The 57671-nt window shown below is 56.8% G+C and carries 41 protein-coding genes (2 of these 41 cut by a window edge); 32 read left to right on the forward strand and 9 right to left on the reverse strand.

Features of this window, described 5'->3' with window-relative positions; genetic code table 11:
• Both RB2501_RS12775 and RB2501_RS12780 read right to left on the reverse strand, forming a co-directional pair.
• Positions 1-231, reverse strand: the beginning of a protein-coding gene (locus RB2501_RS12775; RefSeq protein WP_015755262.1) for a GlmU family protein. It extends 942 nt beyond the left edge of the window; the window shows 231 of its 1173 coding nt (coding positions 1-231); its start codon is at positions 229-231; the stop codon falls past the left edge of the window.
• A 191-nt stretch (positions 232-422) separates the two neighbouring features.
• Entirely contained in the window at positions 423-710 is a 288-nt protein-coding gene (locus RB2501_RS12780; protein WP_015755264.1) for a type B 50S ribosomal protein L31, read from the reverse strand.
• 170 nt (positions 711-880) lie between these two features.
• Here RB2501_RS12780 and RB2501_RS12785 point away from each other — a divergent pair, with 170 nt between their 5' ends.
• Both RB2501_RS12785 and RB2501_RS12790 read left to right on the forward strand, forming a co-directional pair.
• Positions 881-1396: a DUF4199 domain-containing protein gene (locus tag RB2501_RS12785; protein ID WP_015755265.1), complete on the forward strand. Its 516-nt coding sequence runs from the start codon at positions 881-883 to the stop codon at positions 1394-1396.
• 45 nt (positions 1397-1441) lie between these two features.
• Positions 1442-2413: a glycosyltransferase family 2 protein gene (locus RB2501_RS12790; protein ID WP_015755266.1), complete on the forward strand. Its 972-nt coding sequence runs from the start codon at positions 1442-1444 to the stop codon at positions 2411-2413.
• Here the strand turns inward: RB2501_RS12790 and RB2501_RS12795 are convergent.
• Complete coding sequence (locus RB2501_RS12795; RefSeq protein ID WP_187289171.1) at positions 2385-5048, reverse strand: T9SS type B sorting domain-containing protein; 2664 nt, start codon at positions 5046-5048, stop codon at positions 2385-2387. The two genes, RB2501_RS12790 and RB2501_RS12795, sit on opposite strands and share 29 nt — an antisense overlap.
• A 133-nt stretch (positions 5049-5181) precedes the next feature.
• On the opposite strand from RB2501_RS12795, the gene RB2501_RS12800 reads away from it, so the two are divergent.
• Genes RB2501_RS12800 through RB2501_RS12820 form a run of 5 tightly spaced genes read left to right on the forward strand, consistent with a single transcriptional unit; the run spans position 5182 to position 10325 of the window.
• On the forward strand, positions 5182-6900 hold the full coding sequence (locus RB2501_RS12800) for a phospho-sugar mutase (RefSeq protein WP_015755268.1): 1719 nt from the start codon (positions 5182-5184) through the stop codon (positions 6898-6900).
• Complete coding sequence (locus tag RB2501_RS12805; protein WP_015755269.1) at positions 6897-8720, forward strand: ABC transporter ATP-binding protein; 1824 nt, start codon at positions 6897-6899, stop codon at positions 8718-8720. The genes RB2501_RS12800 and RB2501_RS12805 overlap by 4 nt, the downstream gene beginning before the upstream one ends.
• Before the next feature lie 59 nt (positions 8721-8779).
• The gene (locus RB2501_RS12810; protein ID WP_015755270.1) at positions 8780-9328 is read left to right on the forward strand and encodes an RNA polymerase sigma factor; all 549 of its coding nucleotides are present in this window, start codon (positions 8780-8782) and stop codon (positions 9326-9328) included.
• Between the two features lie 39 nt (positions 9329-9367).
• A complete protein-coding gene (locus tag RB2501_RS12815) occupies positions 9368-9880 on the forward strand; it encodes a hypothetical protein (RefSeq protein ID WP_015755271.1) in 513 nt (170 codons plus the stop codon).
• Positions 9873-10325, forward strand: a complete 453-nt coding sequence (locus tag RB2501_RS12820) for a hypothetical protein (RefSeq protein WP_015755272.1) — start codon at positions 9873-9875, stop codon at positions 10323-10325. Before RB2501_RS12815 ends, RB2501_RS12820 begins: the two co-directional genes overlap by 8 nt.
• Before the next feature lie 6 nt (positions 10326-10331).
• Here the strand turns inward: RB2501_RS12820 and RB2501_RS12825 are convergent, their stop codons facing one another.
• Entirely contained in the window at positions 10332-11384 is a 1053-nt protein-coding gene (locus RB2501_RS12825; protein WP_187289172.1) for a WD40/YVTN/BNR-like repeat-containing protein, read from the reverse strand.
• A 60-nt stretch (positions 11385-11444) separates the two neighbouring features.
• Here RB2501_RS12825 and RB2501_RS12830 point away from each other — a divergent pair, with 60 nt between their 5' ends.
• The 3 genes from RB2501_RS12830 to RB2501_RS12840 all read left to right on the forward strand — a co-directional run bounded on the left by RB2501_RS12830 (position 11445) and on the right by RB2501_RS12840 (position 17016).
• A complete protein-coding gene (locus tag RB2501_RS12830) occupies positions 11445-12659 on the forward strand; it encodes an RsmB/NOP family class I SAM-dependent RNA methyltransferase (protein ID WP_041327842.1) in 1215 nt (404 codons plus the stop codon).
• A gap of 180 nt (positions 12660-12839) precedes the next feature.
• Complete coding sequence (gene purL, locus RB2501_RS12835; RefSeq protein WP_015755275.1) at positions 12840-16505, forward strand: phosphoribosylformylglycinamidine synthase; 3666 nt, start codon at positions 12840-12842, stop codon at positions 16503-16505.
• A gap of 109 nt (positions 16506-16614) precedes the next feature.
• Positions 16615-17016, forward strand: coding sequence for a DinB family protein (locus tag RB2501_RS12840; RefSeq protein WP_015755276.1), 402 nt, complete (start codon positions 16615-16617; stop codon positions 17014-17016).
• Between the two features lie 28 nt (positions 17017-17044).
• Here RB2501_RS12840 and RB2501_RS12845 read toward each other — a convergent pair whose 3' ends face one another.
• Entirely contained in the window at positions 17045-17464 is a 420-nt protein-coding gene (locus RB2501_RS12845; RefSeq protein WP_015755277.1) for a hypothetical protein, read from the reverse strand.
• Positions 17465-17631: 167 nt separating this feature from the next.
• On the opposite strand from RB2501_RS12845, the gene RB2501_RS12850 reads away from it, so the two are divergent.
• From RB2501_RS12850 to RB2501_RS12875, 6 genes are all read left to right on the forward strand, one after another.
• Positions 17632-19401 carry an AMP-dependent synthetase/ligase gene (locus tag RB2501_RS12850; protein WP_015755278.1) on the forward strand — a complete coding sequence of 590 codons (1770 nt, stop codon included), beginning with the start codon at positions 17632-17634 and terminating at the stop codon, positions 19399-19401.
• Positions 19402-19537: 136 nt separating this feature from the next.
• Positions 19538-20005: a MarR family winged helix-turn-helix transcriptional regulator gene (locus tag RB2501_RS12855; protein WP_015755279.1), complete on the forward strand. Its 468-nt coding sequence runs from the start codon at positions 19538-19540 to the stop codon at positions 20003-20005.
• 18 nt (positions 20006-20023) lie between these two features.
• Complete coding sequence (locus RB2501_RS12860) at positions 20024-22429, forward strand: 3-hydroxyacyl-CoA dehydrogenase/enoyl-CoA hydratase family protein (RefSeq protein ID WP_041327251.1); 2406 nt, start codon at positions 20024-20026, stop codon at positions 22427-22429.
• Positions 22430-22668: 239 nt separating this feature from the next.
• Positions 22669-23859: an acetyl-CoA C-acyltransferase gene (locus tag RB2501_RS12865; RefSeq protein ID WP_041327253.1), complete on the forward strand. Its 1191-nt coding sequence runs from the start codon at positions 22669-22671 to the stop codon at positions 23857-23859.
• Between the two features lie 17 nt (positions 23860-23876).
• A complete protein-coding gene (locus tag RB2501_RS12870) occupies positions 23877-25688 on the forward strand; it encodes an acyl-CoA dehydrogenase family protein (RefSeq protein WP_015755283.1) in 1812 nt (603 codons plus the stop codon).
• A 120-nt stretch (positions 25689-25808) separates the two neighbouring features.
• Complete coding sequence (locus tag RB2501_RS12875) at positions 25809-27233, forward strand: pyridoxal phosphate-dependent decarboxylase family protein (protein ID WP_015755284.1); 1425 nt, start codon at positions 25809-25811, stop codon at positions 27231-27233.
• Here the strand turns inward: RB2501_RS12875 and RB2501_RS12880 are convergent.
• Positions 27230-29032, reverse strand: a complete 1803-nt coding sequence (locus RB2501_RS12880; RefSeq protein ID WP_015755285.1) for a glycoside hydrolase family 15 protein — start codon at positions 29030-29032, stop codon at positions 27230-27232. The two genes, RB2501_RS12875 and RB2501_RS12880, sit on opposite strands and share 4 nt — an antisense overlap.
• A gap of 101 nt (positions 29033-29133) precedes the next feature.
• Here RB2501_RS12880 and RB2501_RS12885 point away from each other — a divergent pair, with 101 nt between their 5' ends.
• The 7 genes from RB2501_RS12885 (at position 29134) to RB2501_RS12915 (ending at position 38837) form a co-directional block, all read left to right on the forward strand.
• Positions 29134-31344, forward strand: coding sequence for a bifunctional alpha,alpha-trehalose-phosphate synthase (UDP-forming)/trehalose-phosphatase (locus RB2501_RS12885; RefSeq protein ID WP_015755286.1), 2211 nt, complete (start codon positions 29134-29136; stop codon positions 31342-31344).
• A 45-nt stretch (positions 31345-31389) separates the two neighbouring features.
• Positions 31390-32325 carry a TolB-like translocation protein gene (locus RB2501_RS15885; protein WP_015755287.1) on the forward strand — a complete coding sequence of 312 codons (936 nt, stop codon included), beginning with the start codon at positions 31390-31392 and terminating at the stop codon, positions 32323-32325.
• Positions 32326-32360: 35 nt separating this feature from the next.
• Positions 32361-32990, forward strand: a complete 630-nt coding sequence (locus RB2501_RS12895) for a TMEM175 family protein (protein ID WP_015755288.1) — start codon at positions 32361-32363, stop codon at positions 32988-32990.
• Positions 32987-34318 (forward strand): M28 family metallopeptidase, encoded by a 1332-nt coding sequence (locus tag RB2501_RS12900; protein WP_015755289.1) that lies wholly within the window; start codon positions 32987-32989, stop codon positions 34316-34318. Before RB2501_RS12895 ends, RB2501_RS12900 begins: the two co-directional genes overlap by 4 nt.
• 24 nt (positions 34319-34342) lie before the next feature.
• The gene (locus tag RB2501_RS12905; RefSeq protein ID WP_015755290.1) at positions 34343-35701 is read left to right on the forward strand and encodes a hypothetical protein; all 1359 of its coding nucleotides are present in this window, start codon (positions 34343-34345) and stop codon (positions 35699-35701) included.
• Positions 35702-35755: 54 nt separating this feature from the next.
• Positions 35756-37405, forward strand: a complete 1650-nt coding sequence (locus RB2501_RS12910; protein WP_015755291.1) for a M1 family metallopeptidase — start codon at positions 35756-35758, stop codon at positions 37403-37405.
• Between the two features lie 70 nt (positions 37406-37475).
• Positions 37476-38837, forward strand: a complete 1362-nt coding sequence (locus RB2501_RS12915) for a serine hydrolase domain-containing protein (protein ID WP_015755292.1) — start codon at positions 37476-37478, stop codon at positions 38835-38837.
• A 142-nt stretch (positions 38838-38979) separates the two neighbouring features.
• Here RB2501_RS12915 and RB2501_RS12920 read toward each other — a convergent pair whose 3' ends face one another.
• Positions 38980-42381, reverse strand: coding sequence for a ThuA domain-containing protein (locus tag RB2501_RS12920; RefSeq protein WP_015755293.1), 3402 nt, complete (start codon positions 42379-42381; stop codon positions 38980-38982).
• 115 nt (positions 42382-42496) lie between these two features.
• Here RB2501_RS12920 and RB2501_RS12925 point away from each other — a divergent pair, with 115 nt between their 5' ends.
• The 5 genes from RB2501_RS12925 (at position 42497) to RB2501_RS12945 (ending at position 49910) form a co-directional block, all read left to right on the forward strand.
• The gene (locus tag RB2501_RS12925) at positions 42497-43066 is read left to right on the forward strand and encodes a YdeI/OmpD-associated family protein (protein ID WP_015755294.1); all 570 of its coding nucleotides are present in this window, start codon (positions 42497-42499) and stop codon (positions 43064-43066) included.
• Positions 43063-44451, forward strand: coding sequence for an amidohydrolase family protein (locus tag RB2501_RS12930; RefSeq protein ID WP_015755295.1), 1389 nt, complete (start codon positions 43063-43065; stop codon positions 44449-44451). Before RB2501_RS12925 ends, RB2501_RS12930 begins: the two co-directional genes overlap by 4 nt.
• Before the next feature lie 264 nt (positions 44452-44715).
• Positions 44716-45279, forward strand: a complete 564-nt coding sequence (locus RB2501_RS12935) for a YceI family protein (RefSeq protein ID WP_015755296.1) — start codon at positions 44716-44718, stop codon at positions 45277-45279.
• Positions 45280-45342: 63 nt separating this feature from the next.
• On the forward strand, positions 45343-47679 hold the full coding sequence (locus tag RB2501_RS12940) for a glycoside hydrolase family 3 protein (RefSeq protein ID WP_015755297.1): 2337 nt from the start codon (positions 45343-45345) through the stop codon (positions 47677-47679).
• Between the two features lie 5 nt (positions 47680-47684).
• The gene (locus tag RB2501_RS12945) at positions 47685-49910 is read left to right on the forward strand and encodes a DUF5916 domain-containing protein (RefSeq protein WP_015755298.1); all 2226 of its coding nucleotides are present in this window, start codon (positions 47685-47687) and stop codon (positions 49908-49910) included.
• A 62-nt stretch (positions 49911-49972) separates the two neighbouring features.
• Here RB2501_RS12945 and RB2501_RS12950 read toward each other — a convergent pair whose 3' ends face one another.
• Positions 49973-51316 (reverse strand): sensor histidine kinase, encoded by a 1344-nt coding sequence (locus tag RB2501_RS12950; protein WP_015755299.1) that lies wholly within the window; start codon positions 51314-51316, stop codon positions 49973-49975.
• Positions 51306-52649 carry a sigma-54-dependent transcriptional regulator gene (locus RB2501_RS12955; protein WP_015755300.1) on the reverse strand — a complete coding sequence of 448 codons (1344 nt, stop codon included), beginning with the start codon at positions 52647-52649 and terminating at the stop codon, positions 51306-51308. Before RB2501_RS12955 ends, RB2501_RS12950 begins: the two co-directional genes overlap by 11 nt.
• Positions 52650-52856: 207 nt before the next feature.
• Here RB2501_RS12955 and RB2501_RS12960 point away from each other — a divergent pair, with 207 nt between their 5' ends.
• The 4 genes from RB2501_RS12960 to RB2501_RS12975 form a co-directional block, all read left to right on the forward strand.
• A complete protein-coding gene (locus RB2501_RS12960; RefSeq protein ID WP_015755301.1) occupies positions 52857-54110 on the forward strand; it encodes an efflux RND transporter periplasmic adaptor subunit in 1254 nt (417 codons plus the stop codon).
• Positions 54111-54157: 47 nt separating this feature from the next.
• On the forward strand, positions 54158-54841 hold the full coding sequence (locus tag RB2501_RS12965) for an ABC transporter ATP-binding protein (protein ID WP_015755302.1): 684 nt from the start codon (positions 54158-54160) through the stop codon (positions 54839-54841).
• A 118-nt stretch (positions 54842-54959) separates the two neighbouring features.
• Positions 54960-57362, forward strand: a complete 2403-nt coding sequence (locus tag RB2501_RS12970) for an ABC transporter permease (RefSeq protein WP_015755303.1) — start codon at positions 54960-54962, stop codon at positions 57360-57362.
• A gap of 25 nt (positions 57363-57387) precedes the next feature.
• Positions 57388-57671, forward strand: partial view of an ABC transporter permease gene (locus RB2501_RS12975; RefSeq protein WP_015755304.1) — the 5' end (the start) only. The gene runs 2149 nt beyond the window's last position; the window shows 284 of its 2433 coding nt (coding positions 1-284); the start codon lies at positions 57388-57390; the stop codon falls past the right edge of the window.

A 57671-nucleotide genomic window follows, 5' to 3' on the forward strand; every position in this document is an offset into this window, starting at 1 on the left:
GCCGGGGTCCGGGAAAAACGAGGCTTGAATCAGCAGGTTGTCCGCCCCGCTTTTCATTGGGAATTTTCCGGAGAGGTACGCCTCGGTACGGCAACTCACCTCCTCCTTCAGGTAGTGCTGCCACTTCTCGCGGAGTGTGAGGATCCCGATCCGGATATCCCCGACCGGCCGTGTATAGGTAAAGGGCAACAAGGCGGTCCTGCGGTCGCCGTCGAACAGGATGTGGTTCATGGTTCCGTTTTAGCGCAAAGCTACAAAAAGCGTTCGGTGTGGTTTACCCGGTTGGTCGGCAGGATGGAACCCGTGGTCGAAACGGGTCCGCGCCTGAGGGCGAAGGCCCGTGTGCGGCGGATGCGATCTGCCATAAAAAAAGCGACCCCCGTATGGAGGTCGCCAATTTGATCCGGAAAGCTTTCGGGAAATTATTTCTCTTCCTTACTGGCCTCCTTTTTACCTTCTTTCTTGTCGAACTTCTTGTACTTGTTCTTGAATTTATCGATCCGGCCGGCCGTGTCGATCAGTTTGGACTTGCCGGTGTAGAACGGATGCGAGGTACGGGAAATCTCCAGCTTCACCAGCGGGTACTCCACCCCGTCAACCTCCATGGTCTCGCGGGTTTCTGCGGTAGACTTGGTAATGAATACATCGTCATTGGACATATCCTTGAAGGCCACCAGTCGGTAATTATCGGGATGAATATCTTTTCTCATCGTACGCTCGTTTTATTCCTCAGTTTTTCAGGCTGCAAATGTAATAATTTTTACTGGAAAACAATCAAGCTCAGAAAAGATTTTTATCTGCAGAATGCTTATCTTTCATGTAACATTCCTCCCCCGAAAGCAACTAATAACCAACAAAAACCAAAAAAATCAAACGACAAATGGAACAGATCCAACCAAAAACCGGGAAGTACTCCCTGAATTACGGCCTCATCCTCGGCGCTATCGGGGTGGCCTTCTCCCTGATGCTCTTCCTGGTGGATGCGCATACTACCAACAGCCCGGTCGTGCAGATCGTCAATATTGTGATCTCCGTAGCGATCATCTTTTGGGGCATCCTCAGTTTCCGAAAGGCCAACGGCGGCCTGCTCAGCATTGGCCAGGCCCTGAAACTCGGGGCGGGCATCTCCCTGATCGCCGGGATCCTTTCGGTACTTTACCTGTTATTGCTCTCTAATGTTCTGGACCCGGATTTTGCCCGGGTAATGACCGAGGCGCGAATGGCAGAAGCGGCTGCCTCCGGGAACATGACCCCCGAACAAATCGAACAGGGGGTGGAAATGGGGGAGAAATTCTTCTGGTTCGGCTACCCGATTATCCTGATCATGTCCGTGGTCTTTGGACTCATCATCGGCCTGGTGGGCGGCCTGATTTTCAAAAAAACCGAGGAGGCCTGATTTTGGCCTAAAATCGTACATTTGGGCAGAACCGGAATACCGAGTATGCACCTGTCCATCGTCATCCCCTTGCTCAACGAGGCGGAATCGCTTAACGAACTCCACGATTGGATTGTATCCGTAATGCAATCCAATCGTTTTTTGTACGACATTCTTTTTATCGACGACGGGAGCACCGACGGAAGCTGGGAAATCATCCGGACTCTGGCAGCAACCAACCCCAACGTCCGGGGCATTCGCTTCCTCAAAAACTACGGTAAATCCCAGGCGCTGCATGCCGGTTTCCGCCAGGCTTCGGGCGATATCGTGATTACCATGGACGCCGATTTGCAGGATAACCCGGAGGAGATTCCGGAAATGGTCCGCATGATCCGGGAAGAGGGCTATCACCTGGTTTCGGGGTGGAAGAAAAAACGGTACGACTCCCTGCTGATGAAAAACCTGCCGTCCAAACTCTTTAACTGGGCGGCGCGCAGAACCTCGGGGGTTCGCCTCCACGATTTCAACTGCGGCCTGAAAGCCTTCCGGAAGGAAGTGGTGGACCAGATTGAGGTTTCGGGCGAGATGCACCGCTACATCCCCGTACTGGCCAAAAACGCCGGGTATACCCGGATCGGGGAACAGGTCGTGCAGCACCAGGCCCGCAAATACGGGAAGACCAAGTTTGGGGCCGACCGGTTTATCAACGGGTTCCTGGACCTGATCACCATCTGGTTCGTCTCCAAATTCGGCAAGCGCCCCATGCACCTGTTCGGGGCCCTGGGCGTATTGATGTTCCTGATAGGTTTTGGGTTTGCACTCTACCTGGGTATCGATAAGTTATTTCTGAACCCGGCCGGCCGGCTGCTGACGGACCGCCCCCAATTTTTCCTGGCCCTCGCGGCCATGATCATGGGGACCCAGTTCTTCCTCTCCGGTTTTGTGGGGGAGATGATCCTCCGCAGCAAGCGCAACGAACAGCGCTATTCCATCTACGACCGGGTAAACATCAGCGAATCAGTGCAAAATGTCCGGTGACTTCCCGTCCTGTTTCCAAATGCAACCGGTACCAGTAATCGGATGCCGGGAGCGGGCTGCCCATGCGGTTGCCGTCCCATCCCGGGTCTGAATCGCTCATCTGCCCCACCAGGTTGCCGAAACGGTCGTAAATCTGGAGCTGATATGGCCCGAAATAGGCCGCATTGTGAAATTCCCACCGGTCATTTTTGCCATCCCCGTTCGGGGTGAAAAAGTTCGGCAGGCCACCCACCGCGATTTCCCTTGAAAGTGTCTGGCAGGTCCCCTGTACAACGAGTTCGTATACCCCGGGTTTCAGCCCCCCGAAAAAAGGCGATTCCTGGAAATTCAGCCCGCCGTCAAGGGAAAAGGACACGGCGGATTCCGACCCCCCAACCATCACGCGAACACTGTTGACCTGCCGGAAATCCGAAACGATTACTTCGCTTATTTGCAGGGTTTGCGGGGGAAGGACCCGGAATTCCTGCACCTGCTCACACTCCCCTACCCGCAGGGCCACCGAATAACTGCCCGGGGCATCTACTGTCCGCACCCGGCCCGTACTGCCGTCGTCCCAAAGGTATTCGGAAAACACCTCCGGAGCCTCCAGAACCACCGGGCTGTTGCAGTAGGACATTTCGACAAAGCCGTCCAGGTCGGGCGGGGTGACAAAGTGGACCTGAACAGACCCGATCTGCCCGCATCCCCCCCCATCCTCGATACGGAACCAGACAACCCGGGGGGAACCGGGCTGGAACCGGATGTTATAATTGAAAAAAGCGCGTTGGCTCAGGAGGGCGTCCGAACGGGTGGCATGTAGGGTCAGGTTGCCGGAAGCCCCGTACAGACCGGAGAGAAAAGCTTCCATCTCCTCGCGCTTCAACCCTGCCGTGCTTTCCCCGGAAGTGACCTGACAGACCGTCATTACAGCTGCCTCAGGGATTTCCAGGAATCGCGTTTGCAATTCGATTTCCGATATGCGGAAACAATCCGGGGTTTCAAACACCCGGGCATAGACAACCTGGTCCGGAATCGTGTTGGCAAAGCCCACGGGGTTTAGCGGGTTCCGGTTAATTTCGGCATCCTCCCGGCTCAGGTAGTAGAATGCGTTGATTTCCGGGTTGCCCCCCTGCAGCGCCGGCAGGGCCTCCCCCAGGTTGAATTCCGCCAGTCCGTCGTCATCCCCGTCGATATCGCATTGCAGGAGTTCCACCGTGGCCGGGGGGTCCGGGACGTCGGCAATCTCCACGAACTGCAAAAACTCCCGGCGGGTGCCGTTCCGATACGTCACATCGAAGCGCACCTCGTAAACCCCCGGGGACGAATATTGATGCCCGGGGAGGATTTGATCGGAGAAGTTCCGCGATCCGCTGGCCGGGTCGCCGAAATCCCAGGAAATGGCAGCGATATCCCCGGCTCCATCCGGGGTAAACTGCGCGGTGGAACCAAAGCAAAGCGGTTCCACTTCCACCACGGTCTCAAAATAGGACTGGATAAACTGCGGGAGCCCGTAGGTGGCCGCCGGGCCGCCGAGGTTCGTGTCAAAAGGGCGGAAGTCGCAGGCATTGCCGGCGGCTTCCGGATTCCGGATCACGGATAACTCCCTGCCGGGCATGGAGTGGTAGATTCGCCGGTCTACCGCCAGCTGGATACTCCCCCCGATAAAGCCCTGTATGGGCCGTTCGAACCGGTGGACCCGGTATCGGGAAGCCGGGATATCCGCAGTCGTCAGGTTGAACTGGAGGATCTCCACGATCTCCGTCTCGAGAAACAGGTCGGAGGTCTCCCCGCCAATCAGCGTACCCGTCGCATAGAGTTTGGAGGAATCCGGGGAAAATTCCACCCCGTAAAACAACAGGTCGCCGCCCAGCGCCCTGGGGTTGGCAACCCGGCCCGTACCGGCATCGAAGTCGTAGAGGAACAATTGGCTTTCAATCCCGGGCTCCACAATGGTATGCGCTATGGCCAGTCGCGTCCCGTCCGGGGAAATCTTGGCGCACCCCCTGAAATTGGCCGGAAGTCGCGTATCCGGCCCCAGGAGCGTAACCACGGGGTCGGGGTCCAGGCCGGAAGCCGTCAGCCTATACGCAAAGAAGCGGTCCCGGCGATGGGTGACCACCCAGTAAAAGTCGTCCCCTTGGTTCCGGACAGCCGTAATATTTTCCGATGCAGAAGCCAGTAGCGGGACATTGCGCCGTACAACCGCCCCCAGCCCGCCATTCCGGCTCATGTCCACCACGGAATAATTCAACCCGTTGGGGGTGCTCCCGGCCAATCCGCCGGCATACGCCAGGGCATCGTCCGGGGTAAATATGTAAAAAATCGTCTCAGAACCGGGCAGGGGAACCACCACCGCAGCCTGGGAGGTCGAGGGGCTGCCCGCCAGACCGTTGCCACCGTCCATCTGCTGGTGATTCCGGTCCCAAACCGAAATGCCGTCCGTATAGAAGAGCAGGTTGCCGTCTGCGTCCGAATACGCATCGCATCCCTCCACCGTATTTACCAGACCGTCAAAAAGCGCCACGGGTTCCCCCGAACTGAAATCCAGGCCTGCATACTGGCCAAAATACCAGACCGCCGCTTCTTTCTGGCCAAGGACTATTCCAAAGCCGTAGAAAAACAGCGCCAGGCAGGTGATCCATCTGGAGCGGTTCATGTTCATAGCGCTAGCAGCTTGTAAAGTACAAAATATTGGCCTCCTCCCATCGGTTAACCGCTTAACGGCCCGTTTTTTCGAAGCATTTCCCCTATTTTGCATTTCTGATGTACCTTTGTTTAAAACTTTGAATATGGATTCCGAAACCATCCTGAAAACCGCAAAAAGCTGGCTCACCGACTTCTTTGACCCAGCGGTTAAAAAGGAAATACAGGACCTTGTGGAAAACGACCCGGAAGAGCTCAAAGACCGGTTTTACAAAAACCTGGAATTTGGCACGGGCGGGATGCGCGGCATCATGGGGACCGGCACCAACCGCATCAACAAATACACCCTGGGCAAAAGCACCCAGGGCCTGAGTAATTACCTGAAAGAAATTTACGGAGCGGATGGTTTGCAGGTGGTAATTGCCTACGATTGCCGGAACAACAGCCAGTCCCTGGCCCGCCTGGTTGCCGAGGTTTTTTCATCGAACGGTATCCGCGTCTACCTGTTCTCCGAGCTGCGGACCACCCCGGAACTCTCCTTTGCCGTCCGTCACCTGGGTTGCCATGCCGGCGTGGTCCTGACCGCCTCCCACAACCCGCCGGAATACAACGGTTATAAGGTATACTGGACAGACGGCGGCCAGATTGTGCCCCCCCAGGACGGGGAAATCATCCGGGCCATCAACCGCCTGGAATACGAGGACATCCGTTTTGAACCCCGGGAGGACCTGATTAAAACGATTGACGCCGAGGTAGACGAGGCATTTATCGAGGCCTGCGTGGCCAACGGCAGTATTGGCGCTGCAGGGAAGGACGATTTCTCCATTGTGTTTACCTCCCTCCACGGCACGTCCATCACGGCCATCCCGCAGGTACTCGAAAAGGCCGGCTATAAAAAAGTGACCATCATCCCGGAGCAGGCCGAGCCGGACGGGAATTTTCCAACTGTGGCCTCCCCGAACCCCGAGGAGCCGGCTGCCCTGGCGTTGGCCCTGGAAAAGGGGGAAGCCATTGGCGCAGATATGGTGGTGGGGACCGACCCGGACAGCGACCGCCTGGGCATTGCCGTGAGGAATTCCGAAGGTCGGCTGGAACTGCTCAACGGGAACCAGACCATGGTACTGATGACCCGGTATTTGCTGGATGCCCGGAAATCCGAGGGCTTTAAGGGCAATGAATTTGTTGCGACCACCATCGTGTCCACCCCCATGATGCCCGCCATGGCAGATGCGTACGGGGTGGAATGCAAAACATCCCTGACGGGATTTAAATGGATTGCCAAGATGATCGTCGATTTCCCGGACCAGGAATTCCTGGGCGGGGGCGAAGAGAGTTACGGGTATATGGTCGGGGATTTTGTACGCGACAAGGATGCGGTGACATCCACGCTCCTGGCCTGTGAGATTGCGGCCCAGGCCAAGTCGGACGGCAGCAGCTTCTACCGGGAACTGTTGCAGTGCTATGCAGATTTCGGCTGCTATCGCGAACGCCTGGTTTCCCTGGTGAAAAAGGGAATGGACGGGGCACAGGAAATCCGGCAGATGATGAAGGACTTCCGGGAAAACCCACTGAAACAACTGGACGGGTCCGAGGTTGTCCGCATCGACGACTACAACGACGCCACCTCCCTGGATACCCGCACCGGTGAGCGCACGCCCATCGACCTGCCCACCTCCAATGTCCTGGTCTACACAACTGCCGACGGGACGCGCGTAGCAGCCCGGCCCAGCGGTACCGAGCCAAAAATCAAGTTCTATGTGAGCGTAAATGCCCCCATCGACTCGGTCTCGGACTACCCGGGCATGCACCGGCAGCTCGAGGAAAAAATCGACCGGATACTGGCCGACCTGAATCTCGAAGGATGAAATATTTCCGGAAAATCCTCCGTTTCGCCCTCCCCTACCGGCGTTACGGGATCCTGAACATCTTCTTCAACATCCTCTACGCGCTTTTCAGCGCCCTGTCGTTTGTGGCGCTGATCCCCATGCTGGAGGTGCTGTTCCAGCAAACCGAACCCGTCAAGGAACCCCCGGTGTACGAAGGGATCGGGCAACTGGAATCCTATGTAAAAGATTCCCTGTACTACGAGCTGGGTTCCGTGGCCGGGGATGACAAGATGCAGGCCCTGGTCTGGGTAATCGGCCTGGTGCTGGTCCTTTTCCTGTTGAAGAATGTCTTCAACTACCTGGCGATGTTCTACATCACCTTCCTGCGGAACGGCGTCCTGAAAGACCTGCGGAATGCCATCTACGAAAAGATCGTGACGCTGCCGGTGTCCTTTTACTCGGAAAAACGGAAAGGCGACGTGATCGCCCGTATTACCTCGGACGTCCTGGAAATACAGCATTCCTTCCTGTCCATCCTGGAACTCATCGTACGGGAACCGCTTACCATCCTCTTTACCATCCTGGCGATGTTTTTTATCAGTGTCAAGCTCACGGTCTTCGTCTTTGTCTTTATCCCCCTGGCCGGGTTTATTATCTCGCGCATCGGGAAATCGCTGAAACGGCATTCCGACCGGGTACAGCGCGAACAGGGGAACTTCCTGTCCATCGTGGAGGAGACCCTGGGCGGGTTGCGCGTCATCAAGGCCTTCAATGCCGAAAAGCGATTCGCCGACCAGTTTGCCGCGTCTACCGGGCGGTTTTTCCGGTTCTCGAACAGCCTGCTCAACCGGCAGAACCTCGCCTCCCCCGTCGGGGAATTCCTCGGCATACTGGTTATCGGGATCCTGCTGTGGTTCGGGGGAAAGATGGTGCTGGTGGAAGGCAGCCTGAATGCCGCCTCCTTTATTGCTTATATGGGGCTCGCCTACAACATACTGACGCCGGCCAAAGCAATCAGCAAGGCCTCCTACGGCGTAAAAAAGGGCAATGCAGCAGCCGAGCGCGTACTGGAAGTACTGGAAACCCCATCCACCCTGTCCGATCCGTCAGACGGAAAACAAATTGACGGTTTCAATACCTCCCTGAAACTGGAACGCGTTTCGTTCCGGTATGAAGACGAGCCGGTACTGACGGACTTCAGCCTGGAAGTCGCCAAGGGGCAAACGGTGGCCCTCGTAGGACAATCCGGAAGCGGGAAGAGTACCATCGCCAACCTGGTGACGCGCTTTTACGACGTCAATGAGGGGCGCATTACCCTGGACGGGACGGATATCCGGGAAGTGACCAAGGCTTCGGTCAGGCATTTGATGGGCCTGGTAACACAAGACTCCATCCTCTTCAACGACACGGTCCGCAACAATATCCTGCTGGGTCGGGAAGAGGCGACGGATAAGGAAGTAGAGGCCGCCGCCCGGATTGCCAACGCACACGAATTCATTACCCAGCTGCCCCGCGGTTACGACACCAATATCGGGGACGGCGGGAATAAACTCAGCGGCGGTCAAAAGCAGCGGTTGTCCATCGCACGGGCCGTGCTGAAGAACCCCCCGATCATGATCCTGGACGAGGCGACTTCGGCCCTGGACACGGAAAGCGAACGCCTCGTACAGGATGCCCTCGAAAAAATGATGCAGGGACGCACCTCCCTGGTGATCGCCCACCGGTTGAGCACCATCCAGCACGCAGACCGGATCGTGGTCCTGCAGAAAGGGCGCATCGTGGAACAGGGTACCCATCAGGAGCTCCTGGAACAGGGCGGGGTGTACAAGCGGCTGGTGGAAATGCAGCAATTGGCCTGACACAGGCACGAAATTAAACCAATCGGGTTTCCGGTGGTCCTATACCATACAAGCAGCAGATGTCTGAAGATGCCGACTTAATAGCCAGGTTGCAGGATCCCGCCCGCAAGGATGCGGCATTCCGGGTATTGCTGGAAAAATATCAGCAACGGCTGTACTGGCATATCCGGAGGATGGTGATTTCCCATGACGATACGGACGACGTGCTGCAGAATACCTTTATCAAAGTTTTCAGGCATATTGATAACTTTAAAGGGCAGAGCAAGTTGTATTCCTGGATGTACCGTATCGCCACGAATGAAGCGCTGAGCTACATGAAGAAACGGTCCCAAAGGATGGGAATTACCGATGAAGCACTCAGGGAGCACCTGGTGGACAGCCTGGAGGCCGACCCCTATTTTGACGGCGACCAGGCCCAGTTGCAATTGCAGCGGGCGCTTGCCGGACTGCCGGACAAACAGCGACAGGTGTTTAACCTGAAGTACTTCGAAGAGATGAAGTACGAGGAGATGTCCGAGTTGCTCGAAACGTCGGTCGGGGCCCTGAAAGCATCTTATCACCTGGCAGTGAAAAAGGTTGAAAGTTACCTCAGGGAAATAAATGCATAAACGATTAAACCTTTTTAACTAATTGGAATCTAACAAGTAATGATGGCAAAAAAAGGTAAAGGCGGATTCCGGGTGCCGGACAATTATTTTGAGGAGCTCCCGGGTCGCGTTGAAAAACGTCTGGAAGCTTCAAAAGGGACTCCCCTACCCCAGGAAGCAGGTTTCCGGGTGCCGGAAGGTTACTTTGAAAACCTGGGCGAACGCCTTGAATCGCGGCTGGGGAACACCCCGGGCAAGGTTCGGCCGCTCTGGCCGGTCCAGCTTGGCTGGGTAGCAGCTGCCGCCGCGGCAATTGCCCTGTTATTCACGCTCTGGCCGGCTAAGCCTGTCGATTCGCTGCAATTCGAAGACCTGGCGGGAATCGATATCCAGCAGTACCTGGAAGCAGACCGGGACGAGATGGATGCCTATGAACTGGCCGAAGGGCTCCCACTTGACGATATCGCAGTGGGCGATGTCCTGGAAAACATCCCGGACGAAGAACATATCCTTGAATACCTGAGCCGGGATAACGAATCAGTAGATGAATTATATTGGGACGACAATGAATAAATTCACCATTATAGCTTTATTGCTCACCGTATTTTCCGGGCAGCTCCTGCGCTCTCAGCGCGGTGACAGCCAGGAAAAAATCAAGGCGCTCAAAGTTGCGTTTTTTACCGAGCGGCTGGGCCTGAGTTCCGACGAGGCCGCTGATTTCTGGCCCATGTACAACGCGTACGAGGCCGAAAAAGAGGCAATTCGGGATGCGCAGAAACAGGAAGTTTTTCGCAGGATCGGTGCGGGCAACTATTCGGAACAGGAGGCGCGGAATATCCTGGATCGCTACCTGGAGCTTGAAGAACAGGAAGAAGAGCTGGATAAGGAATTCAACCTGGAACTCTCAAGGAAATTCTCGGCAACGCGGACGTTGTTGCTGTTCCAGGCGGAGTACGACTTCCGCAAACGCCTCCTGAACGAATTCAGGAAACGGGGCGGCAATGAACCCGAACCCTGATAGGGTTTACCGGCTGAAATCGAGGCGGGCCAGGCGCCCCCTGCCGCCCGCGTAAGCCACCGAATCATTTACAAAGCGGATCGTGTAAAACGACTCCCCGGACAACTCCCTCCAACTGCGGCCCTGATCCCTTGAGTACACAATACCCGTGTACCCGACGGCCACCAGGTCTTCCCCCCCGGAACCCGGCACAAACTGCACGCAACTTTTATAGCCCGGCAGCTCGCCATCCGCCACCCGCGACCAGGTCTGCCCCCCGTCCCGGGTAATCATTTTGTTCCCGGTACGAATTGCTGCGTCGGTATAGTCCCCACCGATGGCAAACCCGAGTTCCTCATCGAAGAATGCCAGGCTGAAAATACCCTGCGAATCGGAATCCACGGCAGCCGGGGTGGTAAATACCTCCCAATTGTTCCCCCGGTCCGGAGAATGGAAAACCCGCCCTTTGGTAGTGGCAACCCAGCAATGGTTGCCGGAAAGGGCGATATTCGTATTGCTGGCGGCAAAAGCCCCTTCCCCTTCTATCGCCGGCGGCAATTCGCCGCACGGCTTACGCTCCCAGGTCTTCCCGCCATCCCGGGTCAACAGGATGCTCAGGCATCCCTCCCGGGCATCCCCCACAGCTATTCCGAGGGTGTCGTCCCAAAATGCCATGGAATCGTAAAATACGCCCGGGCCGGATTCGGTAAACACGAGTTCCATCGAGCCGGAGTCCCCCGTTTTGTACAATAGAGCCGGATCGCCGGCAGATAGCAGGAAGAAGTCTGTAGCGGTATGGGCCACTGCCCGGAATTCCGGCCGGGAGCCCCTGTGTTCCAGGTTGCCCAACCGCACGGTTTCCCCTGGGAAGGAGATGCTGCCAAACCTGCCGTCACTACCGGCAAACCCGATACTCCCAGGAAGGACTTCCAGCGCCCTGTAGGACGCGGAATCCTCATGGAGGACAGTTATTGCAACCCGGGTGAATTCATGGGAGGCAGGGCCGGGTGTACAGGATTGAATGGACGCGGCCAGGCTTGCGACCAGGATCGGCATCCAACCGGAAAACGCACGTGGCATAGGCATAGATTTGAAGTAAAGATACCTTTATTCTTACCAAAACGATACCTTTGCCGGATGATGCGCATGCACCGAAATCTCGTATTTGCTGTCTGGGACGGACTGGACCAGATATTCAATGAAAATGCCTATGCCGACAAGGTGGTGGAAAAACTGCTCAGGCGCGATAAGCGTTGGGGAAGCAGGGACCGGGGGTTTATAGCCGAAACGGTTTACGACATGGTCCGCTACCGCAGGCTGTACGCCGAGATCGCAGGGGTATCCGCCCCCTACAGCCGACAGGACCTGGGCCGGATGTTCGCCGTTTGGGCGATTTTACGCGGCCATACCCTGCCCGACTGGAAGGAATTTGCCGGAACCCCCGAACGCCGGATCAAGGGACGGTTCGATGCGCTGCAGGAATCCCGGGCCGTTAGGGAGTCCGTTCCGGACTGGCTGGATGCCCTCGGGGCGGAAAGCCTGGGGGAGGCCGTTTGGGATCGGGAGCTCCGGGCCCTGAACCAGCAGGCCGAGGTGGTATTGCGGGTAAACCGGTTGAAGGCTTCGCCGGAGCAGGTACGGGAGTCCCTGTCGGAAGCCGGTTTTGAAACGGCTCCTATTTCGGGGTATCCGGATGCCCTCCGCCTTTTGGAGCGTGCCAACGTGTTCGGCAGCGAGGCGTTCCGTTCGGGCTGGTTTGAAATCCAGGATGCGTCTTCACAGCGCGTGGCGCCCCTGCTGGCGCCGGAGCCCGGGATGCGCGTTATCGATACCTGTGCCGGGGCGGGCGGCAAAAGCCTGCACCTGGCGGCCCTGATGGAAAACAAAGGGCAAATACTGGCCCTCGATATCTATGCCAACAAACTGCGGGAGCTCAAGAAACGGGCCAAGCGGGCCGGCGCCTTCAACATTGAAACCCGCCCGATTGAATCGTCCAAAACGCTCAAACGCCTGGCAGGCTCTGCCGACCGGGTACTGATCGACGCCCCGTGCAGCGGCCTGGGTGTTCTCAGGCGTAATCCGGATGCCAAGTGGAAATTGCGGCCGGAATTCGTGGAAGAACTCACCCGGACCCAGGCAGAGCTCCTGAATTCCTACAGCCAACTGCTGAAACCGGGAGGGAAACTGGTATATGCCACGTGTTCCATCCTGCCCGGCGAAAACGAACAGCAGGTGGCCCGGTTCCTGGACTCCGGGGCCGGCCAGGCGTTCCGGCTGGAGGAGGAACACCGCATCCTCGCCTGTGAATCAGGCTTTGACGGGTTTTACCTGGCACTCCTGAACCACACGGGCTGATCCGGCCAGGGAGCCGGTCGATCCCACCGGCGCGCCGGCAGACGCCAAAACCCCGGGATGCGGATTAATCGAGCGGATTAATCAACAGGCCGGCCGCGGTTTGTTAATTATTCAGCCATTTGCTTACCGCTAAAATTGGTACCTTTACGGCTTCATCGTACAACCAACACACCGGTAGCAATGATCCACTTTTTCGGTGACCCCCAATCCAAGATTTTCGCCCTGCAATCCAACGCGGACCTCCACCCGGAGGCTATCCGCAAACTCTCCTGGCTGTTCGGCAACATGCCCCGGCTCGATGCGGCGTCCGTGGACGCCTTTTTTGTTGGCCCCAGGGCGGCGATGATTACCCCATGGAGCACGAATGCCACAGAAATCACCCAGAACATGGGCATAGAGGGCATCCGGCGAATTGAATCCTACCAGGCCGTCCCTGCCGATTTTACAGAGTACGACCCGATGCTCTCCGAAAAGTACAACGGGCTGGGACAGGACCTCTTCACCGTAGAGCACCTCCCGGAACCCGTCCGGGAAATACAGGACATCGCGGCGTACAACGCTTCGGAAGGGCTGGCACTGAACCCGGAGGAAGTCAGTTACCTGGAAGCTCTCAGCGAGCGGCTGGGAAGGCCGCTGACGGATTCGGAGGTATTCGGTTTCAGCCAGGTGAATTCCGAACATTGCCGGCACAAGATATTCAACGGGACCTTTATCATCGACCACCGGGAAATGCCGGATTCCCTGTTTAAACTCATCCGGAAGACCTCGGAGGCAAATCCGAACGATATCGTCTCCGCCTACAAGGATAATGTGGCATTTATCAAGGGGCCGGAACTCGTGCAGTTTGCGCCCCGGAGCGCCGACAAACCGGACTATTACGAGGAAAAGCCCTTCCGCTCCGTCCTGTCGCTTAAAGCGGAAACCCATAACTTTCCAACCACCGTTGAGCCTTTCAACGGCGCTGCCACCGGGTCCGGAGGGGAAATCCGGGACCGCCTGGCCGGCGGAAAAGGCGCCCTCCCCCTGGCGGGTACCGCGGTGTATATGACCGCCTATTCCCGGCTGGAAGAAGGGCGGTCGTGGGAAGCGCACGTCCCAGCAAGGCCCTGGCTCTACCAAACTCCCATGGATATCCTCATCAAGGCCTCCAACGGGGCCTCAGATTTCGGCAACAAATTCGGGCAGCCGCTCATTTGCGGCTCAGTCCTCACCTTCGAACACGAGGAGGAACAGCGCGTCCTGGGTTATGACAAGGTCATTATGCTGGCCGGGGGAATCGGGTACGGCAAATCCGACCAGGCCCTCAAAGACAAGCCTGTCCAGGGCGATCGGATCCTGGTGATGGGAGGCGACAACTACCGGATCGGCATGGGGGGCGCAGCTGTATCCAGTGCGGATACCGGGGCTTTCAGTTCGGCCATCGAGCTGAACGCCGTGCAGCGCTCCAACCCGGAAATGCAAAAACGGGCGGCCAACGCCATCCGCGGCCTGGTGGAAGGCGATAAAAACCCGGTGGTCTCCATCCATGACCACGGGGCAGGCGGCCACCTGAACTGCCTCTCCGAACTGGTGGAGGAAACCGGGGGGAAGATCCGCCTGGATAAACTACCCGTGGGCGACCCGACGCTTTCCGCCAAAGAACTTATCGGAAACGAATCCCAGGAGCGCATGGGGCTGGTGATTGCACCCCGGGACCTGGAATTGCTGCAGCGAATTGCCGACCGGGAGCGGGCGCCGCTTTACGACGTGGGCGAAGTGACCGGCGACCACCGCTTTACTTTTGCCTCCGATTCGGAGCGGCCCATGGACCTGGCCCTGGCCGACATGTTCGGCAGCTCGCCGAAAACGGTGATGCAGGACGAAAAACAAGACCGTACATATGCCGGGGTGGATTACGAGTTTCAGCGGTTCCACGCCTACCTGGAAGAAGTGCTCCAACTGGAGGCTGTGGCCTGCAAGGACTGGCTCACCAACAAGGTAGACCGCTGTGTGGGGGGGCTGGTCGCCAAGCAACAATGTGCAGGCCCCCTGCAACTCCCGCTGAACAATTGCGGGGTGATGGCCCTGGATTTCAAGGGGAAGGACGGGCTGGCCACCTCGGTAGGGCATTCCCCGGTCTCCGGGCTCATACACGCCGGAGCGGGCAGCCGCAACAGCATTGCAGAGGCCCTGACCAACCTGGTTTGGGCGCCCCTGGAAAAAGGCCTGAAATCCGTCTCCCTCTCCGCCAACTGGATGTGGCCCTGCAACAACCCCGGAGAAGATGCCCGCCTGTACGAAGCGGTTCAGGCGGCTTCGCAGTTTGCCATTGCGCTGGGCATCAATATCCCTACCGGGAAGGATTCGCTTTCGATGAAACAGAAGTACAGGGACCAGGAAGTACTGGCCCCCGGGACGGTCATTATCTCGGCCGCTGCCCATTGCAGCGATCGCCGGAAGGTGGTGGAACCCGTATTCCGGCCCGGCGGCGGCCCGGTGTACTACCTGAGTTTTTCGGGAAGCGAATTTGCCCTGGGCGGCTCCTCCTTTGCCCAGGTTTTGGGCAAGGTCGGCAACCAGGTGCCGGATATCCCGGATGCCGATCGTTTCGCGCGGGCCTTTGACGCCCTGCAGGACCTGATCAAAAAAGGCAAGGTCCTGGCCGGTCACGATGTGGCTTCCGGCGGGCTGGTCACCACGCTGCTCGAAATGTGCTTTGCCGACGGGCAACTCGGGGCCGACCTGGACCTGACCGCAATCGGGGAGCCGGATTCCATGAAATTGCTTTTTGCCGAAAATGCCGGGGTGGTTTTCCAGGCAGTCGACAGCAAGGTGGAGAAGGAATTGAAGTCCGCCGGGTTGGAGGTTTACCGTATCGGGACGGTCCTCAGGGAACCCCGGCTGCATATCAAGAACCACCGCCAGAGTATGGACCTGGATGTCGCTGCCCTCAGGGACGTGTGGTATAAGACCTCTTACCTGCTGGATGCGCGGCAGACTGCCGGTGACCTGGCGGCGACACGTTACCGGGAATACAAGGCGCAACCCCTGAGATACACCTTCCCGAAAAAATTCAAGGGATCGCTCCCCGAAATGAAACAACCCCCGGGTACCCGCCCCAAGGCGGCCATCCTCCGGGAAAAAGGCAGCAATTCGGAGCGGGAAATGGCCCATGCCATGTTCCTGGCCGGGTTCGACGTAAAGGATGTCCACATGACCGACCTGATCTCCGGGCGCGAAACCCTGGAGGACATCCGGTTTATCGGCGCGGTAGGCGGGTTCTCCAATTCGGATGTGCTGGGGAGCGCCAAAGGCTGGGCCGGGGCGTTCAAGTACAACGACAAAGCCAACCGGGCCCTGAATAATTTCTTTGCCCGCCCGGATACCCTCTCTGTCGGCATCTGCAACGGTTGCCAGTTGTTTATGGAACTCGGGCTGATCCACCCGGACCACGATGACCACGGGAAACTGACCTATAATGATTCGGGGAAACACGAAAGCGCCTTCACCTCCGTGGAAGTCGCTCCGAACCATTCCGTAATGCTGGGGTCCCTGGCCGGCAGCCGGCTGGGTGTCTGGATTTCCCACGGGGAAGGCAAGTTTGCCCTACCCTACGACCGTTCGCGCTACAATATCGTAGCTACATACGGGTATGACGCCTATCCGTCGAATCCAAACGGCAGCGCCTTCAACACGGCCATGCTCTGCGACGACAGCGGACGCCACCTGGTGACCATGCCGCATATCGAAAGGTCCATTTACCCCTGGAACTGGGCCTGGTATGAACCGGGGAGGGAAGACGCGATTTCTCCCTGGATTGAGGCGTTTGTGAATGCCCGCAAATGGATTGAATCGAATAACGGCTGACCTTACCGGGAACCGGGAGAACAGGCCGATAAAACGCACGACCATGGATGTACATCCGGAAGCAGCCCTACAGGTCTGGCGAAGGAATCGTAAAAACCTTCTCCAGTTTATGAATTCGTATGACGCCGCCCAACTCAACCGGGTTCCCGACGGGTTTTCGAACAACCTGATCTGGAATCTGGGCCATATTCTGGCAGTGCAGCAATTGCTGGTCTACGGCCTGTCCGGACTGCCCCTGCATATCCCCCAAAAATTTGTGGTGCGCTACCAGCGGGATACCCGGCCGGAGGGCCCGGTGGACGAGGCGGAAATCTCGGAAATTCGCGAGTGGCTGGAAAGGACGGTGCCGTTACTGGATAAAGACCTGGAGGCCAATCGCTTTGGCACATTTCGACCATTTACCAATTCTGCGGGGTTCCGGGTAACGAACCTGCAGGAGGCCATCACCTTCAACAACTTCCACGAAGGGCTCCACCTGGGATATATGCTTTCGATCCGGAAGTTCCTCTGACCCCGCTTGGAAAGCTGTCTGCAGCGCCCTATTCGGTAACGGGCACCTCTACCTCTGTAATGATCGGGTCGCCATTGTTGTCGTCCCCCTGATAGAAGCGAAAGGTATACGTCTGATCAAACAGTACCTGGAAAACCAGGGTTTCGGTGCCTTCGGTGATTGCCTGTGTGCAGCCGCCGGTGTCCGTCCGGGTGCCTATCGCAACAATTTCCCGGACATCCTGTGCGGGAGAACCCACATTCAGTTGGTAAAACTCCGTGCACCCGTCCGGCAGCTGGTAGGTAACCGGGATTTCATAAAGCTCCCCGAGGTTGAAGGATTCCGGGAAGTCGATCTCGGAAATTACCAGCTGTTCAAAAGTTGTTTCGGGCCCGTCGTCATTACTGGAACAGGAACTCATCAGGAACACGCCTGCCAGGGCCAAAAAACTGTAGAAGTAATTTTTCATGGTGCAATTGTTTGAAAATTAACGATATTCAAGGTTGTTATAAAAAATAGGGCTTCCGGAGAATTCCGATTGCCGCTCCTAAGATGGATCTGTTCGGAAAACGTTGCGTTGCCATTTTTTAATACGGGCCCTTTTCTTATTTTGCAAGAACGCTTTACAAACTAACTATGCAATCCGTCACCCGACTATTTGATTTTCCGCATTACCAGCTCGAAAAATACGGCATGGACCGTGCCTTTGCAACTAAATACGACGGGGAGTGGTCGTATATCTCGTCACAGGAATACGTGGATCGCGCCAATGCCGTTAGCCGGGCCCTGCTTCGGCTCGGGGTATCAGCCGGCGATAAGATTGCGCTGATCTCCATGACCAACCGCACGGAATGGAATATCATGGATACCGGGATCCTGCAGGTGGGTGCACAGGACGTACCCATCTACCCGACAATTTCGGAGGAAGATTACGCCTATATCCTGAACCATTCGGGTTGCTCCTATTGCCTGGTGTCCTGCCAGGAAGTGTACGAAAAAGTGGCCGCCATCCGCGGGAAGGTCCCAAAACTCAAAGAGGTTTACAGCTTCGACAAACTGCCGGATTGCAAGAACTGGCAGGAATTGTTGGACCTGGGAGCGGATACGGGAAACCAGGACGAGGTTGAGGCCCGGAAAGCAGCGGTACAACCCGGCGACCTGGCCACGCTCATCTATACGTCCGGCACTACCGGCAAGCCCAAGGGCGTAATGCTGTCCCACGACAATATCGTATCCAATGTGATAGCCAGCGACCGGCGGGTGCCGTTTGAACACGGGGCTTCCGCACTGAGTTTTCTCCCGGTCTGCCACATTTTTGAACGGATGATCCTCTACCTGTACCAATATTGCGGGATCTCGGTCTATTTTGCCGAAGGGCTGGACACCATCAGCGAAAACCTCAAGGAGGTGAAGCCGCAGGTGATGACGGTCGTCCCCCGGTTACTGGAAAAAGTCTATGACAAGATTATCGCTAAGGGGGCCGACCTGACCGGTATCAAGAAAGCACTCTTCTATTGGGCGGTGGACCTGGGCCTGAAATTTGAACCGTACGGCGCCAACGGCTGGTGGTACGGGGTGCGCCTGGCCCTGGCCCGGAAACTGATATTCAGCAAGTGGCAGGAAGCCCTGGGCGGCAACCTGGAGACGATGGTGTCCGGGAGCGCGGCCCTGCAGATCCGCCTGGCCCGGATATTTGCTGCTGCTGGTATCCCGGTCATGGAAGGATACGGCCTGACGGAGACGTCCCCGGTAATTTCGGTTAACGACCAGCGGAACAGCGGATGGAAAATCGGGACGGTGGGACGCGTTATCGACGAGGTGGAGGTGCGCATTGCCGAAGACGGTGAAATCCTTTGTAAAGGGCCCAACGTAATGCTCGGTTATTACAAGGACCCCGAACGGACGGCCGAGGTGCTCCGGGACGGGTATTTCCATACAGGTGACATCGGCGAAATCGATGCCGACGGGTTTTTGAGGATCACCGACCGCAAAAAAGAAATGTTCAAGACTTCCGGGGGCAAATATGTGGCCCCGCAGTTACTGGAAAACCGCTTCAAACAATCCCGGTTTATCGAGCAGATCATGGTCGTTGGGGAGGGTGAAAAAATGCCTGCCGCCCTGATCCAGCCCAATTTCGAATTCCTTGAGGAGTGGGCGCGCCGCAACCAGGTTGCGGCAAGGGACCATCGGGAACTCATCCAAAACCCCAAGGTACTGGAGCGCTACCAGGAAGAGGTCGATAAAGCCAATGAGGACTTTGCCCGATGGGAAAGGGTAAAGCAATTCCGGCTGACCCCGAATACCTGGTCTGTTGAAGCCGGCCACCTTACGCCCACCATGAAAATTAAACGCAAGGCCATCCTGGAACAATACCGGGAACTCTACGACGATATCTACAGAGGCTAATCCACACTCTTAAGAGCTGGTCTATGCCGCTTCAAACGCGGACTACCGCGCTGCATGGCTGAAATTCTCTGATTTTATTATTTATTATGCATGCATAATAATATTTTTGTATATTTGATCAGCTTCTTCACAGCGTATGAAAGACATTACTATAGACTATGCCCTGAGGGCCACCTGGCAAGCCGTTGCCCGGATGTACAATGAAGAGGCCCGCAAATTCGATTCGACGATGGCGGTAGGCTTTTGCCTGCTGAGCATCGACCCAAAGGAAGGTACGCCTTCTACCGCCCTGGGGCCGCGCATGGGCATGGAGGCTACCAGCCTCTCGCGCATCCTGAAGAGCATGGAGACGCGCGACCTCATCGAACGCCGGCCCAACCCCGACGACGGCCGGGGCGTACTGATCCACCTTACGGCCTTTGGCCGGGAAATGCGGGCTAAATCCAAAGATGTGGTGCTCCGCTTCAACGAAGCGGTTCGCAGTGAAGTGAGCCCCCAACAACTCAAGGGTTTCTTTGAAGTGGCGGCAGTTGTCAACCAATTGATTGCCGAGCGAAAAATTTACGAACAAACCCCGGATGCCGAGTCTTCCGGAAAAAAATAATCGAGAATACACCTGACAATGAAGAGAAGAATCAACAAGGTCACAGTAATCGGCTCGGGTATCATGGGAAGCGGGATCGCCTGCCATTTTGCCAACATCGGCGTGCAGGTCCTCCTCCTGGACATCGTCCCGAGGGAGCTGACCGAGAAAGAGCAGGCCCGGGGAATGAGCCTCGAGGATGCCGCGGTTCGAAACCGCCTGGTGAATGAATCCCTTCAAAAAGCGCTGAAGTCCAAACCCTCGCCCATCTACCACCCGGATTTCGCCAATCGCATAGAGACCGGCAATCTGGAAGACGATATCTCGCGGGTTTCCGAGGCCGACTGGATCATCGAGGTGGTTGTGGAACGCCTGGATATCAAGAAAAAAGTCTTTGAAAACCTCGACAAGCATCGGCGGGAAGGCACGCTGATCACGTCGAATACCTCGGGCATCCCCATCCGTTTTATGAGCGAAGGCCGCAGCGAGGATTTCCGGTCGCACTTCTGCGGCACGCATTTCTTTAACCCGGCCCGTTACCTGAAACTCTTCGAGGTAATCCCCGGTCCGGATACCAAGGAAGACGTCATTGACTTTCTGAAAAACTACGGGGAGCAGTTTCTGGGAAAAACCTCGGTGGTGGCCCAGGATACACCTGCATTTATCGGCAACCGCATCGGAATCTTCAGCATTATGAGCCTCTTTCATATGGTGAAAGAAATGGGGATGACCGTTGAAGAGGTAGACAAACTCACCGGCCCCGTAATCGGCCGGCCCAAATCGGCCACCTTCCGGACCGTAGACGTGGTGGGGCTCGACACCCTGGTACACGTGGCCGAGGGGATACACGAGAACTGCCCGGATGACGAGCGCCACGAGCTGTTCGCCCTGCCGGACTATATCCGGAAAATGGCGGATAACGGCTGGTATGGCAGTAAAAGCGGTCAGGGGTTCTACAAAAAAGTGAAAAAGGATGACGGATCGAGCGAAATCCTGAGCCTGGACCTGGACACCCTGGACTACCGGGACCGAAAACGGGCCAAATTCGATACCCTGGAAGAAACCAAAACCATCGACAATGTGATTGACCGGTTCCCGGTCCTTATTGGCGGGAAGGACAAAGCCGGGGAATTTTACCGAAAAAGCCTTGGGGCCCTTTTTGCCTATGTCTCCTATCGCATACCCGAAATTACCGACGCCCTCTATAAGATTGACGATGCGATGAAAGCCGGTTTTGGCTGGGAGCACGGACCGTTCCAGATCTGGGATGCAGTAGGCCTCGATAAAGGTTTGGAACTGGCGGTCGCAGCCGGGCAACAGGCGGCTCCCTGGGTAGAGGAAATGCAAGCCGCAGGCCACACGTCCTTCTACGAAATCCGGGACGGGGCCACGTATTATTACGACATCGATGCCGGGGAGTATCGGAAAGTCCCCGGGCAGGATGCGTATATCATCCTGGACAATATCCGGGAAAGCAAGGCGGTATTCAAGAACAAAGGGGTGGTGGTCCAGGATCTGGGCGACGGCATCCTCAATGTGGAATTCCGTTCCAAGATGAACACCATCGGCGCGGAGGTGCTTGCGGGCTTGAACAAGGCCGTGGACCTTGCCGAAAAGGACTATGACGGGTTGGTGGTCGGAAACCAGGCGGCCAATTTCTCGGTCGGCGCCAACATCGGCATGATCTTTATGCTGGCCGTGGAACAGGAATACGACGAGCTGGCCATGTCCGTGAAGTATTTCCAGGATACGATGATGCGCATGCGGTATTCGTCCATCCCGGTAATCGCCGCACCGCACGGCATGTGCCTCGGGGGCGGCTGCGAATTGAGCCTGCACGCGGATAAGGTGGTAGCCGCTGCGGAGACCTATATCGGCCTGGTGGAATTCGGCGTCGGGGTAATCCCCGGCGGGGGCGGTTCCAAGGAGATGGCCCTCCGCGCCGCCGATACCTTTAAGAAAAATGACGTGGAGCTCAACGTATTACGGGAATATTTCCTGACTATCGGGATGGCCAAGGTATCCACCTCGGCCTATGAGGCTTTCGATACGGGCATCCTCCAAAAAGGCAAGGATGTGGTTGTGGTTAATAAGGAGCGTCAGATTGCAACTGCCAAGGCCTACGCCCGGTTGCTGGCCGACCGGGGATATACGCGGCCCATTGAGCGTACGGATGTCAAAGTGCTCGGGAAACAGGCACTGGGGATGTTTTTGGTGGGCACGGACTCCATGGAAGCCGGCAACTATATCTCGGAGCACGACAAGAAAATCGCCAACAAACTCGCCTGGGTAATGGCCGGGGGAGATTTGTCCGAAGCGAGTTACGTAAGCGAGCAGTACCTGCTGGATCTCGAGCGGGAGGCCTTCCTTTCCCTGTGCACGGAACGCAAAACCCTGGAGAGGATCCAGCACATGCTGAAAAAAGGGAAGCCGCTTAGGAATTAGGGGGGGTAGCGATTTGGCGATTTGAAGATTTGAGGATTTGAAGATTTGAGGATTTGAGGATTTGAGGATTTGAAGATTCAACTTTTCGAATTGAAACCTATAGAATTTGAAGACCTGAAAATTAAATCCATGAACACCGGGTAAATGAGTCCCGGATTAAAAATAAAAATGGGGGATGCGAGGCAGCATCCGGGATCACAACAACCGGATAGGCCCCTTCTGAAAAAAGCACCTGAATCATGAGAACAGCATATATTGTTAAAGCATACCGGACAGCCGTGGGAAAGGCCCCCAGGGGTACCCTGCGTTTTAAGCGGCCCGATGAACTGGCTGCGGAAACCATCGCCTACCTCCTGGAGCGCGTGCCCGGCCTGGAGAAACAACGCATCGACGACGTAATTGTGGGCAATGCCATGCCCGAGGCCGAACAGGGTCTGAACATGGCGCGGCTGATTTCCCTGATGGGCCTGAAAATCGAGGACGTACCCGGAGTTACGGTGAACCGCTACTGCGCCTCCGGCCTGGAAACCATCGCCATCGCCACGGCCAAAATCCAGAGCGGCATGGCCAACTGCATCCTCGCCGGGGGAGCCGAAAGCATGAGTTACATCCCCATGGGGGGCTACAAACCCGTCCCGGACTACGGGCTGGCCAAGGCCGGCCATGAAGATTATTATTGGGGAATGGGGCTGACGGCCGAAGCTGTTGCCAAACAATACAAGGTATCCCGGGAAGATCAGGATGCCTTCGCCTACGAGTCCCACCAGAAAGCCCTGAAGGCGCAAAAGGAGAAGCGGTTTGAATCCCAGATCGTCCCGATTGAGATAGACCACACCTATGTAAATGAGGCCGGGAAGAAGACCACCCGTCAATACGCCGTGGATACGGACGAAGGGCCCCGGGCGGATACGTCCAAAGAAGCATTGGCCCGTTTGCGGCCCGTTTTTGCAGAAGGAGGCAGTGTAACGGCGGGAAATTCCTCCCAAATGAGCGACGGGGCCGCCTTTACCCTGGTGATGAGCGAGGAGATGGTGAAGGAACTCGGCCTTGAACCCATTGCCCGCCTGGTAAATTACGCCGCCGTCGGGGTGGAACCCCGGATCATGGGGATTGGCCCGGTGAAGGCCATTCCCAAGGCGCTAGGGCTGGCCGGAATAAAACAGGACCAGCTGGAGCTCATCGAGCTGAACGAGGCCTTTGCCTCACAATCCCTGGCGGTAATCCGCGAACTCGGGCTGGACCCGGATCGGGTGAACGTCAATGGGGGAGCCATTGCCCTGGGCCACCCGCTGGGCTGTACGGGGGCGAAACTATCCGTCCAGCTATTCGACGAAATGCGCTTGCGCAACCTGCAGGGAAAATACGGCATGGTGACCATGTGCGTGGGAACCGGGCAAGGGGCAGCCGGGGTATTTGAATTCCTATCCTGAATCTAAAAAAACAAAAAATGAGTACCCAAACCGAAGAAAAAGAAATCCTGCGCGGCGGCCAGTTCCTGGTAAAGGAAACTGCCTGTGAAGACGTCTTCACCCTCGAGGACCTGAACGAAGAACAACGTATGATGCGCGAGAGCACGGTAGAATTCGTGGATCGCGAACTCTGGGCGCACTGGGAGCGATTTGAGCAAAAGGATTACGCCTATACGGAGCAATGCATGCGGAAGGCCGGGGAGCTCGGTTTTCTGAGCATCGCAGTGCCCGAGGAGTACGGGGGCATGGGCATGGGCTTTGTAAGCACCATGCTGGTCTGCGATTACATATCCGGGGCCACCGGTTCCTACAGCACCGCTTTCGGCGCCCATACGGGGATCGGTACCCTGCCGATTACGCTCTACGGAACGGAGGAGCAAAAAAAGAAGTATGTACCCAAACTCGCCAGCGGCGAATGGTTTGGTGCCTACTGCCTCACCGAACCAGGTGCCGGCTCGGACGCGAACTCCGGGAAGACGAAAGCGGTTTTGTCGGAAGACGGGAAGCACTACCTGATCAGCGGGCAGAAGATGTGGATTTCCAACGCGGGTTTCTGCAACCTGTTTATCGTTTTTGCAAGGATTGAAGACGATAAGTATATCACAGGATTCATTGTGGAGAATGACCCGGAAAATGGGATTTCCCTGGGGGATGAAGAGAAAAAGCTCGGGATCCACTCCTCCTCTACCCGGCAGGTCTTTTTCAACGAAACCAAGGTACCGGTGGAAAACATGCTGTCGGAGCGCGGTAATGGGTTTAAAATTGCCATGAATGCCTTGAACGTGGGGCGGATTAAGCTGGCGGCTGCCTGCCTGGAGGCCCAGCGCCGCGTGACAGACGAAGCCGTGCGCTATGCCGGGGAACGCAAGCAGTTTAAAACTGCGATAATCAATTTCGGGGCGATTAAATCCAAGATCGCCACCATGGCGACGAACGCCTATGTGGGCGAAGCGGCCTGCTACCGGGCAGCCAAAAATATCGAAGACCGGATCGCTCTGAGGGTGGCCGCGGGGAATTCCCATGCCGAAGCCGAGCTCAAGGGAGTGGAAGAATACGCCATCGAATGCTCCATCCTCAAGGTGGCCGTTTCCGAAGACGTCCAGGAGACCACGGACGAGGGCATCCAGATTTTCGGGGGGATGGGCTTCAGCGCAGACACCCCCATGGAGTCTGCCTGGCGGGATGCCCGGATTTCCCGGATTTACGAGGGGACGAATGAGATCAACCGGATGCTGGCGGTGGGCATGCTGGTAAAAAAGGCGATGAAGGGACATGTGGACCTGCTTGGACCGGCAACCGCGGTCGGGGAGGAACTTCTGGGGATCCCCTCCTTTGAAGCCCCGGATTACAGCGAGTTGTTCGCTGAGGAGAAGGACCTGATCGCCCGGCTTAAAAAGGTATTCCTGATGATTGCGGGTAAGGCGGTACAGACCTTCGGCACGGAACTCGAAGAGCACCAGCAGGTATTGATGGCCGCCGCGGATATCCTTATCCAGGTCTACATGGCCGAATCCGCAGTCCTCAGGGCAGAAAAGAACGCCAAACGCCAAGGGGAAGACGCCCAGGCCGCACAAATCGCCATGGCCCGGCTGAACCTGTACGAAGCCGTGGACATCGTGATCCGGCGCGGGAAGGAAGCCATCGTCTCATTTACCGAAGGGGATGAGCAACGCATGATGCTGATGGGCCTCAAACGCTTTACAAAATATACCAATCAACCCAATGTCGCCGCCCTGCGAGAACTGATCGCGGATAAAGTGGCGGAGTCAGGCGGGTATAACTTTGACTAATTCAAGTAGCACCTTTTGAGACAGAGGTGAGGCCGCCTTCCGCAAGGGAGGCGGTTTTTTTTCGCGCCTCCCTGTTCCCTTTTGTTTTGCCATGTGCGTCTGCCAAACTACTTTTAGCCCATGGCAAAGTCGCTTTTGGAACGGGCCTACGACCCGGAGGCATTCAGGGAGCTCGGAAAATCCCTGGTAGATACGCTGGCAGGGCATTTGCACGCAGCGCAAAACGGCCGGGGGAAGGTACTGGATTACCGGGATGCCGCAGACGAACTGGCATTCTGGAAATCATTTCCCGAAAAAAACAGCAGCTTCGCGGCCTGGACGGAGGAAGTACTGCGGCATACAACCCAGGTGCACCATCCGCGCTATATGGGTCATCAGGTAGCCCCTCCCCTTCCCCTGGCCTCCCTGGCGGCACTCCTGGGGGAATTCCTGAACAACGGCATGGCAGTTTACGAGATGGGGATGGCCCCGACGGCCATGGAACGCCTGGTTACCGACTGGCTTTGTGACCGGGCCGGGTTTGGCCCGGATGCGCGCGGATTCCTCACTTCGGGCGGGACCCTGGCCAACCTGACCGCCCTGCTGGCAGCCCGCCGCGCAAGGGGAAGGGACGATGTATGGAACCGGGGATACTCGGGGCGCCAGGCCATACTGGTCGGGGAGGCAGCCCACTATTGCATCGATCGGGCGGCCCGTATCATGGGCATGGGGCGTCAGGGGGTGATCCGGGTTCCCGTAGATGCCGGCTACCGGATGCGGACGGACGAGCTTCACCGGTTGTACAACCAGGCCCTCGCGGACGGGCTGGAACCCATCGCCCTGGTTGGCAGTGCCCCGTCCACCGCCACGGGCAGTTATGACCCGATCGAGGAGTTGGCGGACTTTTGCACCTCCCGGGACCTATGGCTCCATATCGACGGGGCCCACGGGGGTTCTGCCCTCCTCTCCGAAAAGTACCGGGGGTTGATGCGCGGCGTCCACCGGGCGGATTCCCTGGTCATTGACGGCCACAAGATGCTGGGTCTTCCCGTGCTTACCACCGCCCTGCTGTTCCGCAAGGGCAGCGTGTCCTACACCACATTCAGCCAGGAGGCCGAATACCTGCTCACCGAAACGCAGGAGGAAGATTGGTACAACCTGGCCAAGCGTACTTTTGAATGCACCAAACTCACCAGTGCATTTTGCTGGCATGCGGTAATCAGCCAATACGGGGAATCCGTATTCCCCGCCTACCTGGACCGGCAATACGATCTGGCCCGGGAATTTGCCGGGATGATCCGCCAGCGCCCGAACTGGGAACTCGCGGTCTCCCCCCAATCCAATATCGTCTGTTTTCGATGGGTACCCCCGGGGGCCGGGAAGGAGGTCTGCAATGAAATAAACGCGCGGATCCGAGGCGAAATCCTCAAGGAGGGAAGATTCTATATCGTCCAGACGCAGCTGAACGGGTTGACTTTTCTGCGCACGAGCCTGATGAACCCGTTTACGACCCGGGAGCATCTCGAAGAGTTGCTGGAAACCTGCGAAAAATACGGGGAGGCTTAGCTTTGCATCGTCTCCAGGACCCGTTCCACGGAATCCTTGCGGGAGAAATTGATGGCGCACTCAATCAGGGCCAGGTGGGAATACGCCTGGGGAAAATTCCCCAGCAGCCGTTTGGATTTAAAATCGATGTCTTCGCTGAAGAGCCCCAGATGGTTGCTGTAGGATAGCAACTGGTCAAAGAGTTCCCGGGCCCGATCCTCCTCCCCGATTTTAAACAGGCTGTTGATGAACCAGAACGTACAAATGGTAAAGGAAGACGAAGGCAGCCCAAAATCGTCTTCGTTCCGGTAGCGGTACAGGAGGCCTTCATGGCTCAGGTGGGTTTCGACGGCCTTCACCGTGCTGACAAATTTCGGGTCGCGGGCATGGATAAACCCATAACTCTCCATAAGCAGGACGGATGCATCCATGTGGAACGACCCGTAGGATTGGGTAAAGGCCTGCACCTCCTCGTTCCAGGCGTTTTCGTGGATATCGCGCTTGATTTCTTGTTCCAGGGCCGTCCACCGTTCAATTTTCCGCTGCTTGCGGAAGATCCGGGCAATTTTTATGGCCCGGTCGATTGCCACCCAGCACAGCACTTTGGAAAAGGTAAAGTGCCGGTCTTCCGTCCGGAATTCCCAGATGCCCTTATCGGGCTCCTTCCAGTGTTTTTGTACGATCCATACAATCCCCTTGGTGAGCGTCCAGAGTTCCTCCCCGTGCTCCAGGTCGTTCTTAAAACGCACGAGCTGGGCGTAGATCACATCCATCAGGATGCCGTAGATGTCGTTTTGCCGCTGTTTATAGGCCGCATTGCCCACGCGGACCGGCCGGGAGCCTTCATACCCGTCCAGGTGGTCCAGGGTAATTTCCGTGAGCCGTTTCTCCTTGTTGATCCCGTACATGATCTGGAGTTTTTCGTCCTTATCGGGGATCAGGTCGACGATAAAGCGCAAATATCGCCGGGCGACATTCTTATGACCCAGTTCGCTCACCACCTTCACCACCATGGAAGCATCCCGGATCCAGCAGAACCGGTAATCCCAATTCCGCGTTTCCCCTATGGTTTCGGGCAGGGAGGTCGTGGCCGCGGCCAGGATGGCTCCCGAACGGTCATAGCTCAGGAGTTTCAGCGTCACCGCCGAGCGCTGGATCTGGTCGTTGTATTCCCGGTAAAGCGGTGTCTGATTGCTCCAGTTGAGCCAGTACACCTTGGTGCGTTCCAGCTCCAGGTACATGCGTTTGGTGGTGGGCTTGAACAGTTTTTCGTTATAGGAAAGGAGAAAAAACCCATCCTTTTTTAATTCCAGGGGGCGCCCTTCCATCACCGCGTTCTTGTTGAAGGAGGTGTAGAGGAAAACCGTATCGTACTTCTCCCCTTTGTTTACGCTGGCGATAAAACTCTTTTTGATAAAGGTTTCAGTTAGCCCCAACCCGTATTCCAGTTTCGGGTCGTAGGATACGGAGAAGACCGGGCGGCCCTTGATGTGCCGGATGTAGCGGATAATTTCCGGCGGAGCGTGATAGGTGCCATTTTCTTTGTGATACCGCGGCATAAAATCGCGGACTTCAAAGATATTGTCCCCGTCGGCATACCGGGTAATCAGCAGGGCGGTATCTTTCTTGTACCGCTGGGAGACCTCGTACTCAGGGCCTGTATTGATGGAGAAACTGCCCCCTTTGTTTTTATCCAGGATTTTGGCGAATACGGAAGAGGAATCAAATTCCGGCAGGCAGCACCAATCCAGGGAGCCGTTTTTCGAAACCAGGGCCGCCGAGCGGCAATTTCCGATAATTCCGTAATCCAGGTTATCCATATGTTGCAGATTCTCTAAAAGTCCCCAATTTATTGGTTAAGCGATGCAATTTGACGAAATTTAGACAAACAGCGAGCGAAAAAGGTTAAAATCCACAAAATATGTCCAAAACCATTATTATTTCGAACAGATTACCCGTACAGCTGCAAATCAAGGAGGGTTCCATTGAAGCGACCCCGAGTGTGGGCGGCCTGGCCACAGGTATGAAATCGGTCCACAGCGACGGGGAAAGCCTGTGGATTGGTTGGAGCGGACTGACGTTGGAGGAGATCCCCGATTCCCTGGATGCCGATATTGACCAAGCCCTGGCCCGACACGGCTGCTCCCGGGTGGACCTGAGCAAAAACGAAGTGGATGGCTTTTATTACGGCTTCAGCAACCGGACCATCTGGCCGCTCTTCCACTATTTCATGGAGTACTCCGAATTTGAGTTGTCGAACTGGACCGTCTACGAGGCGGTCAACCGGAAATTCGCAGATGCCATCGCGGCAGCGGCGGCGGACGACGATGTGATCTGGGTACACGACTACCAGCTCATGCTCGTGCCCCAGATGGTTAGGGAGCAGCGGCCCGGCCTGTCCATCGGTTTCTTCCTCCATATCCCCTTCCCCTCCTATGAAATCTTCCGGACCATGCCCTGGAGGCGGGAAGTACTGAGGGGCCTGCTGGGTTCCGACCTGATCGGCTTCCACACCTACGACTACGAGCGGCATTTCCTCAGTTCCGTCCGGCGCCTGCTGGGCCTCGAGGTGTCCTTTAACGAAATCCACCTGGAAGACCGGGTGGTGAAGGTGGATTCCTTCCCCATGGGGATCGACTATAAAAAATTCAACGAAGCCGCCGCCCGGCACCGGGACATGAAACCCGGGGAAATCTCGGACCTCCAGAACCGGCTGGATACGCACAAGGCCTCCACCCCGGACGCAAAGTTTTTCCTTTCCATCGACCGTCTGGACTATACAAAAGGGATTGCGCGGCGCATCAAAGCCTTTGAGTATTTCCTCGAAAAATACCCGGAATACAAGGAAAAAGTACGCCTGATTATCCTGGCCGTGCCTTCCCGGTCCAAGGTGCCCCAGTACCAGCGGCTTAAAAGGGAGATCGACGAATTGGTCGGGCGCATTAACGGGGAGTTATCCACCGTTAGCTGGACACCCATCTGGTATTTCTACCGCTCCCTGCCCTTCGACAACCTGATCGACCTGTATACTTCCTGCGATATCGCCTGGCTCACGCCGATCCGCGACGGCATGAACCTGGTGGCCAAGGAATACATCGCCACGCGTACCGACCAGACCGGGGTGCTGATCCTCAGCGAGATGGCAGGATCAGCCAACGAAATGAACGAGGCGCTGCTCATCAACCCGAACAACTTCGAACAAATTGCCGAATCGCTCCACCAGGCGCTCAACATGCCCGAGGAGGAACAGAAGCGGCGCAATGCAGCCATGCAGAAACGCTTGGAACGTTACAACGTGGAAAAGTGGGCCAACGATTTTATGAATTCCCTGCTGACACAAAGGCAACAGGATTATTCCATGGTTGCGCGTCGGCTCTCGGTAGATCTCACCAACACGCTGCTGGAGAAATACCGGGAAGCCCGGAGCCGTATCCTGTTCCTGGATTACGACGGTACGCTGGCCGGATTCACCAACGACCCCCAGGACGCCAGGCCCGACGAGGCGCTCATGGAGTTGCTGGACCGCCTGAACGCCCAGGGGCGGACGGATGTTTTCCTGATCAGCGGCCGGGATAAGGACACTTTTACGCGTTGGTTCCAGGACAAGGAGTACGCGATGATCGTGGAGCACGGCGTCTGGATCAGCGAAGGCGGAAAACCCTTCAGCATGCTGGAAAATGTCAAAAACGACTGGATGGGCAAGATCCGCCCGGTGCTCGAGTCGTTTGTAGACCGGACGCCCGGTTCCTTTATCGAGGACAAAAATTATTCCCTGGCCTGGCATTACCGGAATACGGACCCGGATTTTGGCCAAAAGCGCACCATGGAACTCAATACGGTGCTCACCTCCCTGATCGCCAATGACGACCTGACCGTGATGAACGGGAATAAGGTGGTGGAGATCAAGAGCAGCAACGTGAACAAGGGCCGGGCCGCCATGCGGATGGTCGCCCGGAAGGAGTATGATTTTATTTTTGCCATCGGGGACGACTGGACGGATGAATTCATGTTCCAGGAATTGCCCAAGGAGGCGGTAACGGTTAAAGTTGGCCGCATGAAAACCCAGGCCCGCTATTTCCTGGATGGCCCCGGGGCTGTCCGCCAATTGCTCGGTCGGTTTGCGGATATCTGAATTCGGGCCGTGCTTTTGCAGCCTGCAATACAAATGAAACCTGCGATGAAAATAAAATTGCCGCTCATGCCGGGGGCCGGAAGGCCCAATACGCGAAGACGCATAAAGCAACCGCTCCGGGCCTTACTCGCCGGGGCGGCCCTGGTTTTAGGTAGTTCGCCGGCCTACCCCCAGGCGGAATCCGAAATCTTCCTGGCCCCGCTGTCCAGGGGCGAGACGGGCTGGACGCTGGGTACGGCCAGGAACATCTCCCAAAACCCGGGGTACGACAACCAACCCGCATTTTATTCCGCGGGGTTGCTCCTGTATTCCGGCACCCGGGAAGGACAAACCGACATCGCCAGTTACGACCTGCAGCAGGCCACCCGCCAATGGGTATCCGATACCCCGGGGGGAGGGGAATATTCGCCCCTGAAAATCCCCGGGCGCGCGGCGGTTTCCGCCATCCGGCTGGACACCAGCGGCCTGCAACGCCTCTACGCCTACCCCATGGGGGCCGGCGAAACGGAGATGTTGCTGGAAGGCCTCAAGGTCGGCTACCACGCATGGTTCGGGCCCGACCTGCTGGTTTGCACGGTATTGGTGGAAGACCGGATGGACCTGGTAGTTGCCTCCCTGCCCGATAATTCCCGATACACCTACCAAAAAGGCGTGGGCCGGTCGTTACACAAAATCCCCGATACCCAGCGTATCAGTTACACTACCGTGATGGCAGACCTGCAAGGGATAAAATGGATGGACCCCCTGTCGGGGGCAACCGGGGAGATTGCCCCGCTGCCGGACGGGGTACAGGACTATTGCTGGCTCCCGGACGGCAGCCTGATTTGCGGGAGCGGCAACCGGATCCTCCGCCTCCAACCCGGCCCGGGGGCCAGGTGGCAAACGCTCTGGGAATCCGACGATGCAGCCGTGGGCACGATCACCCGTCTGGCGGTGAGTCCCGACAGCCGGCATGTGGCCTTTGCCGCCCATCCGGAATAGTTGGAAATCCGTAGTGAATTAACTACTTTCAACAGGTGAAATTCCAGCACAACACCAACCGCCTTGAAGCTTTCAGCGACGGGGTTTTAGCCTTTGCCGCCACCCTGCTTGTGGTCGGCTTTGAATGGGACGGAGACTTCCGGGTACTCGAGTCACAGGGTACCAGTTTCCTGGCCTTTGCTGCCAGTTTTTTTGTACTGGTCGCATTCTGGTGGGTCCATTACAACTACTTCCGGCGGTCCGGCTATGTCGACAACTGGATCATCGCGGTCAATACCGTGCTGTTGTTTGTAATCCTCTATTATGTTTTCCCTCTGAAATCCCTGGTGAATTCCTTTATGGGACAGGAGCGGATTACCATGGAAGGGCTTTCCAACCTGTTCCGCATGTACAGCCTGGGTTTTGCCTTAATTTTCCTGTGCTTCGCCGCGATGTATTTTAGGTCTTATAAGAAATTGCGCGCCGTGGAACCCTCTCTTGTCAGCCTGTTCTATGCAAGGCATTTCACCATTTTCGTGCTGATAGGGGTCCTGTCCATGGTCCTCGCAACCCTGCAGGCCGGAGTGCAAATCGGCCTGCCCGGGTTTATATATGCCCTGCTTGGCCCCCTGTGTTTCTGGCACGCCCAATGGTTTAAACGCAAATACAAAGATATCGATCAATGAGACAGTTAGTACTCCCCCTATTCCTCTTATTCACAATTACCCTCCAGTCCCAGGCCGATCCGCGGCTCTACGACATCATCCAGGCGGTTTCGGCTGACCGCATCGAATCGGATATCGCCACCCTGGCGGGCTTTGGCACGCGGCATACGCTCAGCGATACCGTCTCCGATACGCGGGGTATCGGTGCCGCTCGCCGATGGATCAAAAAGGAATTTGAGAAAATATCCGCAGATTGCGGCGGTTGCCTGGAAGTCTTCTACCAGCGGAACCTGGTGCCCGAAGGGGAAAACAACCGGATTATCCGCGATGTATGGGTAGTCAACGTGGTGGCTGTGTTGCGGGGAACCGAAAACCCCGGCCGGTATGTGATCATGAGCGGCGATATCGATTCCCGGGTCAGCGACCCGACGGACTTTACCTCGGATTCCCCTGGCGCCAACGACAATGCCAGTGGCATGGCCGGTGTACTGGAGGCAGCCCGGGTATTGAGCCGGTACCAGTTCCGGAACAGCGTTGTATTTACCGGGCTGTCCGGGGAGGAACAGGGACTGTTCGGGGGGCGGGGACTGGCGGAATACGCCAAGAACAATGAATGGGAAATCATCGGCATCCTGAACAACGACATGATCGGGAATACCACCGGGGTGGACGGCGTGGTCAGCAACCGGGATTTCCGCATTTTTTCAGAACCCGTTCCCCCCACGGAAACTGAACGGGAGCGCCGGGCGAGGCGTTTCTACGGCGGGGAGGTAGACGGGATTTCCCGGCAATTGGCCCGGTATGTCCATAAAACCACGAAAACCTATATGCCGGAGATGAACCCGATGATGATCTACCGGCTCGACCGATTCGGCCGCGGGGGCCACCACCGGCCCTTCAACGATGCGGGATATGCCGGGATCCGCATCATGGAAGCCCATGAAAATTACACCCAGCAACACCAGGACATCCGCCTGGAAGACGGTATCCTCTATGGGGACCTCCTGGAATATGTGGATTTTCAATACGCGGCCAAACTCACGGCCGTGAATGCCATCGCACTGGCCTCCCTGGGCTGGGCCCCTTCCGCGCCCGAAAATGTCCGGATCGGGGGCATCGTGGAGCCTGCGGCCCGTTTGCAATGGGATCCGGTTCCTGGAGCAACAGCCTATAAAATTTACTGGAGGGACACCACCTCCCCGACCTGGGACCATTTTGTACAGGTCAACGATACGAGCCATACCCTGGAGGGGATTGTCATCGACAATTTCTTTTTTGGGGTAGCCGCCGTGGGGCCGGACGGGCACGAAAGCCTCGTGGCCTTCCCCTCCGGCATCCTCCGGGATTAACCCAGAAGAAATACCGGCATAGATGTGAAACCGATTCGCAAACTTCCTGAAGTTTTCATCCGTTACGCCGGGGTCATCACCCTGACGGCGGTTCTCTCCGGGCTGTTGGACGGCTGCTCGGACCCCACCCCGGCAGATCCGGTTGCCAGCGCCTACCTCCCGGATATCAACCAGCTTTTTGAGGAGTACTTTGTTCTGGATAGCCTCGGGGATCACGAAGATCTCGGCGACCTCCTGGTTCGCGAAAACCGGGACCTGAAGTCTTCGGAACTCTATTTGATCGCCGCGTGGGCATATGAAGGTGCCGGGCAGGCCGATTCGGTCCTCTCGCTGATCCACCAGGCCATCGACCGGGGGATGGCCAACCCGAAAATCCTCGGGAAATTCAGGGCAACCGCATTCTCCGAAGACAATCCGGAATACGTCCGGCTCCTGCACCGCCTGGATTCCATAGAAGCGGCGCTGAGCCACGTGGAGCATTTTGCCGTGAAACTGGAGGCCATGGAAGCGTTCTGGCCCTATTTTGACCGGGCGCTGGCCGATACCACCCGGGCCCGGCGGGAACTTCGCGCTTTTATCCTCGAGGGTCCCCGGGAACTCCGGGACTTCTATACGGTTCGCTATGGGAGTATCGACCAGATGTACGGACAGATGATCAACGGGGCCCCCGACTACTACCGCTACCTGAAGCAACAATTCAACCCGGATAGCATCCACGTCTTGAAATCCCGCACCACCCGCTGGATGGAACGTTTTAAGGATTTGTACCCCCAAGCTGTGTTCCCAAAAGTATTTGTCGTCCCGGGCATTCTCAATTCAGGGGGTACGGCCACGGAGATGGGGCTGTTTGTGGGAGGGGACATGTACGGCCGGTCCCCAAACATGCCCACCGAGCAATTGACCGATTGGCAGCGGGGGGCGATTATGGGCTTTTCCGACCTGCCGGCGCTCACCCTCCATGAACTGATGCATTTTCAGCAGAATTACCGGGATACGCTGTTGAACGAATCCGTCCTGGCCGGGGTTATCGGGGAAGGCGTCTGCGATTTCCTGGTGGAATTATCCTCCGGGGAGCCCCTGGACAACGAAAACCTGCGATTTCTGGAAGACCGCGAAAACCACCATCGCATCTTTGCCGACCTCCGGGAGGACCTCTTCGGGTCGGACAATTCCCGCTGGTTGTACAACGGCGGCAGCATCGACGACCGGCCCCACGACCTGGGCTACACGGTGGGTTACCTCATCAGCAAATCGTACTACCGGAACCGGGACGACAAGCAACAGGCCATTTACGAGCTGCTCAACTCCTCGGACCTCGTTTCCATTGTCCGGCAGAGCGATTATGCGTATATTCTCGCCGGCCCTGCCAGCGCCACCCGGTAGTTGGCAGGACTTTTGAAGAGGATGTTACCAATGAGCGCATTTTACAGAACCACGATGAAACTTTTCCTGACCTTACTGGCCCTCTTTGGGCTGACAGCCGGTCTGTCCGCCCAGTTGGGAGCGTCCGGACAACCGGAAACCTTTACCCGACAGGACTCCCTGCGGGGCAGTATCACGCCGGAACGCGCCTGGTGGGACCTCAACTATTATTCCCTGGACCTGCGCGTAAACCCGGAGGAAAAATCCCTTTCGGGTACCAACACAATCCGATACCGGGTGCTCGAGCCGGCTACCCGGATGCAGATCGACCTGCAGCAGCCCCTGCAAATCGATTCGGTGTGGCAGGACGGACAGCGCCTGGACGTCACTTCCGAGGGCAATGCGCATTTTGTCCATCTCCGGAAAATACAGCGGCCAGGTACGTTCGAAGCGGTGCATGTGGCCTACTCCGGGAAGCCGCGGGAGGCCGTGCGCGCCCCCTGGGACGGCGGGTTCTCCTGGGACACAGACAGCCGGGGCCAGCCCTTCGCGGCCACTTCCTGCCAGGGGCTCGGGGCAAGTGCCTGGTGGCCAAACAAGGATCATATGTACGACGAACCGGATAGTATGGCTATTGCCGTCCGGATCCCGAAACCGCTGATGAATGTGTCGAACGGGAGGCTCCGGCAGGTAACGGACCACGGCGACAGCCGGACGTATCACTGGTTTGTCTCCAATCCCATCAACAATTACGGGGTGAATGTAAACATCGCGGACTACGCGCATTTCGGGGATACCTATGCAGGGGAAAACGGGGATCTGGACCTGGATTACTATGTTTTACCCGAGAACCTGGAAAAAGCAAAAAATCAGTTCGGGCAGGTACCCCTGATGCTGGAGGCCTTCGAACACTGGTTCGGCCCCTACCCGTTTTACGAAGACAGTTTCAAACTGGTGGAAGTACCCTATCTGGGGATGGAACACCAGAGTTCGGTGACCTACGGGAACGGCTATTCCAACGGCTATTTGGGGCGCGACCTCTCCGGGACCGGCTGGGGTTTGAAATTCGATTTTATCATTATCCACGAAGCGGGGCACGAATGGTTCGCCAACAACATCACCTACCGGGATATCGCCGATATGTGGATCCACGAGGGCTTTACGGCCTATTCGGAAAACCTCTATCTGGATTACCACTTCGGGACGGAGGCCGCAGCCGCCTATGTAATCGGGACGCGCCGGAATATAAAGAACGACCGGCCGCTGATCGGTACGTACGGCGTCAACCGGGAAGGTTCCCCGGACATGTACTACAAGGGGGCCAATATGCTCCACACGCTGCGGCAACTGGTAGAAGACGATGCGCTGTGGCGCTCGGTGCTCCGGGGCCTCAACGCAGAGTTCCGCCATCAGACCGTCACCACTGCCCAGGTGGAACATTATATGAGCGAGCGAACCGGGAAAAACCTGAGTGCATTTTTTGACCAGTACCTGCGGACAACGATGATACCTACCCTGGAATACCGCCGGGTGGGCGATCGCCTGGAATTCCGGTATACCGAAATCGTAGACGGCTTTGACATGCCCATCCGAATCCTGGCAAACGGCGAGCCCCGGTGGATCTTTCCGGAGGCCGACTGGAAATCCGAGCCCCTGAAAGCCGATGCCGTCCTCGGGTTTGATGCCAATTTTTACATCCACAAGAAACCGGTGCCCGCCCCCTGAGTTGAGCGTTTCCCCGGAAGCACCTATAAAGAGCAACCATTCAAATCATCCAACTGATATAATTACACACATGATTGTTTTATTTCCTTACCTGAAGCACAGGTATTATCGCCATTTCAGGAGCCAAACCCGGGTGCTCCCCTCCCGCCTTCTAGCCGTTGGCTTCCTGGGCCTGCTGGTTTCCTGCGGGGGCAAGTCTGAGAATTCGGATTCCGCTGCGCCGAATCCTGAAGTAGTTACGGCGGAAGCGGCATCACGGATCGATTCCCTGCTGCGGAACATGGTGGTTACCGGGAATGTCGCAGGGATATCTGCCCTGGTCTGGGAGAAGGGTCAGGAGGCTTATTTCGGCGCCTATGGCTATTCGGACCGGGAAGACAGCATCCCGATGGACCGGAACACAATCGTGCAGATCTATTCGATGACCAAGCCCATTACGGGTACCGCGCTGATGACGCTCTACGAAGATGGAGCCTTTGAACTGGACGACCCGCTTACCCAATACGCCCCGGAATTCGCGGACATGCAGGTGTATACCGGGGTGGACGAAAATGGCGAAATGCTGCTGGAGCCCGTTCACCGCCCGATTTCCATCCGGGATATTACCCGGCATACCGCAGGTTTTCCGAACCGCCCGAACATCCCGGGCCTCAGCGAGGCCCTGGCAGCTGCAGATCCGTTGAATCGGGAAAATACGTTGCAGCAGCTCGGCGCAAAATTCGGATCACTTCCCTTGTGGTTCCAACCCGGGAGCCAGTGGGAGTACGGCCCCAGCGTAGATGTACAGGCCTTCCTGGTAGAGCGGATCTCCGGCCAGCCCTACGGGGCCTACGTCCGGGAGCACGTACTGGACCCCCTGGGGATGGAGGAAACCCGGTATTTCGTACCCGAGTCAGACCGGGACCGGTTTTCGGCCATGTACCGGCGGGAAGACGACAGCACCCTCACCCAATTACCCGATTCCACGGCTAAAATAGAATACCTGCAGCGCTGGCCGCTTACCCGCGGGGGATGGGGGCTGACCTCCACCCTGGACGACTACATGCGCTTTGCCCGCATGCTTTTAAACAAAGGGGTCCTGGAAGGCAGGGCAGTCCTGGAGCCGGAGACTGTTGAGCTGATGGCGACGAACCACTTACCGGACAGCGTGGAGGAACGCTCCTGGTTGCCCGGCAAGGGAAATGTGGGTTTTGGGATCGATTTTGCGGTACGCGTGGCCCCGCCAGCCTCCCCGGAGGAAAACAACGGGGTGGTCGGGGAGTTCTTCTGGGACGGAGCCGCGAGCACCCTGTTCTGGGTAGATCCGAAAAATGATCTCGCCGCCGTACTTTTTGTGCAATTATTTCCTTACGACCCGATAAAACTGCATAAAAAGTTCAGGGATGCAGTTTACGGACCTTACCAGCCGCGGTCCGGGACGGAAACCGAATAGAAGGGGACGGAGCCTTCCTCTCCAACTGCAATAGAAAGGGTTGGCACCTCCGATTTTAACCGCAATAAAAAGGCGCCCGTTGGGCGCCTTTTTTTCTCTGTGCATTTGCTCCGGACCAAAAACGGGTCCGGGATACCATTCATTAACGGAATTGGATACCTACAATGGCCATCATGCCGGGGTCGTCCCCTGCTGCTTCCTGCCGCTTAAACGTAAGGAATAACGGCTGCCGGCCGCTGAGCTCTTTGGAAAAGGCAACCGGGATGGCCGCACCCGGCCCGCTCGGGGAGTCCAGGCTACCCGTCCCGACGAGCTCCCCGTCGGCGCTGCCCAGGCGTAGCTCAAAATCCGACCCGGCGGCCGGGGGCGACTGCCACGCGGCTTCAAGTACCAGGGTATTTACTCCGGTAAGGTCATATCCGCCGAGATCCAGCCAGCCCTGAGGGGCATTGAGCAACACGAGGTCCATCCCGCCGAAGGTCATGGACTGCATCCCTTCCTTCTCCATGTCTTCCCGGGGGGAAATCCGGTTTCCGGTTAGTGCCGTCCGGGCAACCCCGGTTAGCGGCTTAACCCCGTTCTGTCCCGGGTCCGTATAGGATGCCGTCAGGATCATCGTATTGGCAGCCTGCGAAGGGTCCGGCACGATGGTGCCGTTGGCGGGCAGGGAGGGCGGCCGGGGCCGCTCGTCTGCCAGCGACAGGATGTAGGACGCCATTTGGTTCAGCTCATCCGTGCTCAGGTCCGGGTGGGCCGCCATGGCCACCTCACCCCAGACACCGCTTCCGCCGTTGCGGATTTTGTCCATCAGGTACCTCAGGTTGGAATTCCGCCGACCTTCCTGGTACTTCCGGGAGACCTCCATATAGGACGGCCCGATTGAAGCTTCCTGTTCTTTATGGCAGGCCTTGCAATCCAGGCTCTGGGTCAGGGCCTTCCCGGTGATGGCGGCCGATGCCTGCTGGTGACCGAAGTCCCTGGAGCTGTCGTCCATGCCTTCCCGGTAGTCCACCGATACGTACAAATTATCATCCGGCGCTACTTCCTGTCCCTCGTCCATCACCGTAACACTATATTTTACAGGGACACCCGGGATAAAAAAGGATTCATTCCCGCCTTCCATCGAAATCCGGACTTCGGGCCGTGTATTCCCCACATAGATCGTCTCGGAGGCGCCTTCGGAAATTTCCCCGGAATTGTCCATCGCCCTTGCCGTCAGCTGGAATTCTCCGGTACCCTCAAAGGTATAGGCCAGGCTGGGTGCGTCGGTTACCAGGCTGTCGCCGTTGCTCATGGTCCAGACATACTGGATCGGGTCGCCCTCCAGGTCTTCGGCAGAAAGGGTGGCCTGGATGGCCAGGGGGGCAGCCCCGGAAGTCAGGTCCACTTCGAGGCCCTCGAGCATGGGCGGACGGTTCCCGCCGTTGTATTCAATGTAGCTCAAACCGCTGTTGTCATTGGCTGTAAACCATCCCGTTCCATACTCGAGCAGGTAGATGCGGCCGTCCGGGCCCACTTCCATGTCGATCAGGTTATTCAGCTGGATATCCGAGGCAAAGGGTACCATCTTATTAAAGGTCCCGTCCTCAAACAATTCCACAGATTTCATCCAGCCGCGCATCCAGTCGTAAACCAGGATTTTTCCGTCGTAATAATCCGGCAGCGCGCCTTCCCCGTTATACAGGTCCGTGTAGTAGGCGGGTCCGGCCATCGCGTTTCGTCCGCCGGATCCCACCTGGGGGAATTCCGCGGATTGCCCGTAATGGTAATAGACCATTGCCGGTTGTGCGGGGGGTAACTCCCTGAGGCCCGTATTGTTTTCCGAATCGTTGATCGGCCGTTCCGGGTCAAAGGTTTCCCCGCTTTCCCCGGTGGCGTAGTCGTAGTCCACATAGGCCTTATTGTCAGCGATAAACAGCGGCCAGCCAAAGTTGCCGGGCTCCCGGGCCTGGTTGATTTCGTCATAACCGCGCGGTCCCCGGGTCTGGAGGCTGTCGCCCCGTGCATCCGGCCCCACATCCCCCCAGTAGACATATCCGTTTTTAGGGTCAACGGAGATACGGTAGGGGTTCCGGTGGCCCATGGTGTAAATCTCAGGCCGCGTGTTTTCAGTTCCTTCGGCAAAGAGGTTGCCCTCCGGGATACTGTAGCTGCCATCTTCGTTAACGCGGATGCGCAAAATCTTCCCGCGCAGGTCGTTCGTATTCCCGGAAGACCGGCGGGCGTCGAATTGTTCGCTCCCCGGCAGGTCGTTCAGGGGGGCAAAACCGTTATTGACGTAGGGTACATCCTGTTGGTTGAACGGGGTGGAATTGTCCCCGGTGGACAGGTAGAGCAGCCCATCGCCACCAAAGGCAATAGACCCCCCGGTATGGCAGCAGATCTCACGGTCGCTGGCCACTTCCAGGATCACCTGCTCCGACTCAAGGTCAAAATTCCCGTCCTGGTACTTAAATCGCGAAAGCACGTTTTTTTCTTCGTCCCCGGTTGGGGCGTAATAGACGTAAACCCAATGGTTATTGGCGTAGTCCGGGTCCTTTTGCAGGCCCATCAGGCCTTCTTCGGCATTGACCCCCGGCGTATTCAGCGTTTTATGGTATACGTCCAGGACCGCGACCTGACGGAAATCACCCGTGGCGGCTTCGTAGAGCATCACTTCGCCCCGGCGCTGCCCCACAAGGATGTCCCCGTTGGGCAGGATGGTCATTTCTGTGGGCTCAAAAAATTCGCCTCCCACGAGTTCCACCTTGCTGAAACGATTGGCCTCCGGCGGGATCTGCGAATGGGCCTGGTCGTAATCCAGTTCCAGGTTTTCCCCGATGGCATAGCGAATACCCCCCAGGAGATGCTGCAGGAACAAATCTTCCGAGAACGATTCCTCCGTGTGGCCCAGAGCCGTATAGAAGGCCCGTCCCCCGTCGTATTCATGGTACCAGGCCATCGGGTGGTAATCGCCATTTTCCCCGCCTTCGTAAGTGGATTCGTCTATGGTGATCAGGACGTTTACCTCGGGGTTCAAATTCTTAAAGTTGTACATTTCATCCGTGCGGTGCCAAACCGAGTCCTGGAAAAATTCGGTGGCCGGGTGTCCTTTGTCCACAATATGGAAGTCCGCCTCGGGAGTTCCTGCCGGATGGCTCTGGAAGTAGGCGCCGGCCAGTCTGCCGTACCAACCCCAATCGTATTCCGTATCGGTTGCAGCGTGGACTCCCACGTATCCTCCCCCGGCCTGGATATAGCGTTCAAATGCGGCCTCCTGGGCAGCATCCAGAACGTCCCCGGTGGTACTGAGGAAGATAACTGCGCTGTACTGGCTCAGGTTTTCCTCGGTAAAGCGGGCTGCATTTTCGGTAGTATCCACCGTAAAATTGTTGTTGGCCCCCAGTTGTTGGATCGCTGCGATACCGCTGGGGATAGAGGCGTGTCTGAATGCGGTCGTCTTACTGAAGACGAGGACTTTCGGAGGGCCCGGGCGCTCCTTGTCGCATGAAACCATCAATGCCAGTACGAGAATGACCGGCAGGGCTTTTCTTATTAATTTCATGAATCGGGTTGTTTTTGTTTAGTTTGACTTGCTAATGTACATATTACACGTATTGATTGCCAGAAATGCCAGAACTTTCTTGTATTTTTAAAAGGAAGTTACATTTGAAACAAACGTGGACCTGGAAACCCACTACTTTCCCACGGCCGGTGAATGGCGCCGCTGGCTGGATGCAAACGCCGGCAAGAGCAGGGGGATTTACCTGATCTTTTACACGGTGGCGCATGAAAAAACCAGCATGCGCTGGGAGGAAGCCGTCCGGGAAGCCTTGTGTTTTGGCTGGATCGATTCCACGGTCAAAAGCCTGGGTAGCGGGAAACGCCGGCAGTATTTTTGCCCGCGGAAACCCGGGAGCGTTTGGAGTAAGGTCAACAAGCAGCATGTCCGGGAACTGATGCAGGAGGGCAGGATGCGACCCGGGGGCCTGGCAGTGATTGAAGCCGCCAAAAAGGATGGCTCGTGGAGCGCGCTCGACGATGTGGAAAACGGGGTGGTCCCGGCCGACCTCCGGGAGGCATTTGAGTTACATCCCGAGGCGCGGGAATTTTTTGAAGAAATCGCCCGGACCTACCGGAAGAGTTATCTCTACTGGCTCTTCCAGGCCAAACGCGAAGCCACCCGCAACAGACGAATCAAAGAAATCATCCGGTTGCTCAAAGCCGGTAAAAAAACGCGATCCGAATGAAAACGCTCAGTAAACTCATAGGTGCCCTGTCGATAGCTTTTCTTTTTATTGCCTGCCGGCAGTCTTCCCCCGACACCCCGGGGGATACGGCCTACCTGTTCCGGAATGTTCACGTGGTGGATGTGGTCAATGGCCGAATCCTGGAAAACCAGATGCTGGCGGTAGATTCCGGCCGGATCCTTGAAATTGCGCCCCGTGTAAAAAATTCGGGGGCTTACGCAAACAACATCGATGCGGGCGGAGCCTATGCCGTGCCCGGCCTGGCGGAGATGCACGCGCACATCCCGGCCCCGCCGACCCCGGAGTCGCGGATCGAGGAAACGCTATTCCTCTACCTGTCCAACGGCATAACCACCATTCGCGGCATGCTGGGCGACCCCTACCACCTGGAACTGAAAAAGCGGCTGGACCATGGGAACCTGGTAAGCCCGCGGATATTTACCTCCAGCCCTTCGCTGAACGGCAACTCCGTACCCACCCCGGAAGACGCCCGGAGGCTGGTTACACAATACGCCGCCGACGGTTATGATTTCCTGAAGATCCATCCGGGAATCCGCCGACCCGTTTTTGATACCCTGGTAGCCACTGCCCGGGAGGAAGGCATCCCGTTTGCCGGTCATGTGCCCGTGGAGGTAGGGATTCGCCACGCCCTGGAGAGCGGGTATGCGACCATCGATCACGTAGACGGCTTCCTGGAGGGGCTGGTGCCCGAATCGGAGGGGGTGGACCCGCATGCCAACGGGTTCTTCGGGTTCAATTTTACCCCCCTGGCGAAAACCGAATCCATGGACCGGCTGGTAGCCCTTGCCAGGGCCTATGGCGTGGCCGTCGTGCCCACCCAAAGCCTGTTTGAGCGGTGGTTCGCCCCCGCGGACGCAGACAGCATCCTGGCCCAGCCCGAGATGAAATACATGCCAGCCGAAACCCTGGCCAACTGGAAGCGCTCCAAGGAGCAATATATGTCGGATCCTTCCTGGGACCCGGAACAATGGGAGGCTTTCAACGCAATCCGGCTGGAATTGATTGCCCGGCTGCAGGCGGACGGTTACGGCCTGCTTCTTGGGTCGGACGCCCCGCAGGTGTTCAACGTCCCGGGGTTTTCCATCCATCATGAAATCCGGGGGATGCGCAATGCGGGTCTTTCCCCCCTGGAAATCCTTCGGATGGGCACGCTTTACCCGGCCCGGTTTTTCGGGATGGAATCTGAAACGGGTACGCTGGAAACCGGGAAACGCGCCGAATTTTTCCTGGTAGAAGGCAACCCGTTGGAAGACCCGGGGACACTGCGGAATATGCGCGGGCTGATGCTCGGGGACCGATGGTTTCCGAAAGAGGCCATCGATGAACGGCTAGCGCAAATTGCGAAAAACAACGCAGGCGGCTAACCAGCTGCCCCCTGCCCAAACCACCCTACCCTAAGATTCAACCGGAACAGTCCGTAACAGTTACAGTACTCAAACGCGATATCTTTACTCGGGTCATGACCGGAAAATGTTAAATTTCCATGTTGGATTAAACTTTTGACGGGTAATTGCATCCAAAGGAGGGGATTCCTCCGGCCAATACCGGAGGGGCTTCTCAAATAACTCCTGCCCGGCAACCGGATATGGGGTCACAAGAAACGCTTCTAACACAAACACCCAATTAAAATGAAACAATTAAGCATCCTTTTAACCGCCCTCCTGACAACGGGTTTCCTGACCGCCCAGTCCGAATGGAAGGCAGACGGCGCCCACTCCAGTGTGGAATTCGAAATCACCCACCTGATGATCTCCACCGTGACGGGGAACTTCAATGAATTCGATATCTCGGCCAAGGCCTCGGACGATTTCAGCGCCCCGGAGTTTACGGCAACAGTCCAGACCACCAGTGTAGACACGGACAATGAGCGCCGGGACAACCACCTGCGCAGCGCGGATTTCTTCGAGGTGGAAACCTATCCTGAAATGACGTTTACCACCACCTCAAGCACCTCCACCGGGGAGAACACCTTTGAATTAAAGGGCGACTTAACCATCCACGGGGTGACCAAGCCGGTGACCTTTGAGGGTAAGGTTGGCGGTGTGATCACCGACCAGCGCAGCCAGAAACTCAAGGCCGGCGTGCGGTTGGAGACCACTATCAACCGTCTGGAATTCGGCGTTGGGGGGGACACTCCTACCCTCGGTGATGATATCGAAATCACCATCCGCCTGGAAATGGCTCAGCAATAGCCGAATCCGGCCCCTCAGACCCGGCGATTCAGTTTCTATTACAGATAACCAAACCAACACATCATGATACGCTTATCAAACCGACTCCTTCAAACGACGGGGCTCCTCCTTGCCATCCTGCTTTCAGGTTGCGGTCCCAAATGGGAAGAAACCCAGAAAGACGGGTTCAACCTGGTCACCAATGAAGGCGGTCAGACCCTGGGCTATTCCCCGGAATCCGGGGTGCAACTCCTGGAAATCGACGGGTATGCCTTTAAGGACCTGAACCGCAACGGTTCCCTGGACCCTTATGAAGACTGGCGCCTGCCGGTTTCTGAGCGGGCTTCGGATCTGGCATCCAGGATGTCGGTGGAACAGATCGCCGGGCTGATGCTCTACAGTGGTCACCAGCGCATCCCCGGAGGGGGATTCCGGGGCGGCGGCACTTATGGCGGGAAATCCCTGGAAGAAAGCGGGGCAGCTTCTTCCGACCTCACCGACCAGCAAAAAGCTTTCCTGACCGATGACAACCTGCGCCACGTATTGATGACATCCGTGGAAAGCCCGGCCGTTGCAGCCCAATGGAACAACAATGTCCAGGCGCTGGTGGAAGGTTTGGGACTGGGAATCCCTGCAAACAACAGTTCGGACCCACGGCATGAAGCGGAATCGGATGAGGAATACACCCTGGGCGCCGGGGGGGATATCTCCCGCTGGCCGAATTCCCTGGGGCTGGCAGCAACATTCGACCCCGGGCTGGTTGAGGAATTCGGGCGGATTGCCTCGGTGGAATACCGGGCCCTGGGCATTGCTACGGCTCTTTCCCCCCAGGTAGACCTCGCTACAGACCCCCGTTGGTACCGGTTCAGCGGTACTTTTGGGCCCCACCCGGTGCTGGCAACCGAGATGGCCCGCGCCTACGTGGACGGTTTCCAGACCTCGTCCGAATCTGCCGGGACCTCGGGGGGCTGGGGCTTTGAAAGCGTCAATGCCATGGTCAAGCACTGGCCGGGCGGCGGTACCGGGGAGGCAGGACGGGATGCCCATTACGGGTTCGGCAAGTTTGCCGTATTCCCCGGGGACAACCTGGAAATGCATAAAAAACCATTTGTAGAGGGTGCATTTAACCTCAATGGCGGCACCGGGAAAGCGGCTGCGGTGATGCCCTATTACACAATTTCTTTCGGGCAGGACCCGGGAGGCGACAATGTCGGGAATGCATTCAGCAGTTATTTTATCACCGACCAGTTACGCGGCAAATACGGTTACGATGGGGTGATCTGCACGGATTGGGGAGTCACGCGCCCGGATGAGGGGATGGCCGTCTTCGGTCGGACGCCCTGGGGGGTTGAACACCTGACGGAGGCCGAGAGGCACTACCGGATCCTGATGGCGGGGTGCGACCAGTTCGGCGGCAACAATGCAGCCGGCCCCGTACTCGAAGCGTTTGAAATGGGCGTTGCGGAGCACGGGGAGGAATTCATGCGGGAGCGTTTTGAAACCTCGGCCCGACGGCTCCTCACCAATATCTTCCAGGTTGGGCTCTTTGAAAACCCTTACCGGGATGTAGCTGAAACAGAAGCCATTGTGGGCAAACCGGAATACATGGATGCAGGGTACCGGGCCCAGCAGCGCTCTGTGGTGGTATTGAAAAACCAGGAAAACATCCTACCGCTTTCGAAGGAAACCGCGGTATATATCCCTGAACGATTCGTACCGCCTTCTCAGACCTTTTTCGGGGACGTCATCCCCGGACGCTGGGAAATGCCGGTAAACCCGGATCTCGCCGACAGCTATTTTGAGCTGGCGGAAAGCCCCGAATCCGCCGATGTGGCGATCGTGGTCATTACCGACCCGGAGAACGGGAGGACCGCCGGATACAGTGCGGAAGATGCGGAAGCCGGGGGGAACGGCTTTCTGCCGATCAGCCTCCAATACGATACCTATACGGCGGATACGGCGCGGGATCCCAGCCTGGCCGGCGATGCCCGGGAAGGCGATGTGCTCAATCGAACCTACCGCGGGAAGTCCGTGACGGCTAAAAACAAGTCAGACCTCGAACTCATCCGGCAGACCGTCCGGGCGATGGACGGGAAACCCGTGATTGTGATCCTGAAACTTTCCAACCCGACGGTCGTTGCTGAATTTGAATCTGCTATCCAGGGGCTTGTCCTGAATTTCAACGTTCAGGACCAGGCAGTGCTGGACGTCCTGACGGGGGTTGTGGAGCCATCCGGCCTCCTCCCCATGCAGATGCCGGCTAACATGGCAACCGTGGAGGCGCAATTCGAGGATGTGCCCCTGGACATGGAACCCCATGTAGATGCGGCGGGCCATGCCTATGATTTTGGCTTTGGCCTGAACTGGGACGGCCCCATTGAAGATGCGAGAACCCGGAAATTCACTTCGGAAAACAAATAATACCTATGAATCGATTCTTGTACATCCCGGCCCTGGCCGGGATGTTCCTGTTTACCGCCTTCGGGTTTTCACAAGCCCGGACGCAGGACACCCGGACTACCAATAGCCTGGTGATTGCCCGGGCCAATTCCCCCATAACCCTGGACGGCCAATTGGAGGAGGCCGCCTGGCAAGAAGCAGCGGTCGCCACGGATTTCTGGCAGAAATTCCCCATAGATGGCATACCCGCGGCCAAACGCACTGAAGTTCGGGCAACTTACGACGACCGCTTCTTTTATATTTCGGCAGTCTGTTACGACGTTGCAGACTACGTGGTCCAAACCCTGAAGCGCGACAGTCGGTTTTTTGACGGGGACGGTTTCGGTGTGGTGATCGACCCGCTTAACCGCCGCACGAACGGTTTCCTGTTTGGGGTAAGCCCGTATAACGTACAATCCGAAGACCTCTTGAGCCAGAGTTCCTTCGGCAACTTGAATTTCAGCTGGGACAACCGCTGGTTTTCCGAGGTAAGCCGGCTGGAAGACCGCTGGGTAGTGGAAATTGCCATCCCGTTCAAAACCCTGCGTTTTGAAGCGGGTATCGACACCTGGGGAATCAATTTTTTCCGGAATGACCTCAAGGAAAACCAGTACCACAGCTGGACGCCCATGCCCGTCAACTTCGACCTTACGGACCTGGGCTACACCGGGGCCCTGAATTGGGATACCCCCCCGGCCAAAACCGGCACGAATATTTCCCTCATCCCCTATGTGCGGACTTCGCATTACAAGGACAAGGAAGCCGATCCGGCGGCCAGCGAAACGGAATTCGACGCCGGCATCGATGCCAAACTGGCCCTGACTTCTTCCCTGAACCTGGACCTGACTGTAAACCCGGATTTCTCCCAGGTGGATGTGGACGTACAACAGACCAATCTGACGCGGTTCAACCTGAATTTCCCGGAACGCAGGCCGTTTTTTCTGGAAAATGCCGATTTGTTTACCAGTTTTGGGCCCCCTCCTGCCCGTCCGATATTCTCGCGCCGGATTGGCCTGGACGAAAACCGTATGCCGGTCCCCATCCTTTACGGGGCGCGCCTCAGCGGGAACCTGACCAAGCGTTTCCGCATTGGCCTGCTCAATCTGCAGACCCGGGCCGAGGAGGGCCGTAATGGACAGAATTACACGATAGCCACCTTCAACCAGAGTGTCTGGGACCGCTCCATCATCAAGGGGTACGTCACCAACCGACAGGCTGTTGTCAAGGACGAAGGCCTGGACTACGGGGATTACGGACGAAATGCCGGCGTAGAATTCAATTATGTAAATCTCCCGGGTACCTGGAATGTGATAGGCGGGTTACACCTGTCGGACAAACCGGACATCGGTTTGGGAACGTTCCGGAATATCGTAATTAGCCGGGACACGCGGAACGTCTCCTTTTTGGTGGATTATTTCGGGATTGACACGGATTACTATGCGGATATCGGCTTTATCCCCCGCCTGGACAACTACGATGCCGCCAACGACACGATTGTTCACCTGGGGTATGAACACCTTTTTACCCGGGCCGGCTATACCTTCCGACCCAAAGGAGACCGGGCCGTAATTGCCCACGGCTTTTCCCTGAGGAATGTGATGGACTGGCAACCGGACTGGACCTTCAACGAACGCAGCAGTTCCATTGATTACGATTTGCGGTTTCGCAACACGAGCCGGGCGAGCCTGAGCCTGGAGGATAATGATACAAGGCTCCTGTTTGCCACCCGTTTCACGGAAGGGGAACCCCTGCCGCCTGGGAAATACACCTACAGCCAGGCTTCGGTTGCCTATAGTTCCGACGAACGAAAATCCCTGGCTTTCGAAGGGGAAGTGCAGATGGGGGAATTCTTTAACGGGACGCTCAACCGCTTCAGCGCCGGGCTCACCTACCGGGTACAACCCTGGGGGAATTTCAGCTTCAGCCTGGAGCAGAATTACCTGAGGCTGCCGGAGCCTTACGGGGCCGCCGACCTGACGCTGATTGGCCAGCGCTCGGAGGTAAACTTCTCGAACAAGTTGTTCTGGACCACGTTTTTCCAGTACAATACCCAGTCCGACAACTTCAACATCAACAGCCGACTGCAGTGGCGTTTTGCCCCCATGTCCGACCTGTTCATCGTCTATACGGACAATTACCTGAGTACCCCCTTCCTTCAGGTAAACCGGAACCGGGGGATTGTCCTGAAATTGAATTACTGGTTGACGCTCTAATCCGGGTACTGCCTACGGCCAGGGCCCGTCGACAGGCGGGGAGAAAAGGGGCGAATGCCGGCTCAGGGGAAGATCAGCCGGATCTCCGTCCCGGTATCCACCTGGCTCCGCAGGCGGACTTTGCCGCGGTGGAGCGTCATAATCTGTTTGCAGAGGCTCAGTCCAATGCCGCTTCCCGTGGCCTTGGTACTGAAGAACGGCACAAAGACAGTCTCCCGGATTTCCTCCGGAATGCCCTTTCCGTTGTCGATTACACGGATGGTCCCCTGCCCCTGTTCATTTTTACGAGCCACCACCCGCACCGAGGAGCCGGGCCGGTTCTCGCAGGCATCCATGGCATTGATGACCAGGTTAATCAGCACCTGTTCGATCAGGTAGGTATCTATATCCAGGCGCAAGTCCGGCTGGGGGGAGGAAAATATCAGGTCTACCTGCCGCTGTTTCAAAGACGGCTCCAGCAGGATGCGGATATTCTCAAAGAGTTCCGCGCTGCCGATGGTAGTCCGGTTCAATTGAGTGACCTTGTGCAGGCTGCGGTAGGTCCTGGCAAACTTCATCAGGCCCTCGCTGCGTCTCTGGATACTATGGATACCCGCACTGAGGTCTTCCAGTTCCAAAGGTTTTTCCGGGTCGTCCATGGCCGTCTGTATATGGTCCTGAAGCGTTCCCGACAAAGAGCTGATGGGTGCAATGCTGTTCATAATTTCATGGGTCATCACACTCAGCAGCTTTTTCCAGGCATCGCTTTCGTTCCGGTTCAGGGTCTCCTCGATATTTTGGAGCACCACGAGTTTGTAGGAGTCCTCCCCCACCTGGAAAACCGTATCGGCAATGAGCACGCGGACGGAGTCCTGCCGGATTGGCAATTCAACGGAAGCCGTGGTGGCGTGGTAGGTTTCAAACAATTCTTCGTAGGCCTGCGGGAGCCGTTTGGCGATAAAGCTAATCCGTTTGAACGATGGGATATCCAGGAGCCTCAGGAGATATTCGTTTACCCAAAGCACCTGGCCAGTCTCCAGGTTGAAGGCGATGATACCTACTTCCACCATCTCCAGTATTTTCTGCAGGTAGCGGAATTGCACCTCCCGTTCCTGGTTGATATCCTTAAAGGTCTTGTTGACCAGGTTGAAGCCGCGGTGCAACTTCCGGATTTCGAGGGAGCCGTGTTTCTCGCTGAACCAACGGGAAAAATCCCGGTATTTTACCGCTTCAAAGAAATCGTCCATTTCGCGGAAACGGCGCACAACGCTCCGGTAGAGGGAATTCAATGCCCACAGGGATACCAGGGCGCCCCCTAAGGCCAGGTAGGTATGCGGCTTCAGCCACCCGTATATGCACACGGCCAGGGATGCCGCGAGCAGGAATGTCCGCAGCAGAAGGAATGCCGCATAGCTCCTAAAGGTCATACTTTTCGAGTCTGCGATACAGGGCGGTGCGGGTAAGTCCCAGCTCCCGGGCCGATTTGGAAATATTTCCGTTATTCTTCTCGATTACGCTGAGTATCGTTTGCTTCTCCAGGGCTTCCAGGTTGGTGGTTTTCGGGACATCCCGGGCCCCGCCCTCTTTTTCCATGGCTGAAAAAACCAGGTCCTCCGCCCGCAATTCGTCTCCCTCGGCCATAATCACGGCACGCTCCAGAGCGTACTGCAATTCCCGGACATTTCCCGGGAAGGTATGGGCGTCCAGCTTTCGAAGGAATTCGGGTTCGAAGCGAAACGGTCCTTTACCGTATTTCTCGGCATACGCGTCCGCAAAATGGCGGGCGAGCAACCGGCGGTCTCCCCCGCGTTCCCGCAGGGGAGGGATCAGGATATCCACCGTGTTGATCCGGTAGATCAGGTCGCGGCGGAAGGTGGCTTCATCCGCCAGTTCCTCCAGGCCCTTGTTGGTGGCGCATACCAGGCGGATATCGACGGGAATCGGTTCGTTGCTTCCCAAAGGAGTTACCTGCCGGTTCTGCAGGACCGTCAGCAGGCGGGCTTGTTGCCGCAGGCTGATATTCCCGATTTCGTCCAGGAACAGCGTCCCACCCTGGGCGGCCTCAAATCGACCCGGGCGATCTTCCCGCGCATCGGTAAAGGCGCCTTTCCGATACCCGAAGAGCTCGCTTTCGAACAGGGAATCGGTCAGGGCCCCTACATCCACCTTGACAAACGGCCCTTTCCGGCGCATTGAATTTTCGTGAATGGCCCGGGCCACCAGGTCTTTTCCGGTTCCGTTTTCCCCCAGGATCAGAATATTTGCATCGGTGGGCGCTACCTTCCCCACTTTCGTAAACACATCCTCCATCGGGGCGCTCTGCCCCACAATCTGTGTATTGCCCCCTGCCCTGGGCGGCTTCGCCTTCCTCCCCTTCTTGCCCGCTGCCTCCCGTACGGCCTCCAGCAGTTTCTCGTTCTGCCAGGGTTTGACCAGGAAATCCGAGGCCCCTTTTTTCAAAGACCGGATGGCCAGGTCGATATCCCCATAGGCCGTAATGAGGATTACCGAGGCCCCGGGGTCCTTTTCCCGCACCTTCCCGAGCCAGTAAAGCCCTTCGTTCCCCGTATGGACCAGGCCGTTAAAATTCATATCCAGGATCACGACATCGAAGGATTGGCCGGACATCAGGTGGTCTATCTGGTTTGGGTTCCGGGCGGTTACCACCCGGGCCACCTTCGATTTCAGCAACAACCGGAGCGCAATCAGGACGTCTTCATCGTCGTCGATGACCAGAATATGTGCGTTCTTGAGCGACATACTACAATATTACAATTTTCAATTGCTCAGCCTGTGGCAGGGGCCGCTAAATTTCGGGTAGCGCACCCGGTGTTACGGCACCGGACACCCGGTGTATCAAAACCGGACACTCCACCCGCGCACAATCTAAACATCCACTTGATTTATAGCGCCTTATGGATTTGGCATGCTTTTGCACATGAAATTCATAGAATAGCTAAAACCACTATGGACATCCCAATTGAAAAGAAACGATTCGACTCCCGGAAAATCGCCTATATCGCCGGTGGCATTCTGCTGATCGCCCTGATTACCTACGTGGTTATCGCCACCAGCGGCGGCGCCAAGCTCAACGTGCAGACCGAACGGATTTCCATCAGTACGGTCCAGCGCGGCGCCTTTCAGGAAAACATCCCGGTGAACGGGGTGGTCCTGCCCATCACGACCATCTACCTGGACGCATTGGAAGGCGGCCGGGTGGAAGAGAAATTCGTGGAAGACGGGGCGATGATGCAGCAGGGCGAGCCCATCCTTCGGCTCTCGAACACCGACCTGGAACTCAGCCTGGTCAACCAGGAAACCCAGGTATATAACCTGCTCACCCAAATGCAGATTTCACAAAACGCCGCCAGGCAGAATACCATCAACAGGCTCAACCAGTATACCGATGTGGAAAACAGCCTGATTGAGGCGCGCCGGCTTTACGAGCTCAATAAGAGGCTGTATGAAAAAGACGCCATCGGACGGCAGGAGCTCATCATCGCCGAAAACGATTACAAATACCAGAAGGAGCGGATGGAACTGGCGGAGGAAATCCTCCGGCAGGATTCCCTTTCCGTCAGCCAGGAGGAACGGCAAATAGCCAATTCCTATGCGCGCACCCAAAACGCCCTGGAGCTCATGCGGCGCAAGGTGGCAGACCTGGTGGTCCGGGCCCCTATTGACGGGCAGCTGACCTCCCTGGATGCGGAAATCGGGCAATCCAAGGTCAAAGGGGAGCGCCTCGGACAAATCGACGTATTGAGCGGGTTCAAGGTACGCGCGGATATCGACGAGCACTATATATCCCGGATCTACACGGGCCAACGCGGGAGTTTCTCATTTAACGGGGAGCGCCATGTGCTGGAAATCAAGAAGGTATACACCCAGGTAACCAACGGGCGCTTCCAGGTGGATATGGAGTTTGCCGGGGAGGCGCCGGAAGGGATCCGCCGCGGGCAGTCCCTGCAGATCCGCCTGGCACTTAGCGAGGAGAAGGAGGCCCTGTTGATTCCCAAAGGCGGGTTTTTCCAGAAAACCGGGGGCAACTGGATATTCAAGGTGAGCGAGGGGGGCGGGACCGCCTACCGCACGGATATCACCCTGGGATCCCAGAATACGGAATATTACGAAGTGCTGAGCGGGCTCCAGCCGGGCGACCGGGTGGTCACGAGCAGTTACGACAACTATGGCGACATCCAGGAACTGGTCCTCGAGGACTGAGACGGGCGAGCTGAAATACGATTAGAACGAAATAATATACTACCACCATGATCAAAGTTGAAGAATTAGAGAAATTTTACAGTACCGAGGAGGTACGGACCATCGCCCTGAACAGACTGTCGTTTGAGGTGAAGGAAGGCGAATTCGTAGCCGTCATGGGCCCCTCGGGCTGTGGCAAGTCTACCCTGCTGAACATCCTGGGCCTGCTGGACGACCCGGACGGGGGGAGCTTCCAGTTCAACGGGATTGAGGTATCCGGGTTTAACGAACGCAAACGGGCCAACCTGCGCAAACACAATATCGGCTTCGTCTTCCAGAGTTTTAACCTGATCGACGAACTTACCGTCTTTGAAAACGTGGAACTGCCGCTGATCTATACGGGAGTGAAGGCCGCCGACCGGAAAGCGCGCGTGGAACAGGTGCTGGAAAAGATGCAGATCATGCATCGTCGGCGCCATTTCCCCCAGCAGCTCTCAGGCGGGCAGCAGCAGCGCGTGGCCGTGGCCCGGGCCGTGGTGAACAACCCGAAGCTCATCCTTGCGGATGAGCCCACCGGGAACCTGGACAGTTCCAACGGGAACGAGGTGATGGACCTGCTCACGGAGCTCAACGAGCAAGGCACCACCATTATCATGGTCACCCACAGCGAGCACGACGCCAAGTACAGCCACCGGATTATCCGGATGCTGGACGGGCAGAAGGTGACCGAAAATGTACTGGCAACCTATTGATCCAACCGGGTCGGGAAGGCCAGCTTACCCAGCGGGCAGCTACCGGTAAAAAAGCAATTCTCGGAGTTTATTCATCAAGACCTTCCAAGTTGGGAGGCACCATCAAAAAACGACATGTATGTTGCGTAACTATTTCAAAATCGCCTGGCGGAATCTCTGGAAGAACAAGGTGTATTCCGGGATCAACATTATTGGGTTAGCTGCCGGCATGGCCGTCACCCTGCTGATCGGGTTGTGGGTTACGGACGAACTGGATTACAATTCGCATTTCCCGAACCGGGACCGGATTGCGCAGTTCTACCAGACCCAGACCTTCAACGGGAAGCAGGGAACCGGCTCTGCCATCCCCCGGCCGCTGGAATTTGCCATCCGGGAAAGTTACAACCAGTACTTTGAGCATATCGTCATGTCCTCCTGGCAAATCCCGTATTACCTGGAGGTAGGCGACAAGAAAATCAGCCGGGAGGGCAATGCTATGCAGGAAGGGGCCGTGGACATGCTCTCCCTGGAAATTCTGCAAGGTGATCCGGCCGGGCTGAAGGAACCGAGCTCCATTATGCTTTCCGAGTCCGCGGCTACGGCATTGTTCGGGGACCAGGATCCTGTGGGCCAAATCCTGCGCCTGAACAGCGAACACGACATGCAGGTGACCGCGGTGTACCGGGATATCCCGAACAACACCAACTTCGGCGACATGGACTACCTGATCCCCTGGAAATTCTATGCAGAAAGCCAGGCATGGATCCGCAATGCCATGGATTCCTGGGGCAATAACTCCTTCCAGCTCTTTGTGCAATTGAAAGAGGGGATCGACATGGCCGACGCTTCAGAAGGCATCCGCAATGCAAAATACGACCGGGTAACCGACGAGGGACGCACCTTCAATCCGCAACTCATGCTGCTGCCCATGACCGATTGGTACTTGCGCGGACAGTTCGAGAACGGGGTGCAGAGCGGCGGACGCATCGAATACGTCTGGCTCTTTGCCTGGATCGGCCTATTTGTACTGATCCTGGCCTGTATCAATTTCATGAACCTCAGCACGGCCCGTTCCGAAAAACGGGCAAGGGAGGTAGGCATCCGCAAATCCATCGGTTCCTCCCGCGGGCAGATCATCCGGCAATTCCTGGGGGAATCCCTGCTGACCTCGGCCATCGCTTTTGTGCTGGCCGTGGCGATCGTGCTGATCTCCCTGGGCGGATTTAACCAGCTCACCGCCAAGGAAATCAGTTTTCCCTGGGGGAATAGCCTGTTCTGGACATCCTCCCTGGCCTTCATTATCCTGACTGCCCTATTGGCCGGAAGTTATCCGGCACTCTACCTGTCATCCTTCCAACCGGTTAAAGTCCTCAAGGGGACCTTCCGCGCCGGTCGCTTTTCCGCCCTGCCGCGAAAAATCCTGGTCGTTACCCAGTTTACCATTTCGGTGGCCCTGATTATCGGTACCCTGGTAATCATGAAGCAAATACACCATGCCAAGAACCGCCCCATGGGCTACAATACCAGCGGGCTCATCCAGATTCCTGTGATGAGCCAGGACTTCTCCGGAAAATACGACCTGATGCGGAACGAATTCAAAACCTCGGGTGCCGTGGTGGAAATGTCTGCATCCAGCAGCCCGACCACTTCGGTGTGGTCCAACCGATCCGGGTTTACCTGGGAAGGCAAGGACCCCGGTTTCCAGGAAGATTTTGCCTGGGTAGCCATTACGCCAGAGTACGCTTCCAGCATGGGACTGAAAATAACCCGGGGACGGGACCTGTCCAGGGATTTCGCCACGGATTCCCTGGGGGTACTCCTCAACGAGACGGCCGTGGAATATATGGGGGTACAGGATCCCATCGGCATGCTCATCCGGGACGACGATGACGAAGACCCGGACCCGCCCCTGACCGTGGTCGGCGTAGTAGAAGACATGATCATGCAATCCCCCTACGAACCGGTGAAGCAGACGATGTTCGTATTTGACCGATACGAAAACATCAGCTATTACAACCTGAGGTTAAACCCCGAGCGAAGCGTTACGGAAAACCTGGCCACCGTGGAGGCGGTATTCAAACGCCAGTTCCCGAACCTGCCCTTCCAGTACGACTTCGTGGATGAGCGGTATGCACAGAAATTTGCTTCCGAGGAACGCGTTGCCGACCTGGCCCTGGTATTCACCATCCTGGCCATCCTGATCAGCTGCCTGGGCCTCTTTGGGTTGACCGCCTTTGTCGCAGAGCGGCGCACCAAGGAAATCGGGGTGCGGAAGGTCCTCGGAGCCCGTGTTAGCAATATCTGGATGCTGCTCTCCAAGGACTTCCTGCAACTCGTACTGATCGCCTGCCTGGTGGCTTTCCCAATTGCCTGGTGGATGATGGACGGCTGGATTCAGAAGTTCACCTACCGGACGACCATCACCTGGTTCATCTTTGCAGCCGCCGGCCTGGGGGCCCTGACCATCACCGTAATCACCGTGAGTTTCCAGGCGGTCCGGGCGGCCACGCAAAACCCGGTCAAAAGCCTTCGCACCGAATAAATCCTCATCAAGAAACCGAGCAGCCATGATCCGCAACTATCTAAAAATCGCCTGGAGGAACCTGAAAAAAAACCAGGTGTTTTCCTTTATCAATATTTTCGGGTTGTCCCTGGGACTGGCCTGTTTTGTGCTGATCGCACTCTATGTCTCGGACGAACTGAGATACGATCGCCACCACGAATTTGCCGACCGCATTTACCGCGTGGATTCCGATATCCGGATGGGGGGCACGGACCTGAGCCTGTCCGTCACATCCGATCCGATGGGCGAAACCCTCAAAGCGGAATTTCCCCAGGTGTTGGAGTACGT

Origin of the sequence: Robiginitalea biformata HTCC2501, from assembly GCF_000024125.1 — a bacterium.
Taxonomy (GTDB): domain Bacteria; phylum Bacteroidota; class Bacteroidia; order Flavobacteriales; family Flavobacteriaceae; genus Robiginitalea; species Robiginitalea biformata.

What these genes read in the sequence shown, in the direction of transcription:
- RB2501_RS12780 (WP_015755264.1), bottom strand. Translation starts at nt 710, where the DNA reads ATGAGAAAAGATATTCATCCCGATAATTACCGACTGGTGGCCTTCAAG.
- RB2501_RS12785 (WP_015755265.1), top strand. Translation starts at nt 881, where the DNA reads ATGGAACAGATCCAACCAAAAACCGGGAAGTACTCCCTGAATTACGGC.
- RB2501_RS12790 (WP_015755266.1), top strand. Translation starts at nt 1,442, where the DNA reads ATGCACCTGTCCATCGTCATCCCCTTGCTCAACGAGGCGGAATCGCTT.
- RB2501_RS12795 (WP_187289171.1), bottom strand. Translation starts at nt 5,048, where the DNA reads ATGAACCGCTCCAGATGGATCACCTGCCTGGCGCTGTTTTTCTACGGC.
- RB2501_RS12800 (WP_015755268.1), top strand. Translation starts at nt 5,182, where the DNA reads ATGGATTCCGAAACCATCCTGAAAACCGCAAAAAGCTGGCTCACCGAC.
- RB2501_RS12805 (WP_015755269.1), top strand. Translation starts at nt 6,897, where the DNA reads ATGAAATATTTCCGGAAAATCCTCCGTTTCGCCCTCCCCTACCGGCGT.
- RB2501_RS12810 (WP_015755270.1), top strand. Translation starts at nt 8,780, where the DNA reads ATGTCTGAAGATGCCGACTTAATAGCCAGGTTGCAGGATCCCGCCCGC.
- RB2501_RS12815 (WP_015755271.1), top strand. Translation starts at nt 9,368, where the DNA reads ATGATGGCAAAAAAAGGTAAAGGCGGATTCCGGGTGCCGGACAATTAT.
- RB2501_RS12820 (WP_015755272.1), top strand. Translation starts at nt 9,873, where the DNA reads ATGAATAAATTCACCATTATAGCTTTATTGCTCACCGTATTTTCCGGG.
- RB2501_RS12825 (WP_187289172.1), bottom strand. Translation starts at nt 11,384, where the DNA reads ATGCCACGTGCGTTTTCCGGTTGGATGCCGATCCTGGTCGCAAGCCTG.
- RB2501_RS12830 (WP_041327842.1), top strand. Translation starts at nt 11,445, where the DNA reads ATGCGCATGCACCGAAATCTCGTATTTGCTGTCTGGGACGGACTGGAC.
- purL (WP_015755275.1), top strand. Translation starts at nt 12,840, where the DNA reads ATGATCCACTTTTTCGGTGACCCCCAATCCAAGATTTTCGCCCTGCAA.
- RB2501_RS12840 (WP_015755276.1), top strand. Translation starts at nt 16,615, where the DNA reads ATGAATTCGTATGACGCCGCCCAACTCAACCGGGTTCCCGACGGGTTT.
- RB2501_RS12845 (WP_015755277.1), bottom strand. Translation starts at nt 17,464, where the DNA reads ATGAAAAATTACTTCTACAGTTTTTTGGCCCTGGCAGGCGTGTTCCTG.
- RB2501_RS12850 (WP_015755278.1), top strand. Translation starts at nt 17,632, where the DNA reads ATGCAATCCGTCACCCGACTATTTGATTTTCCGCATTACCAGCTCGAA.
- RB2501_RS12855 (WP_015755279.1), top strand. Translation starts at nt 19,538, where the DNA reads ATGAAAGACATTACTATAGACTATGCCCTGAGGGCCACCTGGCAAGCC.
- RB2501_RS12860 (WP_041327251.1), top strand. Translation starts at nt 20,024, where the DNA reads ATGAAGAGAAGAATCAACAAGGTCACAGTAATCGGCTCGGGTATCATG.
- RB2501_RS12865 (WP_041327253.1), top strand. Translation starts at nt 22,669, where the DNA reads ATGAGAACAGCATATATTGTTAAAGCATACCGGACAGCCGTGGGAAAG.
- RB2501_RS12870 (WP_015755283.1), top strand. Translation starts at nt 23,877, where the DNA reads ATGAGTACCCAAACCGAAGAAAAAGAAATCCTGCGCGGCGGCCAGTTC.
- RB2501_RS12875 (WP_015755284.1), top strand. Translation starts at nt 25,809, where the DNA reads ATGGCAAAGTCGCTTTTGGAACGGGCCTACGACCCGGAGGCATTCAGG.
- RB2501_RS12880 (WP_015755285.1), bottom strand. Translation starts at nt 29,032, where the DNA reads ATGGATAACCTGGATTACGGAATTATCGGAAATTGCCGCTCGGCGGCC.
- RB2501_RS12885 (WP_015755286.1), top strand. Translation starts at nt 29,134, where the DNA reads ATGTCCAAAACCATTATTATTTCGAACAGATTACCCGTACAGCTGCAA.
- RB2501_RS15885 (WP_015755287.1), top strand. Translation starts at nt 31,390, where the DNA reads ATGAAAATAAAATTGCCGCTCATGCCGGGGGCCGGAAGGCCCAATACG.
- RB2501_RS12900 (WP_015755289.1), top strand. Translation starts at nt 32,987, where the DNA reads ATGAGACAGTTAGTACTCCCCCTATTCCTCTTATTCACAATTACCCTC.
- RB2501_RS12910 (WP_015755291.1), top strand. Translation starts at nt 35,756, where the DNA reads ATGAAACTTTTCCTGACCTTACTGGCCCTCTTTGGGCTGACAGCCGGT.
- RB2501_RS12915 (WP_015755292.1), top strand. Translation starts at nt 37,476, where the DNA reads ATGATTGTTTTATTTCCTTACCTGAAGCACAGGTATTATCGCCATTTC.
- RB2501_RS12920 (WP_015755293.1), bottom strand. Translation starts at nt 42,381, where the DNA reads ATGAAATTAATAAGAAAAGCCCTGCCGGTCATTCTCGTACTGGCATTG.
- RB2501_RS12930 (WP_015755295.1), top strand. Translation starts at nt 43,063, where the DNA reads ATGAAAACGCTCAGTAAACTCATAGGTGCCCTGTCGATAGCTTTTCTT.
- RB2501_RS12935 (WP_015755296.1), top strand. Translation starts at nt 44,716, where the DNA reads ATGAAACAATTAAGCATCCTTTTAACCGCCCTCCTGACAACGGGTTTC.
- RB2501_RS12940 (WP_015755297.1), top strand. Translation starts at nt 45,343, where the DNA reads ATGATACGCTTATCAAACCGACTCCTTCAAACGACGGGGCTCCTCCTT.
- RB2501_RS12945 (WP_015755298.1), top strand. Translation starts at nt 47,685, where the DNA reads ATGAATCGATTCTTGTACATCCCGGCCCTGGCCGGGATGTTCCTGTTT.
- RB2501_RS12950 (WP_015755299.1), bottom strand. Translation starts at nt 51,316, where the DNA reads ATGACCTTTAGGAGCTATGCGGCATTCCTTCTGCTGCGGACATTCCTG.
- RB2501_RS12955 (WP_015755300.1), bottom strand. Translation starts at nt 52,649, where the DNA reads ATGTCGCTCAAGAACGCACATATTCTGGTCATCGACGACGATGAAGAC.
- RB2501_RS12960 (WP_015755301.1), top strand. Translation starts at nt 52,857, where the DNA reads ATGGACATCCCAATTGAAAAGAAACGATTCGACTCCCGGAAAATCGCC.
- RB2501_RS12965 (WP_015755302.1), top strand. Translation starts at nt 54,158, where the DNA reads ATGATCAAAGTTGAAGAATTAGAGAAATTTTACAGTACCGAGGAGGTA.
- RB2501_RS12970 (WP_015755303.1), top strand. Translation starts at nt 54,960, where the DNA reads ATGTTGCGTAACTATTTCAAAATCGCCTGGCGGAATCTCTGGAAGAAC.